This window comes from Aquibium carbonis (genome assembly GCF_003970795.1).
Classification (GTDB): Bacteria; Pseudomonadota; Alphaproteobacteria; order Rhizobiales; family Rhizobiaceae; genus Aquibium; species Aquibium carbonis.
Genome location: NZ_RWKW01000026.1, coordinates 1 through 57,113, shown reverse-complemented (window position 1 = coordinate 57,113; position 57,113 = coordinate 1). Strand labels below are relative to the sequence as shown.

Here is a 57,113-nt window from a genome sequence, read left to right as displayed (position 1 = left end):
ACTGCGAGAATGGGAGTTCCCTTATGCGCGCAGTCGGGCTCGATGCCAATGACGGCCGCGCATGGCTGGCACCCAGTCATGGCCCGACTCTGCCGCCGGCGGGCTCTCATCCAGATTCAGGTATGGCGCTCAACTGCTTGAAGAGACTTGTCATTTGCCGTTCTGGCCCCGAGATCGAAGCTGCGCCAGCACCTCCGCGCAGACCAACAATCCATCGGATGCAGCCTGCCGCCTGGCCTTCGCTTTTGATCGTCCGGGGAGGTGGACGCCTTCGGACTCAAGGCGCCTCGCATGCATGGCCAGCCGGTCCTCGAAACCGGCGCCGAATGCCTGCGGCTGGATGGCGATGACGAGAAGGCCGGTCCCCGGCGAGCGGTTGCCTTGCGTGATCGACGGTGCCTCGAGAGACCAGTTTGCTCCGGTCAGACCCGCCGCCAGCACTTCGACCATCAGCGCGATGTTGGCGCCTCGCGCGCCGCCGAAGGTCAGGAGCGCGCCTTTCAGAGCAGCGGTGGCATCCGTCGTCGGGTGTCCATCGGCATCGATCGCCCAGCCTTCGGGCAGGGGGTCGCCGCGCACCGCGGCGTCGCGCACCTTCACATAGGCGGTCTGGCTCGAGGCCTGGTCGATCAGGAGCGTGTCGCCATCCGCCATGGGAGCGGCGAAGGCCAGCGGGTTGGTGCAATAGACAGGGGCTCGTGCGCCGGGCACCGTCATCAGCGCGGGGCCGTTGGTCGCTGCGAGCCCGATCAGGCCTTCGGCGGCAAGGCGCTGCACGAAGGTGCCGAGCGACCCGCAGGTATAGGCGTTCCTCTGGGCGAACAATCCGATGCCGCAGGTGCGGGCGGCTTCGACGAGAAGGTCATGGGCGCGATCATAGCCGAGATGCGCTGTGCCGCCCCGCGCATCGACGTGGATGATGGCCGGCAGCGGGCGCTCGATCATGGGTTCGGCCCAGCCGTCGATACGGCCTTCCGCCAGCGCATCGAGATAATAGGGCAGGTGATCGAGCCCGACCGCGCGGTTTCCCTCGGCTTCCGCCGCGACCGTGGCGCGGGCCAGCGAAAGGGCGGCCTCGATGCTCGCGCCGGCCGCGATGGCCGCGTCGCGGCAGAGCGATTCGAGGTCGGCCATCGTGATGCGGATCATGCTCATGATCGAAGGCTAGCGGAGAAGCGACGACGAAGGGAAGGGGGCAAGCAATAGGCGGTTGGGGAACCCAAACCTCGCCGCCCGGCCTCGAAATCGCATGACGGCGACCCCAGTCGTCCCTCGCACGGCTTCGTTGTTTGACAATTCCGCCGTCTCATCTGCTATCAGCGCAAGCCATTGCCAACAGCCGGATCGTGTCCATGACCAATGTCGCCCTGACCGGGATTGCCCGGGACCTCGCCCGCCGGGCCGACGAGGGCCGCCCGGTTCGCATCGGCGTCATCGGTTCGGGCGAGATGGGAACCGACCTGGTCACACAATGCATGCTGATGAAGGGCGTGCACCTGGCGGCCATCTCCACCCGGCGTCCGCATACGGCGCGCGCGGCCATCCGCATCGCGTATGGCGACGAGGCGATGGCCTGCGAGGCCGACACGGAGACGAAGGTGACGGCCGCGATCGAGGCGGGCCGCATCGCGATCACGTCCAACGAGCGCCTGGTCACCAACCCGCTGATCGACGTGGTGATCGATGCGACGGGCAAGCCGGGCGTGGCGGCCGATTTCGACCTGATGGCGATGGAGCATGGCAAGCACGTCGTGATGATGAATGTGGAGGCCGACGTCACCATCGGGCCATGGCTGAAGATGCAGGCCGACCGGCTGGGCGTGGTCTATTCGGTCGGAGCCGGCGACGAGCCGTCCTCCTGCATGGAACTGATCGAGTTCGCCACCGCGCTGGGCTACACGATCGTCTCGGCCGGCAAGGGCAAGAACAACCCGCTGAACCATGACGCGGTGCCCGACGACTACGCCGAGGAAGCCATCCGCCGCAACATGAACCCGCGCATGCTGGTGGAGTTCGTCGACGGATCGAAGACCATGGTGGAGATGTGCGCCATTGCCAACGCCACCGGGCTGGTGCCCGACGTACCCGGCATGCATGGGCCGAATGCGGGCCGCGACGAGCTGGCCAGCGTGCTGATCCCGCGCGAGGATGGCGGCGTGCTGTCGCGCAAGGGCGTCGTCGACTACACGATCGGCAAGGGCGTGGCGCCGGGCGTGTTCGTGGTGGTGGAGGCCACCCATCCGCGTATCATCGAACGGATGGACGACCTGCATGTGGGCAAGGGCCCTTACTATGTCTTCCATCGGCCCTATCACCTGACCTCGCTGGAAGTGCCGTTGACGGCGGCGCGGATCATGCTCACCGGGCGGCCGGACATGGTGCCGCTGCCGCGTCCGGTGGCCGAGGTCTGTGCGGTCGCCAAGCGCGATCTTGCGGCCGGCGACGCGCTCGATGCCATCGGCGAGACCTGCTACCGCTCCTGGACGATGCTGTCGGGCGAGGCGCGGGCCGCCGGGGCGATACCGGTCGGCCTGCTGGAGGGCGGCAAGGTGACGGCACCGGTGAAGAAGGGCGAGCTTCTCACCCGAGCCAATGCCGTGCCCGACACCACGACGCGACTCTACGCCCTGCGGCAGGCGCAGGACGCCATGATCCATGGAGATGGTTGAGGCCGGTCGCGCCCGAAAAAGCGACGGCGCGCCGTCTTACTTGCCGAGCTCGATCGAACGGACACGGGCGGCTTCGACCGCGTCGGAAACGAGCCGCGTCAGCCGGTCTTCGCCCATCAGCACGGCCAGAGCCGCGGCCGTGGTGCCGTTGGGGCTCGTCACCTGCTCGCGCAGTCTGCCGGGCTCCTCGCCGCTCTCCTTGGCCAGGCACGCCGCGCCATAGACGGTCTGCATGGCGAGCAGTTTTGCGGTCTCCGGGGGCAGCCCGGCGGCCTTGCCGGCGGCCGTCAGGCTCTCGATGAAGTGGAAGATGTAGGCCGGTCCCGAACCCGACACGGCGGTGACGGCGTCCATCAGTTCCTCGCTGGCGATGTCCGCCACGGCGCCGCTGCTGGCCAGCAGTTCTCCCACGAAGGCCTTCGTCTCGTCATTGACGTGGGGGTTGGCGAAGGTCACCATCATGCCCTTGCCGATGGCTGCCGGCGTGTTGGGCATGCAGCGGATGATCGCGGCATCGTCGCCGAGAATCTCGGCCATGGTCGCGATGGAAACGCCGGCGGCGACGCTGAGGAAGGTCGCGCGCGCCGCAAAACGCCGGTAGTCCGGCACGACGGCGCGCATGACCTGCGGCTTGACGGCGAGAATGACCAGATTGGGTTCGACATCGCGCGGAAGCTCGCCTGCCGCTGCAACGATGCCCGCACCGAGACGGCTTGCGCGTTCGCGCAGCGCCTCGTTGGGCTCGACCACGATCACCTCCGCCGGCATCAGCCGGCCGGAGCGAAGCCACCCGTCGAGCATGGCGTAGCCCATGTTGCCGCAGCCGACGAGGATCAGTTTGACGCTCATGATCGCTTCCCTCCGTTTGCCCGCGGGTAGCACCGCGGCGGTAGGTCGCGCAAGGCTTCGACCTATCCGGAGATCGCGTCTCCCTCGCGCCAGGCCTTGCGGCTCCAGTTCCGGATGCGCATGCGCGGTGCGATCATCCCGGCGATGAAGGGCGCCAGCGCGAAGCTTGCCACCACGACGGCCGGGATCAGAAAGACGGCCCGGTCAGCCAGGGCGGGGATGGAGAGAACGGTGACGGCGCCGAGCCCGAAGAGCACGGCATTGACATGCATGGCGCAGACGATCCTGAGCCAGGTATCGGTCGAGAACATGGCGGCTATCCTTTGAAATTGTCCTGCCGGTCAATGCGGCATCGTGGACAATCGTTCCCTGCCATGGCGGGCGCGGTCGGCGATACCTGTCGTCGAGACGGCCGGAATCGTGACGCGGGCGACATAGCGCAGGCCGAAAACGGCGAGCACGAAGAACAGCCACACCGGATCGACACGGCGGAAGAAGAAGCTTTCGAGGAAAGCGTTGAAGGCCGTGAACATCAGCGTCATCATGAAGAAGTCGGCCAGGAGGATGTTCTCCCGCTTCCGCGGCACCCTCAGGAAATCGAACATCGGCACCACCAGGAAGGCGATCACCGCCACGCCGAGCGTCGGCAGGCCCATCAGCACGGCGATGTCGAGATAGCCATTGTGACCATGGACGATGCCGCGGATGTCCCATTCGGCGTCGAACGGCAGTTCCTGGAGCTGCACCACGGGCGTGCTCCAGAAGCTTTCGTAGCCGTAGCCGAACCATGGCTTGTGCGCGATCATTTCGATCAGGAACGACCACAAGGTCGTGCGGCCGGTGTAGGTCATGCCGGGCGAGACCTGCTGGGACAGGTGCCAGAGCGTGGGCGACATGACGATGCCGATCGTCGCCAGGGCGGACACGACGAGCGCGACGGCGAAGATCAGCGGCACGACCCGGCGCAGACCGATCAAGCTCGGCCCCATCACGAGGAGGATCGCCAGCGGCACGAGGCCGGTGGTCGTCTTCGAGCCGGTATGCGCCAGAAAGTAGAGGGCGGAGACGAGGAGCAGGCCGCCCGACCAGCGCCAGCCGCGCCGCAGCAGGTAGAGCCCGGTGAAACTCAGCGCGGCCATGACCGGCCCGGCCACGTTCTTGTGCGAGAAGGCGCCGCGCCAGAGACCGGCATGCTCCGGCTCCAGTGAATCGCCCGTGTGGCGTGCGATGTCGGGATAGAGGACGAGGCCCGCATAGCACAGGGCGACGATCGCAAGACCCGTCACCGAAAAGACGGTCGAGAGGGAATCGGCGTCACGTGGGGTCGCCAGCACCGCCATCATGGTCAGGACGCCGATCAGCGTGAAGATCGCGGTGCGAAAGGCCGAGGACGGGTCGGCGGCATTGGCGACAGACACCAGGAAGACGCCGATCAGCACCATCCACCAGAAGCCGACGAGACGGACAAGCACGCGCCGATCGACGAAGCCGAGGAGACAGAAGAGCGAGGCGATCCCCACCGCGCCGAAGCCAAGCTGGTTGACGATGTCGCCCCCGGTCGCCTCCGCCGCCTGGGGGGAGAACGGCCGAAACGAGATGATCGAGACGCCGAACAGGACGGCTGCAAAAAGCGTTGCCGCGCCGCGACGGTCGAGGGTTGCCGCGGGCTGCACCGGTTCAGTTCTTCTCGGCCTGGCGATACTGCTCATTCGCGTATCCGAACTCCGCAAGCACGCGTCCCAGAGCGACATAGAAGGGGTAGAGGCCGACCGACAGCGATCCCGTCCGGGCGAAACGGATCACCCCGCGCACCGGGGAGGCGGCAAGAAGCGCCAGGCTCTTCGCCGCGACCCGGCATCGCGCCGCGAGCGACCCGCCGCGCTTGCGCTTTTCCACCCAGGTCGACAGCACGCCCTCGCGCAGGGATCGGGAGCGGATCCAGTCGGGCTCCAGACGGCGCGCTGGAACCGTTTCCATGACGGGCGCATCGGCGCACCAGCCGAGGATGAAGCCCCGCGCCGCCGCGCGGCTGAGAAAATCGGAGTCGCCGCCCCCCGTGAAGTTGAACGACAGGTCGAGAAACGGGCGCGGCATGGCGTCGAGCACGCGCCGCGCGACGAGCAGATTGCCTGACGAGTAGAGCGCGGGCACCAGCCCCGTCTCGCGATAGGGCGGGGCGAAGACCGGGTGTTCGGCCCAGTGCTCATGCCCCGGTTCATGAAAGACGGGAACCTGAGGCCCGCCGAGGATGTCGGCGCCCAGGCTTTCGGCGGTCGCGCACATCGTCTCCAGCCAGTTCGGCCCGGCGATCTCGTCGTCGTCGATGACCAGAACGAAGCCGAGCTTGGGGAATTCCGCGAGCGCGGTCGCCCATCCGGCGTTGTAGGCGCAGCAATTGCCGCGATCATGCGCGATGAGCAGCACGCCTTGCGCTGTCCCGTTTTCGAACAGGGGGGCCACGGCGTCGGCGCCGGCGTGCCATTCCGCATCATTTTCCATGACGACCACGGCAAAGGGCCGCGACGTTCGCTGGCCGATGACCGATTGCAGCGTCGCGAGAACCTGCTCCGGCCGCTTGTAGGTCGGCAGCGTGACGGCGATCTCGACCTCGTCGAAGCGAAGGCCGGGAGAGCGGGCCACCACGGTGACGTTGCTGGCGCTGGTGATGGTCTGCATCCGCGTGTCTTTCGGGCGATGGGTCCATAAAGCCAGCCCCCCGTTAAGACATGGTTAAGCACTGCGCGAACTAGGCGGCCTCGCGACGCCCCAGGGACCCGTCCGCGGCATGCCCATTGCGTGTTCTTAAGCATGGCTTCACCGGCATTCGCTACGCAATCCCTGGAACCGGACGGATTTTATGCATCTGATTTTCGTCACTTCGCTCGTTCCCGATGGTGAGCCGGCGACCGGATACGAGATCGCCAATGCCGCGATCATCGCCGCGCTGCGTCGATCCGGCGCGCGGGTGACGGTGCTCGGCTATACCTGGCCGGGCAAGGCGCCCTCGGACCCGCACAACACGATTTCGCTGGGCGAGATCGACGTCCGGACGGAAGGCGCCGGGGCCTTGCGGAAGATGCGCTGGCTGGCGGGCGCCGTGCTGTCGGGCCTCACCTTTGCATCGGCCAAGCTTCGCGCAGCCGGCGAGGCCGACATCCGCGCCGCGCTGAAGCGGGCGGAGCCGTTCGATGCCTACGTCATCAATGCGGCCCAGTTCGCCGGCGCCTTCGAGCATCTGTTCGCCGATCGGCCTTCGCTCTTCGTCGCCCACAATGTCGAGCATCGTTCAGCCGAGGAGAATGCCGAGGCCGTCCGCGATCTGGTCCAGCGCACGCTGTTTCGGCGGGAGGCCCGCTTGGTCCGGGCTGTGGAGCAGCGCCTGTGTGACCGGGCTGCCTTCGTCTACACGTTGGCCGAGGAGGACCGCGCCGCGCTCGGCGTTGCGGAAGACCACCGCTCGGCGGCCCTGCCGCTGGTCACCCGGTCGGAGGCGCCCGAACCATGCGTCCCGCGCACCATCGTGTGCGACGCGGCCCTGATCGGCACGTGGACCTGGCAGCCGAACCGCATCGGCCTGGAATGGTTCCTGCGCGATGTCACGCCATGGCTGCCGCGCAACTTCCGCACACGGGTCGCCGGGAGCATTCCCGCCGACCTGCCGTGCCCGCCGGGCGTGGAGTTCGTCGGCCGCGTGGCGAACGCCGTCGACTTCGTCCGCGGCGGCGCCGTGGTTCCGCTCATCGCCAGGGCCGGAACCGGTGTCCAGCTGAAGACCATCGAGGCCTTCGAGCAGGGGCTTCCCTGCGTCGCCACGAGCCGTTCGTTGCGCGGGATCGCGCATCTTCCGGCAAACTGCCGCATTGCCGACGACCCCGCCGCGTTCGCCACGGAACTCGCCGCCATGGCAGCCGACCGCATCGAGGACGTCGACGGTCGAACCTTTCACGCCGCCCAGCTCCAGGTGCTCGACGCCAGCATCGCCCTTGGACTTTCGGCCATCGGCAGCCGTCCCACTCGCCAGGCGGTGGCGGCATGACCGTGAATGCCGGCAAGCCGGAAGGCATCGCGCGCCCTGCGCTGCCCGTGAAACGCTCGATCCTCGGCGTCGACGTCATGCCGATGACGCAACGCGAGGCCATCGACTTCCTGGGCGACCGCATTCGCACCGGGACGTTCACGAGGATCGCGTTCCTGAACGCCCATGTCGCCAATCTCGCCACCGGCGACACGGCGTTCAAGGAAACGCTCCGGGATTTCGTCGTCTTTCCCGACGGCATCGGCGTCGACATCGCTTCGAGCGTGCTGCACGGCGATCCGTTTCCGGCCAATCTGAACGGCACCGATTTCGTTCCGGCATTCATCGCCGCGCAGACCGCGCCGCTACGGATCGGGTTGATCGGCACCACCAGGGTCAATGTCGAGCTGGCAGCCAGTCACCTGCGCGCCTTTGCGCCGCGGCATGAAGTCGTGATGGTCCAGGACGGCTATTTTTCCGACGCCGAAGAGCCGGGCATTCTCGCTCGGCTCGAAGCGGTCCGCCCCGACATCCTGCTGGTGGCGCTCGGCGTGCCACGCCAGGAGCGTTGGATCGCCCGAAACCTGACGGACAGGCACTGCACCGTCGTACTCGGTGTCGGCGCATTGCTCGACTTCATGAGCGGCACCATTCCGCGCGCGCCGCTGGGGCTGCGCCGCCTTGGGCTCGAATGGCTGTTTCGCCTCTTCGTGGAGCCGATGCGGCTTTGGCGGCGCTACGTGCTGGGCAATCCGCTGTTCCTGATGCGAGTTCTCGGCCGCAAGCTGTCGCGGAGCAAGGACGAGCGTTGACCAGCCAACCCGCGCCGACGCGACGCCAGCAACATCCCGCGACCGCCATCGTGACCGCGAGCTATGCGCCGGATCTCGAGCGCTGCCGACTGCTCTGCGAGACGATCGATGCCCGCGTCACCGGCTTCACGCGACATTACCTGCTGGTCGAGCAGAGCGACGTGGCGCTGTTTCGCCAGTTCGAGGGTCCGAACCGGGTCGTGATCGACGAGCGGGAGATCCTGCCGGGATGGCTTCGGTCGTTCCGCGATCCGACGAGCGGTTTTCGCCGCCGCATCTGGCTCAGCACGCGCACGATGCCCTTGCGCGGCTGGCACGTGCAGCAATTGCGGCGCATCGCCATCGCATTGCAGGCTCCGGAAGACGCTTTCGTCTACTGCGATTCCGACGTGGCCTTCGTTCGGCCCTTCGATTGCGGGCGGTTCTGGCACGAGGGCGTGCTTCGCCTGTTCCGGCGCGAAAACGGGCTGGCCGACAGGCCGGGCAGCGAACACCATGATTGGTCGGCGCATGCCGGCCGCATTCTCGGGATCGAAAGCCCGCCGGTGTCGCCCCACGATTACATCGCCACGCTGATCGCCTGGCGCCGGGATACGACTCTCGCGATGTGTCGCCGGATCGAAGAGGTCACGGGTCGCCACTGGGTGGCGGGCATCGCTTCGCAACGCATGTTTTCGGAGTGCATGATCTACGGTCGCCATGCTGCGGAGGTCGCCGGCATGGCGGGCCACGTCCTGTCATCGGAAGAGCTCTGCCGCGTCTACTGGACGGGCCCTAGCATGTCGGAAGCCGACATGAAGGCCTTCCTGCACAGCCTGGCGCCGCATCAGGTGGCGGTGGGAATGCAGTCCTTCATCGGCAATGACGTCGGCACGATCCGCCGGCTGGTTGCCTGACGGCAGGCTTTCAGAACTGCCGCGCGGGCATCCTGATCGCCGAATGGGTGAGGGCGCAGGAGGCGAGGTAGAGCGCGGCAAAAACGCCGTTCAGCAGCAGAACCATGTCGGCGCTGTCGGTCGTGTGCAGCAAAACGGCCGTCAAAAGCAAAGCCTTCAGGCCAGCCAGCAGTGACAAATTGACTGCGCGCAGCAGCGTCTGGCCCCGCGCGAACAGAAGCTCGGCCTGGTATTCCACCAGGTTGCGCAAACCCGGAATGAACACCGCGAGCAACACGAGCGGCGCCGCCTCGGCGACGTTGCGGCCCAGCAGAGCTGGCTCGTATCGCAAGACGAGCGCCAGCGTCAGAAGCCCGGCCGTCGACACCAGGAAGACTCCGGCTTCGATGCCGAGCCTGAGCTTGAGGCGGGAGAGCATCTCGGGCGCGCGCATCATGCGCTGCACCAGCATCATGGTGAAGGTGCGTACCGGAATGGCGGTCAGGTCGACCAGCCGCATGACGATGGCATAGATGCCGGCCAGGTGCGGGCCGCCGATCGCCAGCACCAGCAGCTTGTCCAGTTCCATCTGGAGATAGAAGATCATCTCGGCCCCGGCGACGTAGATGCAATCGGCCAGCCGCCGCAGATAGAGCCGCGGCTGGAAGCGGAGGCGCTGGCGCGGGTAGAAGAATCCCGCTGCGATGACGAGCGACAACGCGTTGGCGGCGACGTAGAATCCGGACCAGTTGGCAAGGTCGCGCGTCGTCCAGAAGGCGAAGAGCAGGGCCGCCAGCGCGCGTAGCGCCGTGCCGAGAATGGCCAGAAACGCGGCCCTCCCGAACCGGCCCATGCCGTTGTTGACGATGATGACCGCCTCCACCGGACGCCACAGCAGCGTTTCGGCCATGATCAGAAGCAGGAAGACGCGGGGAGCCATCTCGCTTTCGAAGAAGATCAACCAGATGCCGAAGCTGGCGCCCGCGAGAACCGGAAGCGACAGGATCGCCAGCGCCAGGAAGCCGCCCGTGAAGACGCCGAGCAGCCGCGGCTTGACGGTGGCCGCCCGATAGAGCGCGGAAATGAAGCCGAAGGCCAGGATGCGTGACAGCATCACCCCGGCCGCCGAGGCCGTCGCGAACAGGCCGAATTCGGCGATCGTCAAGGTGTTGGCGAGGGCGACGAAATAGACGAGCGAAAAGACCAGACGGCCGACGGAACCGCTGACCGCCGTCGCGTAGTCGCGCAGGAGGTCCAACTTGGTGGACAGGAAGCGGCGGATCCGTTGCATGGGGCCCGTTTCGAGAACCCCGCCTGCCCATGTCACGATGCGGGTTCCCGGTGGCGTCGACGGTTGAGAAGACAGGCTAGCGGGGAAACCTTAATGTCGCGTGATGCGCCCCGCGCGGCGCTTTCGCGGTGGTGCCGATGCGGCTTCGGGCAGGGGCGCACGCTCTGCGTTAACCATTTGTTTCCCACACCTGTTTAGCTTGCCTTAACGAACAGGCGCCGCAAGGCGCGTCCTTTTGTTTCAAAAGTGCAGCGCGACATGCCCGACCACGACAACCGCGAATGGCGCGACCGGAACGGTTCGCTCCTGAGCCTCGTCCCGGCTTCGCTGGACGAGACGGTCGAGGACGAGCGGGATCCTGTCGCCGGGTTGAAGTCCTCTGCGATCGAGCGTCATCGACGCGCGCGCTCCCGCCGGGAGGCCGCGGCGAGCCCGCTCGTGGCAGCGCTGGCGACGGCACGGAGCCAGGCCTATCCCGACAAGACCCGGAACGACAGGCCGGAGCCATTCCTCGAGCAGGAGCGGGAACTGCGTGCCATCTTCGCGTCGGACGACGGGAAAGACGAGACCGCGCGGATCGTCGAACCAGCGCCCGAAGCCGAGCCGGAGACTGTGACGGTGGCGCGGGAACAGCCGCCGAAGCCGCCCAGGCCGCTGGCGTCAGTGGCTTCGCAGCCGGTCGTGACAGCGGATGCGTCCCCGCGCGCGGCGGCGATCGAACCAGTCGACGCGCGACCGAACCGGGAAGACGGCGATCCGTACTGGCGGCCGCTGATCGATCCCGTGCAGGTGGTTCGCGGCGTTCTTCGCTCAGGCTGGATCATTGCAGCGGCGACGGTTTGCGGGGCAGCGCTCGCCGCCGCCATCGCGCTCGCCACGCCCAAGCAGTATGTCGCGCTGACCGAGCTGATCATCGACCCGCGCCAGCTGAGGATCGTCCAGAACGAGCTCACCGATGGCGGCTTGTCGGCCGAGGCGATGCTTGCGGTGGTGGAGAATCAGGTGCGGGTGCTGCGATCCGGCACCGTGCTCGGCAAGGTGGTCGACACGCTCGGCCTCGATCGTGACCCGGAGTTCAACGGCACGCGTGACGGAGGGCCGCTGAGCTTCGTCAGCGACCTGCGCTCGCTGCTCTCCTCGCCCGCGGCACAGGGCGATCCGGCCGTGCGGCGGCGGGCACTGGCAATCGAGCATCTCGGCGAGGCGACGGGTGTGGTGCGCGGCGGCAAGACCTTCGTCGTCGCAGTCACCGCCAAAACCGAAAGTGCCGACAAGTCGGCGCTGATCGTCAACACGCTGACCGACGTCTTCCTGGAGACCTACGGCTCCATCCAGGCCGGCGCCGCCGGCCGCGCATCCGACGAGATCGCCGCACGCCTGACGGAGTTGCGCGACGGCGTCGAGGAGGCCGAGCGCCGGGTCGAGACGTTCAAGTCGCAAAACGACATCGTCGATGCCCAGGGCCGCCTGATCAGCGACGACGAGATCGTCAAGCTCAACGACCAGCTGTCGACGGCGCGGGCGCGCACGCTCGAGCTTCAGGCGCGGGCCGATTCGGCTCGCACCATCACGGTGGACGCGGCGCTCGCCGGCAACCTGCCCGAACAGATGAGCTCGCCGGTGCTGACGGAGATGCGCACGCAGTACTCGTTGCTGCGGCAGGAGGCCGACCGCATCGGCACACGGCTCGGCCCCCGGCACCCGGAGCGGGTCGCCATCGACGCGCAGGTGGACGCTGCGCGCCGGCGCGTCGAACAGGAGCTTCGGCTGGTCGCCTCGTCGATCCAGGTGGAACTGCGCCGCGCGGTGCAGCTCGAGCAGGAACTCGCCGCCCGGCTGGCGCAGCTCAAGGCGCGGCAGGCGGGCCTGAGCGGCGAACTCGTGACGCTGCGTGAGCTCGAGCGCGAAGCGGCGGCCAAGCGCGCGGTCTACGAAGGCTTTCTGCTGCGCGCCGGAGAGACCGGCCAGCAGCGCGATCTCAACACGGCCAACATCAGCGTGATTTCCAAGGCCACGCCGCCGCTCGAGCCAACCGGACCGTCGCGGACCATGATGACGCTCCTTGGCGCGTTTCTCGGCTTTGGCGCAGGCGTCGGCATTGGCGCAACGCGTGGCGCGGTTGCCAGCCTGCGCGCGGAAGGAGCGGGCGACCGGTTCCGGCAGGTGCCGAACGACCGGCCCCTGCCGAGGCGCGTCTCGCGCCTGCTCGGCCGCACCGGGGACGAGCCCGGCGAGATGGCTTCCGACCAGACCACGGCGATCCCGCGCGGCCAGGCGCAGGACACGAACCGCACCGATGACACGGCCGCCATGGCCGAGGAGACAGACATGCAACATGCACGTGCCCCGATGGGCTGGACTCCGAACGAATATCCCGCGCCCGCGGATCGCCATCCGTCGGCGCCCTATGCTCGTCCCTATCCCGATGGCTTGCCGGCGCAGCGCGCGCCCGAGCCGCAGGGTTCGTGGATGTACCCAGGCCACGCCCCGGGCGGATATGCGTTCCACCCACAGGCGTCGGCTTACCCCAATGCGCCCGGCTATCCGCAGGCGCAGTCGCCCGTACAGCCCTATCCGCCGATGCAGCCGCAGGCCTATGGCCAGCCGACGGCGCCGATGCCCCAGCCTGCGCCGGCCTACGGCCCCTATCCCGGCCAGCATCAGGGATGGGCCGCACAAGCGCCCGGCCATCCCTATGCGCCGCATCCGATGGACCATCGCGGCCCGCCTCCGCATGGCCACGATGACCGCTCGAATCCCTATTGGGCCCATGCGCCGCATCCTGGCATGCCGGAGCGCGGCTATCAGCCCTATCCGCAGCCGCAGCCGGTGGCTCCCGGCTGGCCGCAGCAGGCGTGGCAGCAGCCGTCGCCGCCTCCGCCGCAGCCGTCTCGCCCTGCGCCGCAGCCGGCTCCGGCGGGCGACGGCGAAAAGAGCGCGATGGAGGAGATACGCGACAGCCTGCGCGAGTTTCGCGAAGCGCTGCGCGACCTGGCGGAAAGCCGCGGCCGCCGGCGCTTCCTCTGATCGGATCGATTTTCGGCAGAACGGCATGGGACGGCGCATTGTCGCGCTTACGATCGCGGCAAATGTCGGATAAGCCTCGCATCCACTAGGCATGGCAGGAGGAAGAGGCATGACGGACGTGATCGATGGCAAGAAGGTCGCCGAGGAGGTCGTCGCGACCGTCAGGCAGGGCGCGGCGAAGCTGATCGCCGAGGTTGGCGTGACGCCGGGTATCGCGGTCGTGATCGTCGGCAAGGATCCCGCGAGCCAGGTCTACGTCAATTCCAAGTCGCGCAAGGCCAAGGAATGCGGCTTTCATTCGGTGCAGCACGAACTGCCAGCCGAGACGCCGGAGGACGAGCTGCTTTCGTTGATCGGCGACCTCAACGCCGATCCCGCCATCCATGGCATCCTGGTGCAGCTGCCGCTGCCGAAGCAGATCGACTCGGCGCGGGTGATCCAGGCGATCTCGCCAGACAAGGACGTCGACGGCTTTCACTTCGTCAATGTCGGCAAGCTCGGAACCGGCGAGATCGCATCGGCCTTCGTCCCGTGCACGCCGGCTGGCTCCATGCTCCTCGTCGAACGGGTACGCGGTCGTGACCTGTCTGGCCTCAACGCGGTCGTCGTCGGTCGTTCCAACATCGTCGGCAAGCCGATGGCGAACCTGCTGCTGGCCGCCAACTGCACGGTGACGATCGCCCACAGCCGCACCCACGACCTGCCCGCGCTCTGCCGCACGGCCGACATTCTGGTGGCGGCGGTCGGTCGTCCGGAAATGATCAGGGGCGACTGGGTGAAGCCCGGCGCCACCGTCATCGACGTCGGCATCAATCGCATCGACGCGCCCGAGCGCGGCGAGGGCAAGACCCGCCTCGTGGGCGACGTGGCCTTCGACGAGGCCGCGCCACTGGCCGGAGCCATCACCCCCGTGCCCGGAGGCGTCGGCCCGATGACGATCGCCATGCTGATGGCCAACACGCTGGTCGCCGCCTGCCGTACGGCCGGGGTGGAACCTCCACGCTTCTGATGCGGCAGCGGGCGGCAACGCCGTCCGCTATCCGGATCGTCCTCTCCAGCAGCACCGGAACCCATGGCCGATAACGTCGATCCCGTCCGACAATTCGCCTTCCTGCTCGTGGACAAGTTTTCCATGTTCTCGCTGGCGGCGGCGATCGATACGTTCCGGTCGACCAACCGGCTCATCGGACGCGACCACTACGCCTGGAAGACCGTCTCCGTGGACGGCGAATCGGTGATCGCGTCCAACGGCCTGCCGCTCAAGGTCGACTATGCGGTCGCCGACATGCCCGCCGCCGACATCCTGTTCGTCTGCGTCGGGCTGGCGACCGAATTTCCCGGCAAGAGCAAGGCGCTCGGCGCGCTGCGCTCCTGGGGACGCAAGGGCGGCGCGCTCGGCGCCTTGTCGGTCGGCGCGCATCTCCTGGCCGAAGCCGGCCAGCTCGAAGGCTATCGCTGCACCATCCACTGGGAAAACCGCGCCGGCTTCCAGGAGCGGTTCCCCGACATCCAGTGCACCGGCAACGTCTTCGAGATCGACCGCAAGCGCTACACCTGCGCCGGCGGCACCACGTCGATCGATCTGATGCTGGAGATCGTGCGGGCGGATTTCGGCGCCAGCGTCGCCAACGAGGTGGCGAACCAGTTTCACCACGAGCGTATCCGCGGCGCCACCGACCGCCAGCGTGTCGGGCCGGAACGCGATCTCACCGGCAAATCGGAAAAGCTGAAGAAGATCGTCGCTCTGATGGCCGAGCGGCTGGACGAACCGCTTTCGGCGGTCGAACTGGCGAAATCGGCCGGATTGTCGGTGCGGCAGGTCGAGCGGCTGTTCCTGCGCCATCTCAACATGACGCCAGGCCGCTACTACATGCGGCTGCGGCTCGAGCGGGCGCGCGAACTCTTGCGGCAGACCAACCTGCCGATCCTCGACGTCGCGATCGCGACCGGCTTCACCTCGCACTCCTACTTCGCGCAGAGCTACCGGCTGCAGTTCGGTCGGCCGCCGAGCGAAGAACGTCGCACGACCTACTGATATCGCAGGCTATTCCGGTCGAACGAGCGTCAGCGGCCGCTTTTCGACATATCGATCTGGCGTTCGCGGACGATGGCGTCCAGCCGATCCTGCGTCATTACCTCCGGCGGCGGCTCGACGGCGTCGCGGGTCTCGATGCGATAAGGCGAGCCGCCGCAGGCCGAAAGCATCAGCGGGGCGGCGAGGGCGATGAGCAGAACCTTCTTCATGGCCGCGGACACTAGCCGCGAGCGCCGCGCCGGGCAATCGGTTTCGTCAAAGGCGCCATCTCGCGACCGTGCGGCGAGTTCCCGGCACCCTCAAGCCGCCGCGCCGAACGCCCCGGCGCCCAGATCGGCGCGGGCGGCCAGAGCGCGGAATCCGGCGAAGAGCTCGCGTCCCATGCCATAGCCGTTGTGCGACAGATCCGGCCTCGGCGCGGGGCGGGCTGCGAGTTCGGCGGCATCGACCAGGACTTCAAGCCTTCCGGTCTCGCTGTCGACGCGCACCACGTCGCCGTTTCGGATGCGGCCGATCATGCCGCCCTCGATCGCCTCGGGCGTGACGTGGATGGCGGCTGGTATCTTGCCGCTCGCGCCGGACATGCGCCCGTCGGTGACGAGCGCAACCTTGTACCCTCGATCCTGGACCACGCCGAGCACGGTGGTGAGGCGGTGGAGCTCGGGCATGCCGTTGGCCTTCGGTCCCTGGAAGCGCACCACGGCGACGAAGTCGCGGTCGAGTTCGCCCGCCTTGAACGCGGCATTGAGTTCGTCCTGCCCGTCAAAGACCATGGCCGGCGCCTCGATGATGCGCCGCTCCGGCTTGACCGCCGAGGTCTTGATGATGGCGCGGCCGAGATTGCCTTCCAGCACCTTCAGGCCGCCGCTCGGCTGGAAGGCTTTCGGGAAGGGCGCCAGCACCTTCTCGTCGCCGCTCACGGCCGGCGCTGCTTCGCGCAGGACCGAACCGTCGGCGGCGAGCTTTGCCTCCACCGTGTAGGGCCGCAGACCGGGCCCCCAGACGGTCTCGACGTCCTCGTGCAGCAGGCCGGCGTCGAGCAGTTCGCGGATCAGGAAGCCCATGCCGCCGGCGGCATGGAAGTGGTTCACGTCGGCCAGTCCGTTCGGGTAGACGCGCGCCAGAAGCGGCACGTTGTCCGACAGGTCCGAAATGTCCTGCCAGGTGAGCGCGATGCCGGCCGCCGCCGCCATGGCGATCAGGTGGATGGTGTGGTTGGTCGAGCCGCCGGTCGCGTGCAGTCCGACGACGCCGTTGACGAAGGAGCGCTCGTCGATCATGCGGCCGGCCGGCCGGAAGTCGTTGCCGAGCGCGGTGATGGCCAGCGCACGCTTGGCCGCTTCCCGGGTCAGCGCCTCGCGCAACGGCGTGCCGGGATTGACGAAGGAGGCGCCCGGCAAATGCAGCCCCATGATCTCCATCAGCATCTGGTTGGAGTTCGCCGTGCCGTAGAAGGTGCAGGTGCCGGGTCCGTGGTAGGATTTGGACTCCGCCTCCAGAAGCTCGGCGCGGCCGACCTTGCCTTCGGCATAAAGCTGGCGGATGCGCGCCTTCTCGTCGTTGGGCAGGCCGGTCGTCATCGGTCCGGCCGGGATGAAGACCGCCGGCAGGTGGCCGAAGGTCAGCGCGCCGATGACCAGTCCGGGCACGATCTTGTCGCAGACGCCGAGATAGACGGCGGCATCGAACATGTCGTGCGACAGGCCGATGGCCGCCGCCATCGCGATGACGTCGCGCGAAAACAGCGACAGCTCCATGCCGGGCCGGCCCTGGGTGACCCCGTCGCACATGGCCGGCACCCCACCGGCTACCTGCGCCACGCCGCCAGCCTCGCTTGCGGCCTGCTTGATCAGCGCCGGAAAGGTCTCGAAGGGCTGATGCGCCGAGAGCATGTCGTTGTAGGAGGTGATGATGCCGAGATTGGCGATCTGGTCGCCGGCCAGCGCCGCCTTGTCGCGCGGTGCGCAGGCGGCGAAGCCGTGGGCGAGATTGCCGCAGGACAGCACCGAACGGTTGACGCCCTTGCCGATGGCCTCGTCGAGACGGCCGAGATAGGTTTCGCGGGTGGGGCGGGAGCGCTCCCGGATGCGGTCGGTGATGGCTTCGATGGCGCTGATGGCTGTCATGGCTACGCTTCCTGGCTGGGAGCCCAGTAGATGATCGGCGTGGTTTCGGCGGCGTCCAGCACGCGCCGGATCGGCAGGCGCGCCTCGGGCGCGGCGAGCGCGGCGTTCAGGACGTCGCGCTTCTCGCTGCCCTCGATGTGCAGGACCAGCATCCGCGCGCTGGCGATCCGCGCCAGCGCCAGCGTCAGCCGCGGCTCCCCGGCGCTGACGGCATGCACGGCAAAGACGGCCTGCCGGGTCAAGGGATCGAGCAGTTCCTCGAGGTTCTCGGCGTCCGGGAAGAAGGAGGCCGTGTGGCCGTCATGGCCCATGCCGAGCACGACGACGTCGATGGGAAACAGGATTTCCAGCATCCGCAGGTCGGCGCGCTGGGCCGCTACCTCGACACTGTCGGCCTCGCTGTAGAGCGGGATGAGATGGGCTGTCTCCGCCGGCCCCCGCAGCAGGTGCATGCGCGCCAGCCTCTCGTTGGACCGGTCGGAACTCGGCGGCACGTACCGCTCGTCGACGAGTGTGACGGAGACCTTCGACCAGTCGAGGTCCTGGGCCGAAAGGGCCTCGAAGAAACGAACCGGCGTCGTGCCGCCCGAAACGGCCAGCGTGGCGCCGCCGCGCTCGCGCATCGCCTCGCGCAGGGCGTTGGCGACGGCGTCGGCCAGCGAGTGGGCGAGGTCCTGCGGGGTCGAGAAATCTGTCCTGTCCACGCCTCTTTCTCCCATTCTCGTCACTGCGGATCGTGCCAGGTGCGCCCGTCGCGCTCGATCAGGGCGATGGAGCCGGAGGGACCCCACGTGCCTGCGGTGTAGCCGTGCGGCTCCTGGCCCGAATCTTCCCACGACGCATGGATCGGATCAATCCAGCGCCAGGCGGCCTCCACCTCGTCGCGGCGCATGAACAGCGTCTGGTTGCCGCGCACCACGTCCATCACCAACCGCTCATAGGCGTCCGGGTTCCTGACGCCGAAGGACTGGGCGAAGCTCATGTCGAGCGGCACGTGGCGCAGGCGCATGCCGCCGGGGCCGGGATCCTTGATCATGATCCACTGCCGCACGCCCTCGTCGGGCTGGAGGCGGATGACGAGCTGGTTGGCGTAGACCATGCCGGCCTGCTCCCCGAAAATCGAGTGGGGGATATGTTTGAACTCGATCACGATCTCGGAGGCGCGGGTGGCGAGCCGCTTGCCGGTGCGCAGGTAGAAGGGCACGCCGGCCCAGCGCCAGTTGGCGATCTCGGCCTTGATGGCGACGAAGGTTTCGGTGCCGCTCGGGCCGCCCAGCTCGTCGGCGTAGCCGCGTACGGCCCCGCCGGAAGACGCGCCGGCGCGATACTGGCCGCGGACGGTGATCTTGGAGGCTTCGCCGCCATTGATATGGCGCAGCGATCGCAGCACCTTCAGCTTCTCGTCGCGCACCGCATCCGCGTCCATCGAGGCGGGCGCTTCCATGGCGACGAGACAGAGGAGCTGCAGGATGTGGTTCTGCACCATGTCGCGCAGCGCGCCGGCCTTGTCGTAGTAGCTGACGCGGTCCTCCAGCCCGACGGTCTCGGCGACCGAGATCTGGACGTGGTCGATGTGGGCGGAATTCCACAAGGGCTCGTAAAGCGCATTGGCGAAGCGCAGCGCCATCAGGTTCTGCACCGTTTCCTTGCCGAGATAGTGGTCGATACGGAAGATCTGGTGCTCGTCGAAGACCTGGCCGATCTGGTCGTTCAGCGCCTGGGCCGAGGCGAGGTCGCGACCGATCGGCTTTTCGACGACGATGCGCGCCTGCGGGGAGGCGAGGCCGTGCTCCTTCAGTTTGAGGCAGATGTCGCCGAACAGCGACGGCGCCACGGCCATGTAGAAGACCCGGATGCGGTCGCTGTCGCCGACGATCTTCTTCAGCGCCTCGAAGCCCTGGCCCGACAGCGCGTCGACCGCCACGTAGGAAAGGCGGGCGAGAAAGCGATCGAGTTCCTCGGCGACGATATATTTCTCCGGCACGTGGTCGACGATCGCCTTCCGGGCGAACTCGCGATACTCCTTGTTGGTCAGCTTCGAACGCGACGCGCCCACCACCCGGGTCGGCTCGGAGAACTGCCCGGCGATCTGCCGCTGGTACAATGCCGGCAGGAGCTTGCGCTCGGCCAGGTCGCCCGTGGCGCCGAAGGCAATGAAGTCGAAAGGCTCGACTGGGATGATCTGGCTCGTCATGATTTCGCGCTTTCCGAAGCAGTTTCATCGGGGGCTATAATCTAATCGATTTAGAAAGGCCAGAGCGGTCCATTCCGGAAGGCCAGCGGGATGCCTTTCCGGGAACATGCTTGACAGGCGCGGGAGGCGAGGCTTTCACCATGTCTCGACGTCCGGCCCCTGTTGCAATGCAACATAAGACGGGGCCTTTGGGAAGCGCAAACGGAGTCGGCAGGATGGGCACGCATATCTCGCGCACGGTGGCGGAAGGCCTCGCCTTCATGAACTTCATCGGTGGCCGCCAGGTCGAGTCCGTTTCCGGCAAGCGAATCGACGTTGCCTCCCCGTCGGATGGCAAGGTCTTCGCGTCGATCCCGGAAAGCGGGGCGCAGGATGTCGATCGCGCCGTGCGCGCGGCCGCCCGCGCCTTCGAGGACGGACCGTGGAGCCGCATGCCGGCGGTCGAGCGCGGCCGCTGCCTCACCCGGCTCGGCCTGCTTGTGGAAAAGCACGGGGACGAACTCGCCGCGCTCGAATCGCGCGACACCGGCAAGCCGATCCGCCAGGGCAAGGCCGACGTCACGGCCACCATGCGCTACTACGAGTTCTACGGCGGGGCCGGCGACAAGATTCATGGCGACACGATCCCCTTCCTGCCGGGCTACACAGCGCTGACGCTGCGCGAACCGCACGGCGTCGTCGCCGGCATCATCCCATGGAACTATCCGCTGCAGATCCTGGCGCGCGTGGCCGGGGCAGCGCTCGCCATGGGCAACACGCTGGTGGTGAAGCCGGCCGAAGACGCTTCCCTCAGCGCCATCCGCATCGCCGAGCTCGCGCATGAGGCGGGCGTTCCCGAAGGCGTGTTCAACGTGATCACCGGCTACGGCCGCGACGCGGGTGCGGCGTTGTCGGCGCATCCCATGGTCGACTACGTGACCTTCACCGGGTCGACGCTCACGGGCACCGCGATCCAGCAGGCGGCCGCCGTCAACAACCGCGGCGTCACCATGGAGCTCGGCGGCAAGTCGCCGCAGATCGTCTTCGCCGACGCCGACCTCGACGCGGCGATGCCTGTTCTCGTCAACGCCATCATCCAGAACGGCGGCCAGACCTGTTCGGCCGGCAGCCGCATTCTCGTCCAGCGCGAGGTCTACGAGGCCGTGGCGACGGGTCTCGCCGAGCGTTTTTCGAAGCTGGTGGCCGGCCCGCACGATGCGGATCTCGATCTTGGTCCGCTGATCAATCGCAAGCAGCAGGAGCGGGTGGCCGGCATGGTCGCCGCCGCCGAGGAAGCCGGCATCGCGCTCTTGGCGCGCGGTTCCGTGGCCGGCGATGCGCCTGCGGGCGGCTATTATTTCGCGCCGGCGCTGTTCGGCTCGGTCGATCCCGAAAAGGCGATCGCGCAGGAGGAAGTTTTCGGCCCCGTGCTCGCCGTCACGCCGTTCGAGGACGAGGCGGATGCGATCCGCATCGCCAACGGCACCGAATTCGGTCTGGTGGCAGGCGTATGGACCCGCGACGGCGGCCGGCAGCATCGGGTCGCCAAGCGCGTCCGCGCCGGCCAGGTCTTCGTCAACGGCTATGGCGCGGGCGGCGGCATCGAACTGCCTTTCGGCGGCTTCAAGAAGTCCGGTCATGGCCGGGAGAAGGGCTTCGAGGCCCTCTACGACATGAGCGCCACTAAGACGATCGTCTTCAACCACGGGTAAGGCCGTTTGGCTCGCCGTTCTGGAAGCCGCGCGGGCTGACCGGTGACGATGATTCAGATCAAGGAGAATGCAAGGAATGGCTCGTCTTGAAAACAAGGTTGCCGTGATCACCGGCGCGGCGTCGGGCTTCGGCGAAGGCATGGCCAAGCGTTTTGCCGAGGAAGGCGCCAGGGTCGTGGTCGCCGACCTCAACGCCAAGGGCGCCGAGCGTGTGGCGGGCGAGATCGGCGAGGCGGCGATCCCGGTCACGGCTGACGTCACCAACGCGTCGGACATCGAAAACATGGTCGCGGCCTGCATGGACAGGTTCGGTCGGCTCGACGTCATGGTCAACAATGCCGGCTACTCGCATCGCAACGGGCCGCTGACGGAAGTGGACGAAACGATCTTCGACCTGATCACCGCCGTCAACATGAAGGCGATCTACCATACGGCGCGCCTGGTGGTCCCGATCATGGAGAAGCAGGGCGGTGGCTCGATCATCACCACGGCCTCCACCGCCGGGCTTCGCCCGCGTCCCGGGCTGACCTGGTACAACGCCTCGAAGGGCTGGACGATCACCGCCACCAAATCGATGGCGGTCGAACTCGCGCCGAAGAACATCCGGGTCAATTGCCTGTGCCCGGTGGCGGGCGATACCCCGATGCTGGCAACCTTCATGGGCGAGGACACGCCGGAAAAGCGCGCGCAGTTTCGCGCCTCGATTCCACTCGGACGGCTCTCCACCCCACTCGACATCGCCAATGCCGCGCTATGGCTCGCTTCCGAGGAAGCCGCCTTCATCACGGGCGTCGCCCTTGAAGTGGATGGTGGTCGCTGCATCTGAGCTTCGAGAGCGTCCGGCAGGAACGAGTCGTCGATCCCGACGTTGAGGCGCGGCGAATTCGGGGGCAGGGGACATCATGACCGGCGAGCAGATCTTCATCTTCGGGCTGCTCGGCACTTTGCTGGTGCTCCTTGTCTGGGGAAAGGTCCGCTATGATCTCGTCGCTTTCGGCGGCTTGATCGCGGCGGTGCTGGGCGGTGCCGTCGATCCTTCCCAGGCCTTCATGGGCTTCGGCAACGACGCGGTCGTCATCGTCGCGCTCGTGCTCGTCGTCTCGCGGGCGCTGGTCAACGCCGGCGCCATCGAACTGGTCGCCAGCGTCGCGCTGTCGGCCGGGCGTTCGGTCAGCGCCCACATCACCGTCATGTCTGTGATCGGCGCTGCCCTGTCCGCCGTCATCAACAACGTCGCCGCCCTGGTGATGCTGATGAACCTGGACATCGAGGCGGCGCGCAAGGAAAAGCGCGCCATCGGCCTGACGCTGATGCCGCTCTCCTTCGCCACGATCCTCGGCGGCATGATCACCATGATCGGTACGCCGCCCAACATCGTCGTCGCCCAGATCCGCGAGCGCGCGACCGGCGAGCCGTTCCGCATGTTCGACTTCACGCCGGTCGGCCTCGTCTGCGCGATCGCGGGCATCCTCTTCGTCGCCACCATCGGATGGCGCCTGCTCGCCCGCCCGACGACGATGGAGGTCAAGGAAGTCAATTCCGGCCGTTTCGTCGCCGAAGCCAAGGTCCCGGAGGGCTCGAAGTCGATCGCCAGGACGGTGGCGGAACTCTACACGATCGGCGACGAACACGACGTCACGGTGCTCGGTCTCGTGCGAGACGGGCGCCGCCTGCCCGGCTTCGCGATGTCGGAGAAGGTCGGCGAGGGCGACCTCCTTGTGCTGGAAGGCTCGACGAAGGCGATCGAGGGTTTCGTCGGCGCCGCCGGACTCGACCCCTATGCGGAGGAGACGCATGGCGGCGTGACCGGGCAGTCGCTGACGCTCGTCGAGGCGATCGTTCCGGAAGGCTCGCGCCTCGACGGTCGCACCGCCGACAGTCTCAGGCTGCAGTACAGGCGCGGCGTCACGCTGTTTGGTCTGTCGCGCCAGGGCAAGCGCTTTCGCGCCCGCGTGCGCCAGCTCAAGGTGCTTCCCGGCGACGTGGTGCTGCTGCTCGGTCCGCATGCGCGTGTCGCGCAGGTGATCGAATGGCTGGGCGTCCTGCCGCTGGAAAACCGCCGCCACGACGTGATCAAGCGGGAAAAGGCGCTGGCGGCCATCGGCTTCTTCGCCGCGGCGATCGCGGCCACGGTCGCCGGCTTCACCACCTTGCCGATCGCGCTCGCCGTCGCGGTCTGCGCTTTCGCGCTCCTGGGAATCCTGTCGCCGCGCGAAGTCTATGAATCGGTCGAATGGCCGGTGATCGTGCTGCTGGCTTCGCTGATCCCCATCGGCATCGCCCTCGAGGAGAGCGGCGGCACGAAGCTCATCGCCGACCTGATCGTCGCCCAGTCCTCGGCCTTGCCCGCCTGGGCGATCCTCACGATCATCATCGCCGTCACCATGACGATGTCGGACTTCCTCAACAACGTCGCCACGGCGCTGGTGGCGGCACCCATCTCCATCGAGGTCGCCAATGCCTTGAACGTCTCGGCCGACCCGTTCCTGATGGGTGTCGCTGTGGCGGCGTCCTGCGCCTTCCTCACCCCGATCGGGCACCAGAACAACACCATCATCATGGGGCCGGGCGGCTATCGGTTCTCCGACTACTGGCGCATGGGCCTGCCGCTCGAAATTCTCATCGTCGCCGTCTCGGTGCCGACGATCCTGTTCTTCTGGCCATTGTAGGCGCGAGGGCTCGCGCCTCCGGAAGGGCTATGCCGCCACCGGCACCGCGCGCCGATAGATGTGCCACGTGGCGTGGCCGAGGACCGGCAGCACGATCAGCAGGCCGAGGAAGAACGGTGCGCAGGCGACCAGCATCGCGATGGTGACGAACACGCCCCAGCCCAGCATCGGCCCGGGGCTGGCGATCACCGCCTTGACGCTGGTGATCATCGCGGTGACGAAGTCGATCTGCCGTTCCATCAGCAGCGGGATCGACACCACCGTGATCGAGAACAGGATCAGTGACAGTGCGGCGCCGACCACATGCCCGACCGCGAGGAAGATCCAGCCCTGCTGCGTGGTGAAAACGATGGTGGCGAACTTTTCCAGCGTCGAGAAGGACATGCGTCCCAGAAAAAGCGCGATCAGGAGCCTTATCTGGTACATCCACATCCAGAAGACGAAGAGCATCACGAAGGCCATCCATGAGATCTCGCGCCGCCGCTGCGCCCAGATCACCGAGAGGACCTGCGCCCGGTCGAGCGGGCGGCCGATCTCGAGCCGTCGGCTGACCTCGTAGAGCCCGGCCGCCGCAAAGGGGCCGATCAGGGGAAACCCGATGGCGAAGGGGTAGATCATCCAGGGCATGTCCCACGCCGTCAGCCCGAGAACGATGGCGATGCCCGCCGCCGCGAAGACGCCGCCGAAGAACAGTCCGTAGAGCGGCGCGCGGGCGAAATCGGACAGGCCGAGCATCAGGCATTCGCGCAGGTCGGCCACGGTCAGCGCGTTGACCCGTGGCATCGACGGCGCCATCGTCTGGCCCACTGGCGGCGCCTCACGCGGTGTGTTCGTCATGGCAATCTCCCCCTCACAGCGCCGGGCGGACCGGGCGCAAGAGGCAGCATGTGACGAAAGCTGGGCGGCCTGCCTTGACGCGGATCAAGGGAGAAAGGGCAGATTGGGTCACTCGTTCGAGAAGTAGCGCATTTTTCCCTTTTCGTCCTTCTCGCCCCGCACTCGGCCGGCCCTCATGAGGCGACCGAGAATCGACCAGGATAGATAGTTCCGGTGATTGCCGAGATGATCGGAGTGTAGACCGAGCGTCGTCGTTACGTCGATGTTGGTCAATCCGTTGGGGGCCGCAGCCAACAACGCGACCACGGTGTCCTCCAAGTCGCGCAACGAATTGGCAGCTCTCGCTCTCAAATGTTCCATCGGATTTTTCCTCGCGCGGCAAATAGCCAAGTTCCGAAGAAGCAGCGCTTAACGTAGAGGCATGCCTCAGCTCCTTCCTCGCCTAGAACCGGTCCCGCAGCGCGTACCAGTTCAGCGCCAGGAACAGCAGCGGCGCACGGAAGCGGCGGCCGCCGGGAAAGGGCGGGATCTTCAGGTCTTCGAACAGCTTCAGCCGATCGCGGTTGCCGGCCACGGTCTCGGCGTAGAGCTTGCCGACGAAGTTGGACAGCATGACGCCGTGGCCGGAATAGCCGCCGGCCGAGATGACGTTCGGCATCACCTCGCGCACGAAGGGTTTTCTGGGCAGGGTGATGCCGACGTAGCCGCCCCAGGCGTGGGTGATTTCGACGTCCTTCAAGGCCGGATAGATTTCGGCGATCTGGCGGCGGATGCCCTTGTGGATGTCCTTCGGATCGTCGACGGCGTAGATCTCGCGGCCGCCAAACAGCAGTTCGCCGGAGGGCGCGCGCCGGAAATAGCGCACGACGAAGCGCGAGTCGGACACGGACTCGCCGCCGGGCAGGATCGCACTGTCGTCGCCCAGCGGCACGGTCGCGCCGATGAAGGAGCCGATGGGCATGATGTGGGCCGCGCTCAGCGGCTCGAGATCGGCGCCGTGGGCATTGGTCGCGAGCAGGCATTTGTCGGCGGTGATCGTCCCGCGCGCGGTCGAGACGACGACCTTGCCGCCCTGCGCCGCGATGCCGGTGGAGGGTGTGTCCTCGAAAAGCCGTGCGCCTGCGGCTGCCGCAACGCGGGCGGTGCCGACCGCGAGCTTGAGCGGGTGGATGTGGCCGGTTCCGGCGTCGTAGACGCCGCCGACATAGTGATCCGAACCCAGGCGGGCGCGGGCCTCCGCCGCATCCATCATGGTCAGGTACGGGTAGCCGAACCGTTCGGCCATCGCGTCCGCGTGGGCGCGATATTCGGGGATTTCGCGCGGCTTGTGGGTGACGTTCAGGTGCCCGGGCCGGAAGTCGATGTCGATGGCGTTGACTTCGGCGAATTCCAGCAGGTGTGCCTTCGCCTCCTCGGCGAGATCGAAGAGCGCTTTGGCGCGGGTGAAGCCGAGCTCGACCTCCATCTCCTCCGCGCCGGCGCGCTGGCCGGTGCCCAACTGGCCGCCATTGCGGCCGGACGCGCCGTCGCCGAAGCGGTGCGCCTCGATGAGCACGACGTCGACGCCCGACTTGGCCAGATGGGCCGCAGCCGACAGGCCGGTGAAGCCGCCGCCGATGACGATCACGTCGGCGCGCCGGTCTCCATCGAGCGCCGGGTAGCGCGGGCGTTCGCCGACGGTGTCCTCGTACCAGGAATAGCCGGGGGAGATCGGGGAGGCGTAGGGCATTGGCATACTCGGCAGCAGGGCAAACGGGAGTAGGGGAATAGGGGAATAGGGGAATAGGGGAATAGGGGACTAAGGGAGTGGAAGCTTATGCCTCGCCTAGCTTTCGAAGCAGCAGACGAAGGAGCTTTCCGACACTTTCGGCGCTGGCGAGCAGTGATGATACCGAGTTTGTGGGCGCGATTCCTGTCCGATCCGCGATCAGCAGGAGGGTTTCGAGCTCCTTCAGGGAGCCCTGGGCGATCCGAAGGAACTGCAGGTAAGAACCGCGGAGCTCCCGCCCATATCCTTCTGCGATGTTGGCAGGCACGGATGTTGCCGCCCTCCGGGCCTGGTTCGTCAATCCGTAGAGCTCGTCCTTTGGCCATGTCTTCGTGGTGGCGTAAACCGAAGTCGCGAGATCCATTGCCTGCTGCCACACGACAAGGTCTTGATATGAACTTCCGCCAGCCGGCATCTTCCCCTACTCCCCTACTCCCCTACTCCCCTACTCCCCTAAATCACACGTTCAACAACAGGAACTCGCGTTCCCACGGGCTGATCACTTCCATGAAGGTCTCGAACTCCGCCTTCTTGATGGCGGCATAGGTCGAGACGAAGCCGCCGCCCAGCGTGTCGCGCAGCGTCGTGTCGCCCTCGAAGCGCTCGACGGCCTCGAGCAGGCCGCGCGGCAGATCGATCCGGTCCTCGTTGGCCGTGGTGCCGACGGGCGCGTCGGGCTTCTCCTCGTTGATCAGCCCGATCAGCCCGCAGGCCAGCGAGCCTGCCAGAGCGAGATACGGATTGGCGTCCGAAGAGGGGATGCGATTCTCGACCCGGCGCGCGGCGGGGTCCGAACGCGGAATGCGGAACGCCGTCGTCCGGTTGTCGTAGCCCCACTTGGTGTTGACGGGGGCCGACGCCGCCTGTGTCAGCCGGCGATAGGAGTTCACGTAGGGCGCCATCATCACCAGCGCGTTCGGCATGTGCTTCTGCATGCCGCCGATGAAATGCAGGAAGGCTTCCGACTCCGATCCATCCTCGGTCGAGAAAATGTTGCGTCCGGTCTTCTTGTCGATGATGGACTGATGGATGTGCATGGCCGATCCCGGCTGCCCCTGGATCGGCTTGGCCATGAAGGTGGCATAGGTGTCGTGCTTGAGGGCCGCCTCGCGGATCGTGCGCTTGAACAGGAACACCTGGTCGGCGAGTTCGACCGGATCGCCGTGGCGCAGGTTGATCTCGAGCTGGCCGGCGCCTTCCTCATGGATGAGCGTGTCGATCTCCAGGCCCTGGGCTTCAGAGAAATGATAGATGTCGTCGATCAGTTCGTCGAACTCGTTGACGCCGGCGATCGAATAGCCCTGGCCGCCGCCGATCGGCCGGCCCGAGCGGCCGACGGGTGGCGTGAGCGGATAGTCGGGGTCGGGGTTCTTGCGGACGAGATAGAACTCGATCTCGGGGGCGACCACCGGCTTCAGGCCGCGCCGCGCGTAGGCGGCAACGACCCGGCGCAGCAGGTTGCGCGGCGTGAACTCGACGGATCGGCCATCCTGATGCACCAGGTCGCAGATCACCTGGGCCGTCGGATCGCTTTCCCAGGGAACCACCGAGAGCGTCGACAGGTCGGGAACGAGCTTCAGGTCGCCGTCATCTTCCGGATAGGAGAAGCCATTGCCGTCCTCGGGATAACTGCCCGTGATCGTGGTCATGAATACGGCGGAGGGCAGGGCGAGCGACGTGTTCGACGTGAACTTCTTCGACGGCATCATCTTGCCGCGCGCAACGCCGGCCTGATCGGGCGTGATGCACTCGATGTCCTCGATCTGGCGCCATTCGAGCCAGGTGGAGGCTTCCTTCCAGTTCTTCACTCCGCGGAAGTTCTTGACGAATTGTGGAGTGCGAGCGCGGGCCCCACGGCCTGCGTTTCGTAAATCCTTCTTTTCAGGAGGCATCAATCACCGGTTCTTGAAGAGCAATACGGGACTATAGCCATTGCCCCCCGGTCATGGGAAGAGGTCAGGCCACCGGCCGGGCGAAATCGCCGTTGCGGGCCCTCAGGCTTTCGATCGCGGGCTGGAGCCGGTCGACGGTCAGCGGCTTAGCGACCACCATGTCGACCACGTCGGCGATGGCCGCGTGCTCGGCCCCGTGGTTGGCCATCGACAGCAGAATGACCGCTGGAAAATGCCCCGCAGACCCGTTTCGCTTCTGGCGCAGTTCGTCGAGCAGGCTGTCGCAATCCCGGTTCTCCGCGCCCCCGTCGAGGATGACGATCGAGGGATCCAGGGAGAGCAGGGTGGCGGCGGCGACGTCGGGACGCTCGGATTTCACCTTCAGGCCCATGCGCTCGACCACACGCGAGACGACGACGCAATTGATGGTCGAAGCGCCCACAACCAGGACAAGTGAGCGATTGATCCCATTGGTCACCGACATTTCCTTGCGAACTCCATGGCGAGCGGGTTGGCACATTCTGTTTGTATTCGAGATTGCTTCATCGATCGGCTCTGACAGTTTGTCGCTAGCTCTCGGTGCGACAGGTCGAATGCCGCCTCGAATTCTTCACTATATTCAAATATTTAGATAGTGCTCTCCAGTTCCTGTCAATCGAGCGGGCCGAATTCCGTCCGAATGCTCGGGGTGGCAACCTGTCGCGATTCGTATTTGCAACGGCAAGTTGATTTCTATACTTGGCGATTAAATGTCAATGACAAGAAAAAGCAAGGCCAATTCCGCAATAGAGCCATGCGCGAATAGGACCAAGGGCTGATCCGGCTGTCGACGGCGTGGGGTGTGGCTGCGTCCCGCCCAGCAGACCTGCCGTCGCTCGTCCTGAGCCGCGGGAAAGGCATGCAGCGAGCCGCGCGGGCTGGACCCGCGCGGGCCCAGGTGCCGCCGCCTTAGATGCCATCCTCGGCCACTGGCGCGATGATGGAGGCATGGGGCACCCATGGCGGATCCGCAGGCACCTTGCCGGGTCTCGCCGACCCCGGGAAGACCACAGTCATGCATCGCGCAGAAAAAGGGGCCGGACGCTGCGGCGCCCGGCCCCTTGGTCGGATTGGCTGGAGGCTGCGGCGTCAGCCGTGGCCCTGGGTGACGATGACCGGGATCAGCAGATCGCCCCAATTGCCGTTGCCGCCATGATGCCGGGCGGAGCGGACGAGTTCCACCGAGACGCCCGATTCGACCGCCTTCATCACTGACTGGTTGAGGCGGTGCAGGTCGTTGGCGACCATGCGGATCGTCGCCTGCTGGTCCGAGTTCATCGCCGAAGCCTGTTCTTCGGCCCGTTCCTTGACGCGCGTGTTGGGAGCCATTGGGTCCTCCTGTCCTTCTGTTGCCCTGCGGGCGTTTCCTCGATTGCCGATCCGCGCGGACTATTCGGCCGCGGGGCGGAACTGGTCGTGCTCGGTCGATTCCTTCATGGCGGTGGTCGACGACTGGCCCCCGGAAATGGCCATCGACACGGCGTCGAAATAACCGGTGCCGACCTCGCGCTGGTGCTTGGTGGCGGTGTAGCCGTTCACCTCGGCGGCGAACTCCGCTTCCTGAAGCTCGGAATAGGCCGCCATCTGGCGATCCTTGTAGCCGCGGGCGAGTTCGAACATGCCGTAGTTCAACTGGTGGAAGCCGGCCAGCGTGATGAACTGGAACTTGTAGCCCATCGCACCGAGTTCGCGCTGGAACTTGGCGATCGTCGCGTCATCGAGGTGCTTCTTCCAGTTGAATGAGGGAGAGCAGTTGTAGGCGAGCAGCTTGCCGGGATGATGCTTGTGAACGCCTTCGGCGAAGCGCCTGGCCTGGTCGAGATCCGGCTTCGAGGTTTCGCACCAGATCAGGTCGCAGAAGGGCGCATAGGCCACGGCGCGGGCGATGCAGGGCTCGAGGCCGTTCTTGACGTTGTAGAAGCCTTCCACCGTGCGGCCGGCATCGTAGTCGACGAAGGGCTGGTCGCGCTCGTCGATGTCGGAGGTCAGCAGCTTGGCCGCTTCGGCGTCGGTGCGGGCGATGACCAGGGTCGGCGTGCCCATCACGTCGGCGGCGAGACGCGCTGCGGTCAGGTTGCGGATGTGGGCTGCGGTCGGGATCAGCACCTTGCCGCCCAGATGGCCGCACTTCTTCTCGGAGGCAAGCTGGTCCTCGTAGTGGACGCCGGCCGCGCCAGCCTCGATGAAGGCCTTCATGATCTCGAAGGCGTTGAGCGGACCGCCGAAACCGGCTTCCGCGTCGGCCACGATGGGCGCAAACCAGGTGTCGACCGAAAGGCCCTTGCCCTCGGAGGTCTCGATCTGGTCGGCGCGCTGCAAGGTCTTGTTGATGCGCTTGGCCAGTTCCGGCGCCGCATTCGCCGGATACAGCGACTGGTCGGGATACATCGCCGAGGCGGTGTTGGCGTCGGCGGCAACCTGCCAGCCGGACAGGTAGATGGCCTTCAGCCCGGCGCGGACCATCTGCATGGCCTGGTTGCCGGACAGGGCGCCGAGCGCGTTGATGAAGTCCTCCTCGTGGATCAGCTTCCAGAGCCGGTTGGCGCCCATCTCGGCCAGCGAGTGCCTGATCTGCACGGAGCCGCGCAGCCGCTTCACGTCCTCGGGCGAGTAGGGGCGCTCGATGCCATCGAACCGGCCTTCCGGCGCAGACGGGACGAGGTTGTAAAAATCGGTCATTTCACTCTCCGAGGTCGGGTTTGTAAAAGCGCGGTGTTTGACGAGCCGCCGTTGATGCGACCAGATTTACATTGCGCTGCGATAGAGAACGAGGAAATACCGCATTTCGTTCAGAAAATTCGGGTGAAGCTGTCTTGCGATTGACAGGTTGCGGATGTAAAAATGTCAATCTTGTAAATGCGGGGCATGCGATTGATGGCCGAACAGAAGATCTTCGCAGGCCCGCGGATCCGCCGTATCCGCAACGCCAAGGGCCTGACCCAGACGGCGATGGCCGAAGGCCTCGGCATCTCGCCGTCCTACCTCAATCTGATCGAGCGCAACCAGCGGCCGCTGACGGTCCAGCTGATCCTGAAGCTGTCCGCGGTCTACAAGGTCGAGCCGGAGGAGTTGCAGGGCGAAGCGGGGGGGTCGATCGCGGCGTTGAAGGAAGCGTTCGCCGATCCGCTGCTGGCCGGCGAACTGCCCGGCGACCAGGAGCTCATCGAACTGGCCGAGTCCGCTCCCAATGCGGCCGCCGCGATGGTCAAGCTGTTTCGAGCCTACCGCGAGCAGGCGGCACGTCTCTCCGACCTGACCGACATGCTGGCGCGGGAGGGTCGCGCAACCGCGCTGTCGTCGGCGCGGCTGCCGATCGACGAGGTGCACGAAGTGTTCGAGCGGCGGGCGAACCATTTCGCCGGCATCGAGGAGGAGGTGGAGGCCTTCCACGCCCTGCTCGATCCCGGCGAGGACCTTGCCGGCGCACTGAAGGCTTGGCTGAAGCGGGAATTCGGCATCGTCGTGCGCGTGCTGCCGGTCGCCACCATGCCCAACTGGCGCCGCCGCTACGACCGGCATTCGCAACGCCTCTTCCTGTCCGAGCGCCTGTCGCCGTTCGATCAGTTGCGCGAGATCGCCATGGAGGCCTGCCTGATCCGCATGACCGTGGCGGTTGCGGGCGAAATCCAGGCCCTGAAACTATCCTCCGACGAGGCGCGCCGGCTCGCGCGTTTCGAGCTCGGCCGCTACGCCGCGCACGCCTTGATGATGCCCTATGCCGCGTTCCAGACGGCGGCGGTGCGCGCGCGCTACGACATCGACGTCCTCAAGGCCCGTTTCGGCGTGTCGTTCGAGCACGCGGCGAACCGGCTGACGACCTTGCAGCGGCAAGGTGCGATGGGCGTACCCTTCTTCATGCTGGAGGTCGACAATGCCGGCAATCGCTTCCGGCGAGCCGGCGCGCAAGGCTTTCCGCAGAGCCGGTTCGGCGGCGGCTGCCCGAAACTGCCGGTGCATGCCGCCTTCATGCAGCCGGGGCAGATTCTGGTGGAGGCGGTCGAGATGCCCGACGGCGCGGAATTCCTCACCGTCGCGCGCACGCTGGAGGGCCCGCAAGGGTCGTTTTCGGAGCGTCCGCGACGCACGGCGCTGCTGATCGGCTGCGACATCGGCTTTCGCGACGAGATCGTCTATTCGGCGGCGCTGCCCGGCGCCGCACCGGGCGCGGCCAAGGGCAGCGTGCCGGCCACGCCGGTGGGCCCCGCCTGCCGGCTGTGCGAGCGTTCCGGCTGCCTTGCTCGCGCCGAACCGCCGGTCACACGGCCGCTCGGCCTCGACGAGATGGTGACGGGCCTGAGCGCCTTCGATTTCAGGTGAAGCAGGGTCGGCCTGGGTTTCGTTACCTCGCCGTCGGGTCCGACATGGCGCCGCCCGGCGCTTCGACCTCGTAGGTCCAGACGCGAAAACCCTTCAGGACATGGGGGCCGAAGGAGTTGATCAGCGGTATGTCGGCGGCGTCGCGCCCGCGCGCCACCAGGATCCTGCCGATGCGTGGAATGTTGTTGCGCGGGTCGAAGGTGTGCCATTCGCCCTCGAGGTACACCTCGATCCAGGCGCTGAAATCCATCGGATCGACGACCGGAACGCCGATGTCGCCCAGGTGGCCGTTGACGTAGCGGGCCGGTATGTTGAGGCAGCGGCACAGCGCGACCGCCAGATGGGCGAAATCCCGGCAGACGCCGACCCGCTCGTGAAACGCCTCGTAGGCGGTCCTCGTCGAGCGGGCCTGCTGGTAGTCGAACCGAATGTGGCCGTGAACGAAGTCGCAGATGGCCTGTACCCGGTTCCAGCCCGGCGGCACGTTTCCGAACAGGTCCCAGGCGGTCTGACTCAGCCGATCGGTCTCGCAGTAGCGGCTGCCCATCAGGAAGACGAGGCAGTCGTCGGGAAGATCGGGCACGGCGTGTTCGCGGGCCAATGGATGGACCCGATCCGGCTTCCCGTCATCTTCGAGCGTCGCGTCGCCCCAGATCGTCAGGTCGCCGACGGGTGCGACCAGCCGGAGGCAGCGGTTGCCGAAAAGATCGCGATAGGTCGACGTCGGCACCTCCGGCATCGTGAACGACGCCTCGGGCACGCGGATGTCGACGGCGCGATCCTCATGAACAGACAGCAGGCAGACCAGCGCCGTCGGTTGCTGACACGTCACGGTGATCTCGTAGCCATAGCGGATGAACAAGCGAAACGGTCCTATCGAAGATCGGCGGACGTCAGCGTGTAGCTGGCGCGACGGTTGCTGGCGTAGATGGAACGAGCGACATCCTGGATGGAAGGGCGTTGCGCGTCAAAGGCTGCGAGGCACATGTCCTCGATGTCAACGTCTGCGGCCGGCAAAACGTTCCGGGGCGAAAGCGCATCCGCCTCGACGAAGAAATGCACCTCGAACATGCCGTCATAGCCGCTGAAGCGCACGACGCGGCGGCTGTCGTCGAAGCTTCGGCTTCGGTTGGGAAACTGGAGCGTCACGAGAACATCCCTCCCGACAACCGCCTCGGGCAACCTGGCGCGATGCAGACGGACTGCAATCCCGTCCGGCTCCGGACACCATGCTGTTCGAACGAAGCGCCGGCGTCAGCCATGCCCGAAAGTTCGTTCCATCAGGGAAGCCTCGCCATGGACCGAGGGAATGCCTTCGAGATCGTCCTGCGAGGTTACCCGCTCATGACGCTCTTCGTCGTTGCGGATACGGTACTGCAGGGAGTTGCCGCGCGGCGGAAGGGTCCGTGTGACGTGGTAGACTTCCGTCGGCCCGGCCTTCAGGCCGAAGCCGCTCTTGAAGCGGACAGCCTGCCCGACGACGAAAAGATGCGTGGGCGCCTCGCGCCGGGACGTCGGTTCGGCGCGAAGGCCGACCTTGAGGGGGAGAACGGTCATGTCATGTCCTTTTGGAGCGCGGCGTCGAGGTCCGCTTGTGTGATCGGCAGCATTTGCCGCGTCATGGACGGCGATCCGATCGCCGGAATGTGCAGGAAGGTACCCGTGCGACGCCAGGCGGTCCTGGACAGGTCGTCGATCGATTCCTCGTCCTGGTCGACGCGGTACTCACCGGCCGGCAGCGGTTCGTCCAGCCCGGGCAGGAGCGCGGCGGACGAGAATCGAACGGTGGATTGGGTGGTGCGCGTGGTCATGGGCCTGGTCCCGCGGCGATGCGCATGCATCGGTCGCGCCGCCTCGATCTCTCGAGCCAAAGCCCTCGACGAAGTCGAGAAGGACAAGGGCCGCGAACTGGATCGATGGACGGATGGTTGCCGGGCCCGCTCAGCGGAATACGGTCACGGTTGTGAAAATGGTCGCGATCGGCAGGCCCCGCTGTCGATGGGCACCAGATCGCGATCAGACCAATATGCGCCTCAAACGCGTTTCAAACAAGGCGCGATGCAAGTTTAATTGCCGGAGGTGGACCACATAACGGGATCTCCGTACACACGTATGGTGCCGTCGGTTCAACAATTTGCAGGCACTATATCTTAGTATAATTCATCGAACAGATGATAAAATGCAATGAACTAATTTGAATTTCTATTAAAGAAATCAATGCCGTGATTGTTTTAACAGTAAAATAAGATAACTCATGATTATATCGTGTCGGCTCATCTCTATTGATAGTTCGGCTTTTCTGTCTAGAATATCAAATGGGTCTGAATTTCTGTCTATCGTACTAACGAGAGATTTCCCCCTCACGCTTATTCGCGTAGAACTGGCTTCAATGAAATTGGAATATGCTCTTATCGTACCAATGCGTCTCAGTATCTCGTTTTCGGACAATCTACTTTCCGATTCTAATGCTGCGGTACGGAGGCTGTCTTTGATATCGTTATTGTATCTTTGATAAGTATTAAATATATTATAATTGCTATAAACTGTGACATATAATGTTTTCAATTCCGCTTTCGATGTATTTGATAATGTGTCTATTGGAAGTATTGCGTCAGGAATGGCGTCAAGGCTTTCTTTGGCGAAATGCAAGTGTGCATTTACTATCTGCCCTGCAAAATTTCTAACTCTATCACTTGCTCCATTAACGCTATCAATATTCCAGCCTTCGACTTCGGCACGTATTGCGTTTAAATTAGATTGTGCGATCTCAATCTCCTTGAATATGCCGCCGTACTTATGTTTCAGCATACTATTGACACTTGCCCACGTCAGGCCAAGAGACAATAAAGAAATAAAGCCAAAAGCCGCTACTGATTTATACAATCGAGGTCGGCGTCGAGGGATGAGAAAGTTGGGAAAATGCTGTTCAAGTGCTCTGCAAAGCTGTTGCGCCGATACCACTTTTCGAACCCCTCTTGATTGGTAAGCATCTGGCAAAAATCTTTCTCAAGCGAGCGCCAGATTTCTGTAGGCAACTGATTCTTTCCCCGCAAGTAGCCTGCATGAGCTATGTAATCACCGTATAAATCAAAAGCATTGTCGAGCGCAATGGGGTCTGACTGGTTCCGCGCAATCTGCTCTGAGATTGATCGTGCATCTCGTGACAGCGATATAGTGTTTGCTGCTTCTAAGGCTGAGTTTGTTCGATGGAGCTGATGTAAGGCAGCAAAAATCCCAACTAATCCTAAAACTATAGAGGCAATTTCCGATTTTTTTCCCATTGGATTTTCTCGCCATCTGAGCAGTGCGAAGATAAATCAGTAGGCTGAGCGGCGCAGACTGCCTGGAAGTGCCTCTCCACGCAAGATTGTAGTGAGGCATTTTGGAGGGCAAGGGATTAGTTTAGCGCTGCCACATTGCATTGTAACGTAGAAGTTTTTTCGCGGGCACGCGCCCGCCGGCGGCCGACTGACCTCACTTCATCTCCAGCACCACGTTGCCGACCACGTCGCCGCGCTCCACCGCTTCATGCGCGGCGACGATGTCGTCGAGCGGGTACCGGGCGCCGATCGTGTGCCTGAGCTTGCCGGCTTCCAGCATGGCGGTCAGTTCGGCGATGGCGGTCTTGCGTTCGTCGGCTCGCAACTCATAGACGAGGTAGAACTGGAGCGTCAGGCTGCCCCACAACATCGCCGTGAAGGAGACGGGGATATCGGCGGGCACGTTCGAGCCGTAGCAGACCAGTTTGCCGTATTGGGCCAGAACGCCCTGCGGCAGGAGCGGGGCGGTGGTCGAGAGGTCCATGTCGAGGATGGCGTCGACACCGCGTCCGCCGGTCAGCGCCTTCACGCGCTCGGCGACGTTTTCCGACTTGTAGTCGATGATCTCGGCGGCGCCGGCCGCCCGGGCATGGTCGGCCCGCCGGGCCGACGCGGTGCCGATGACGCGGGCGCCGCGCGAAACGGCGATCTGGGTGGCGTAGTGGCCGACGGCCGCCGCCGCGCCGGTGATCAGGATGGTCTTGCCCGGCCCGGCTTCGGCGAGCGTCACGCCATGGACCGCGGTCAGGGCAGGAATGCCGAAGCAGGCGCCCGCGGCGAAGTCCGTGCCGTCGGGCAGGCGCACGGCCTGGTCCGACGCGATCGCGACCGCTTCCGCGGCCGTGCCCATGGCGCGTTTCCACTGGCCGTTCCAGATCCACACGCGCTCGCCGACCCGGTTCGCCGGAACGCCCGCGCCGACCGCCTCGATCACGCCGGCGCCATCGGAATGCGGCATGATGCGCGGAAACACCGGGGGCCGGCCGCGCCGCGACTTCACGTCCGAAGGGTTCACGCCGGAGGTGGCAAGCCTGACGCGCACCTCGCCCGGACCGGGCTCGGGCAGCGGCATGTCTCCCAGCGTCAGCACGTCGCGCGCCTCGCCGTTGCGTTCGTACCAGGCTGCCCTCATCGTCATCCTCCTCATTCTGCCGTGTCCGGGGGCGGCCGCAATCATGCCTGCCCCGTCGGCGCGGTGTATCCCACAATCGCCCGGATGACGACAGCCCTGGCGGCGTGATCGCGTCGGCGAGGCGATGCCTGGCTGCGTGACACAACGACAAGATCGGGCTGGATCAGGCCGGCCCGGCGAATTGCCGCTAGCGGATGCAAAGGCGTATCGGGGCCGGTGGCCGCGCCGGGAGCGAATGCATGTCCAGCAACCAGCCGCCGTCCTCGCTGTTGCCCGCCGCACCGGCGGCCGAGGAGCGTATCGGCTTCCTGCTCGTCTTCCTCGCCGCGCTCGCCTGGAGCCTGGGCGGCGCGATCGGCCGCTTCCTCGGCGAGAACGACGCCTGGACGATCGTCTTCTGGCGGTCCTTCTGGGCGGCCGCCTTCCTCGTCGGCTTCATGCTCTGGCGCGATGGGCCACGCGGCATGCTGGGGCTGTTCCGGGTGATGGGGCTGCCGGGACTGGTCGTCGCCCTGTGTTTCGCCACGGCGTCGACGGCCTTCGTCGTCGCGCTCTCCTACACGACGGTGGCCAACATTCTCCTGATGCAGGCCGGCGCGCCCTTGATCGCGGCGCTGCTCGCCTTCCTGTTCTTCCGCGAGCGCATCTCGCGCGCCACCTGGGCGGCAATCGTCGCAGTGATCGCGGGCGTGGCGGTGATGGTGTCGGAATCCTTCGACGGCAACGTCTCGCCGATCGGGGGCGGCCTGGCACTGCTCATCGCCATCGTGTTCGCGCTCGCCACCGTGCTGACGCGCCGCTATGCCGATGTGCGCATGACCCCCGCAGTCTGCCTCGGCACGTTCATGGCGGCGGGTTTCGCCTTCACGCAGGCGAGCACGCTTTTCGTCTCCGTCGGCGACATGGGGTTCCTGTTCGTCTTCGGCGCGGTCAATCTCGGACTGGGTCTGGCGCTCTTCACCACCGGTGCGCGGCTCATTCCGGCGGCCTATGCCGCGTTGCTCTCCACCTTCGAGACGCTGCTCGGACCGGTCTGGGTCTGGCTGATCCATGGCGAGGTTCCCTCGCTGCGGACGCTCATCGGCGGATCGATCGTCTTCTCGGCGCTCCTCATTCACATCGGGCTGGAATTCCGCCGCCAGATGCGGCCGCAAAAGCCCGGCACAACGGGAATGCCCCTTCCGAACTGAGCCCGGCAGCCCGACTAGAAGCCGAGTGTCCAGCCTGTGGCGGAGCGCGGTTCCCGCGGTTCAACCCGTCATCCGCGGCGCCCGATCTTCCTTCGCCGCATGCGGGAAATTGTCGCTTGTCGCAGTGCAAAAACGCCAATAGGCTTCATCGATTGGAACCTGGCCGCGTTGCGCTACTCGCGCGAGCCGGGAAACGGGGCAAGACAAGAGGAGAACATGCGATGAGATTCAGGGGACATCTGCTGGCGGCCACCGCGCTCGCCGCGCTCGTTTCGGTCGACGCGAACGCACAGAGCCGCACGGTCAACGTGTATAACTGGTCTGATTACATCGACAATTCCATCCTGGAAGAGTTCACCCGGGAAACCGGCATCCGCGTCGTCTACGACGTGTTCGATTCCAACGAAATCCTGGAGACCAAGCTGCTCGCCGGCGGCACCGGCTACGACGTGGTCGTGCCGACCGGCACCTTCCTCGCCCGCCAGATCCAGGCCGGCGTATTCCAGAAGCTGGACAAGGCCAAGCTGCCGAACCTTTCCAACATGTGGGACGTGGTTTCAGACCGTACGGCGAAGTACGATCCGGGCAACGAGTACTCCATCAACTACATGTGGGGCACCACCGGCATCGGCTACAACGTCAACAAGGTGCAGGATGCGCTCGGCGTCGAGGAGATCGACAGCTGGGACATCGTCTTCAACCCCGAAAATCTCGCCAAGCTCGCCGATTGCGGCGTCTACATGCTGGACGCTCCGGCCGAGATGATCCCTGCGGCGCTCAACTATCTCGGGCTCGACCCGAACTCCACCGATCCCGACGAACTCGGCAAGGCCGAGCAGTTGCTGCTGTCGATCCGTCCGTCGATCCGCAAGTTCCATTCGTCGGAATACATCAACGCGCTCGCCAATGGCGACATCTGTCTGGCGGTCGGCTGGTCCGGCGACATCTTCCAGGCGCGCGACCGCGCTGCGGAGGCCGATCAGGGCGTGGCGATCGAATATTCGATCCCGCAGGAAGGCGCGCAGATGTGGTTCGACCAGATGGCGATCCCGGCCGACGCGCCGCATCTCGACGAGGCGCATGAGTTCCTGAACTACATGATGCGACCGGACGTGATCGCCAAGGCGTCGAACTACGTCTTCTACGCCAATGGCAACGCGGCCTCGAAGGAACTGCTCGACGAGGACGTGATCGGCGATCCGGCCGTCTATCCGGACGACGAGACCATGGACAAGCTGTTCACCACCGTTCCACTCGACGCAAGGACGCAGCGCCTCGTGACGCGTATCTGGACCCGGGTCGTGACCGGTCAATAGGCGTTGGATAGCAGCCCCCGGCGCCGGCGCCGGGGGCTTTGCGTTCGGGGGAGCGGGCACTCGGGGGACCACATGAAATCGCTCGGCAGCATTCGCAGAAGCTTCGCACCCTGGACCGATCCAGCCGCCAGGCCGTACATCGCCTTCGAGAACATCACCAAGCGGTTCGGCGATTTCGTCGCCGTCGACGATCTTTCGCTCAGGATCTACGAGCGCGAGTTCTTTGCCCTGCTCGGCGCATCCGGATGCGGCAAGTCCACGCTGCTGCGCATGCTGGCGGGCTTCGAGGAACCGACCTCCGGCCGCATCCTTCTCGACGGGCAGGATCTGCGCGGCATCCCGCCCTATCGGCGGCCGGTCAACATGATGTTCCAGTCCTACGCGCTCTTCCCGCACATGAGCGTCGAGCAGAACATCGCCTTCGGGCTCAAGCAGGACGGAATGCCGAAGGCGCAGATCGCCGAGCGCGTCGCCGAGATGCTCAAGCTGGTCAAGCTCGAGCAGTTCGCGCGCCGCAAGCCGCATCAGCTGTCCGGCGGCCAGCGCCAGCGTGTGGCGCTCGCCCGCTCGGTGGCCAAGCGGCCGAAGGTGCTGTTGCTCGACGAGCCGCTCGGCGCGCTCGACAAGAAGCTGCGCGAGGAAACGCAGTTCGAGCTGATGGACCTGCAGCAGAATCTGGGCCTGACCTTCGTCGTCGTCACCCACGACCAGGAGGAGGCCATGACCATGGCCGACCGCATCGCCATCCTGGACAAGGGGAGGGTGATGCAGGTCGCCACGCCGGCCGAAATCTACGAGGCGCCGTCCTCCCGCTTCGTCGCCGGCTTCGTGGGCACCGTGAACCTCCTGGAAGGCAGCGTGATGTCGCGCGATGGCGCGAGCCTGCGGATCAAGGGCGCGAGTGGCGCGGAAATCCGGGTCGAGAACGTGCCCGACGACGTCAGTTCGGGCGAGGTCGCATTCGCCATCCGCCCCGAGAAGATCAAGGTCTCGCCGCGCAGGCCCGCCGAGGGCACGGCCAACGTCATGGAGGGCGAGATCTTCGATCTAGCCTATCTCGGCGACATGACCGTCTATCATGTGCGTCTGGCGGACGGCCAGGTTGTCAAGGCCAGCGCGCTCAACAGCGCGCGGGTGAGCGAGGACCAGCTGACCTGGAGCGACAAGGCCTGGATTTCATTCGCGCCGGATGCCGGCGTCGTCCTGACGAGGTAGGGCCATGGTACAGCTGGCCACATCCGACCATCCAGATCCGGCGCCAGCCGCAGCCGCCGGCGGGTTCGGCAAGGCCATCGGCAACCGGCTCGTCATCATCGTTCCCTATCTCTGGCTGTTCTTCTTCTTCCTCGTTCCGTTCCTGATCGTCTTCAAGATTTCGCTGTCGACGACCGCGATCGCGATGCCACCCTATGTCCCGGTGTTCCGCCTGGAGGAGGGGCTGGCGGGCTTCCTCGACAGTCTCGGCGAACTGACGCTCGACAACTACCTCTGGCTGACCGAGGACGCGCTCTATTTCAACGCCTATGTGTCCAGCATCACCATCGCGGCCGTCTCGACGCTGATCACGCTCGCCGTGGGTTTCCCGATCGCCTACGGGATGGCGCGCGCGCCCGCCGCGCTGCGGCCGACGCTGCTGATGCTGGTCATCCTGCCGTTCTGGACGAGCTTCCTGATCCGGGTCTACGCCTGGATCGGCATCCTCAAGCCGGAGGGACTGCTCAACCAGTTCCTGATCTGGCTGGGCGTGATCGACACGCCCCTGCTCATCCTCAACACCAACACCGCCATCTACATCGGCATCGTCTACTCCTATCTGCCTTTCATGGTGCTCCCGCTCTATGCGGCGCTGGAGAAGATGGATTATTCGCTGGTGGAGGCGGCCCAGGACCTCGGCTGCCCGCCGATCTCCGCCTTCTGGAAGATCACCTTCCCGCTGGCGCTGCCTGGCGTCGTGGCGGGATCGATGCTGGTCTTCATTCCGGCCATGGGCGAGTTCGTGATCCCCGACCTGCTGGGCGGCTCGCAGACGCTGATGATCGGCAAGACGTTGTGGAACGAGTTCTTCAACAATCGCGACTGGCCGGTGTCCTCGGCGGTCGCCGTCATCCTGCTCCTGCTGCTCGTCGTGCCGATCATGCTGTTCCAGCAGGCGCAGGCGCGTTCGCTGGAAAAGGACAGGTGAGGGCGGCGCGATGAACACCACCTGGTCCCGCTTCAACATCGTGTCGATCGTCCTGGGCTTCGCGTTCCTCTACATCCCGATCGTCCTGCTCATCGTCTTCTCCTTCAACGAATCCAGGCTCGTGACGGTCTGGGCCGGCTTCTCGACCAAATGGTATGGCGAGCTCTTCCGCAACCAGGGCCTCATCGACGCGGCCTGGGTGACGGCGCGCGTCGCGTTCATATCGGCCACCGTCGCCACCGTGCTCGGCACGATGGCTGCGCTGGCCTTGACCCGCTACACGCGGTTCCGCGGACGGGTGCTGTTCTCGGGCATGGTGTTTGCGCCGCTGGTCATGCCCGAGGTCATCACCGGCTTGTCGCTGCTCCTGCTTTTCGTCGCCATCGGCCTCGATCGCGGGTTCCTGACCGTGACGCTCGCCCACATCACCTTCTCCATGTGCTTCGTCGCGGTGGTGGTGCAGTCGCGGCTGATCTCCTTCGATCGCTCGCTGGAGGAGGCGGCGATGGACCTCGGCGCGACGCCGGTGAAGACCTTTTTCGCGATCACGCTGCCGGTCATCCTGCCGGCGATCGTGTCCGGCTGGATGCTGGCCTTCACGCTGTCGCTGGACGATCTGGTGATCGCCAGCTTCGCCTCCGGGCCCGGAGCGACCACCTTGCCGATGAAGATCTACAGCCAGGTCCGGCTGGGCGTGACGCCCGAGATCAACGCCGCCTGCACCATTCTCATCGCCATCGTCGCGGTGGGGGTCCTCATCGCCTCGGTGGTCAACAAGAGCCGGGAAGTGCAGCGCCAGCGCGACGAGCAGGCCGCGCAGCGCCACTGAAGACGACCGCGCTTCCGGGTTTTACTCCAGCGGGAAGTCGCTGAGAATCGGCGAGACGAAGGGCGACCGCCAGGAGCCGCCGACGAAGAAGGCGGCGAGTGGCGCGATCTGCGCCGTCGGTTTCGGTTCCACGGCTTCGGCCGGATCGCGCGGCAGGATCGTGCCCGACAGCGCGATGCCTTGCCCGACGAGCGGCAGAATGCCAGTGAAGGCGATCACCTGGCGGGCCTGCTTGACCTTGGCGGTGTCGAGCCTTGCCACGCCGCTCATGACCGTCGAACGGAACTCGGCCGATTCGAAGGCGATCGTGCCCGCAGGCATGTCGCGCAGGGGAAAGAACCCGCCGGTCGATGCCCGCTCGCGGAAGGCGTCGAGATCGAACCAGGCCACCGAGCCCTGGCCGAGCTTGACCGAGATCGAGCCGCCGCCGCCGGCCAGCATCGATTCCCAATTGTCGGCTGGACCGCTGATGATCGCCGAGATCGTCGCCTTCGCCTGTGGCAGGGCGGCACCGAGCCCGGTGGCCGCACCGAAGGCCCGGAAGTCGACGTCGCTGGCCAGGAAGCGTATCTCGGCCTGGTCGGCGTCGCGCCGGTCTATTCTCAGGCTGGCCTGGACGGCGCCGCCGAAAGCGGTGGAATCGGAGATGTCGAACGCGGCGAGGCCTTCGTTGATCTGGGCGGTGGCCGCGAGCTGGCCGAGTTCGATCTGGCCCGCCGTGGCGCGTGCCGCCGACAGCCTCAGGTCGAGCTGCAACTGACGGGAAAAATCCAGTTCGATGGGACCATTCCAGCGACCCTGCTCGTCTGGCAGCTGGACGAAGGCACCGAGGAAGGCCCGCATGTCGAGCGACTGGAACGCCAGCGTGCCCGACAGCGCCGGCATTGCCCCCGCAAACGAGAAATCGAGCAATCCGTTTCCGGGGTGGCCGCCGAACGACAGTTGCGCGCCTTCGAGCTTCATGCGCTGTGCATCGCCGATCAGGCGTCCCGATATGGAGGCGTTTCCGGTGACCGCGCCCGGCGAGATGTCCGCCCGGGACCATTCCAGCGCGCGTCTCAGCGATGGCGACGAGAGCTTGGCGACGCCGTCGACGAAGCCGCGCCTGGAGAAGGTCGCGAGGCCCTCGAAACTGCCGGTGAGGGGAGACGACGACAGCGAGACGGAAACGCGCGAGTTTCCGCCCGCGAGCAGCGCGAGCGGCTGCTGGACACCAGCCTCCACGGCAATGCCCTCGCCACGCCAGATGGCCTTCAGCGACACCGAGGCAGGGCGTTGAAGCGTGTTCCAGGCGCCGCGCCCGGTGATGCTGGACAGCACTTCGTGCTCGCCATCCGCATCGACCCGCAGCACGCGTCCGTCAACAAACTCCAGGGCGCCGAGCGGATCGGAGGGCATGCGCGCCGTATCCGGCTGCGCCGGGTTCTCGTCGACGACGGCCCGGGCCGTCTCGATGGCGCGCAGCATGCGTCCGCCGCGCGGCGGAACCGGGAAGGGAATGGCGCTGTCCTGGTCCGAAACGCGCAGCACCGGCCGCAGCAGCGCCACCTTGGTGAAGGCGATCTCGCCCCTGAGCGCGGCGATCGGCGAAAGCTCGATGTCGATGCGCTCCGCGCGAAGCACCGGCGGTTCGTCCGGCCTGCCCCATTCCTGCAGCGACACGTCGGCCAGTTCCGCGTGAAAGGACGGCCACACGTGGAGGCTGGGAATGCCGCTCAACACGACCCGGTAGCCGCTCCACGCGCTCAACTCGGATGCGATCCGATTGCGCACGATCTGCGTCGACGCGACGTAGGGGATCAACGCGATAAACCCCAGGGCAAAGACCGCCAGCCCAGCAAAGATCCAGATCGTTCGTTTCGCAGCCTTGGATGGCATTGCGCCTCGTCATTCCCTTGCGCCGATCGGGCGTTTGCACTGGCCGCGCGGGCGCCGCTATGCGAGCCTTTTCAAGCCATTGTGGCCCGGCGATGGCATTGCCCGGCATCTTGAGCCGTCTTGCTCTCCCTCGGCGCAGTATGCATAACCGCATCGCCCATCTGGAGGAACACGATGTCTCGGACTGCCCCGCTCTGGACCCCATCCCCCGACGCCGTCGGCCAGTCGCCGTTTATGGCATTCATGGCGGAAGCGACCAAGCGCTCGGGCACGTCCCTTTCGACCTATGAACAACTTCATGACTGGTCCGTAACAGATCGTGAGGGATTTTGGAAACTGGTCTGGGAGTTCTGCGGGGTCATCGGCGACCGCGGCGGGCGCGATCTGGTCGATGGCGACAGAATGCCTGGCGCGTCGTTTTTTCCCGACGCGACGCTGAACTTCGCCGAAAACCTTCTCTGGAAGAGTGGCGCTGGCGATGCCCTGGTGTTTCGCGGCGAGGACAAGGTCGAGTATCGCCTGTCCTGGGACGATCTGCGCGCAATGGTGTCGAAGCTGCAGCAAGCCTTCGCCGCCGAGGGCGTGAAGGCTGGCGATCGCGTGGCCGCCATGATGCCCAACATGCCCGAGACGATCGCGGCCATGCTCGCCGCGACCTCGCTCGGCGCGATCTGGTCGTCCTGCTCGCCCGATTTCGGCGAACAGGGCGTGCTCGACCGGTTCGGCCAGATCGAGCCGGTGATCTTCGTCACGGTCGATGGCTACTGGTATGCCGGCAAGCGCATCGAGGTCGCCGACAAGGTCGCCAAGGTGGTCGCGAAGCTGCCGACCGTGCGGCGGACGCTGGTGGTGGACTATCTCGGCGGCGCCGAGGCGGCCGCGGCCTCGCTGCCGAACGGACGCACCTTCAAGGCCGCGCTCGATGCTCATGACGCAAAGCCGCTCACCTTCGAACGGCTGTCCTTCGCCCACCCGCTCTACATCCTGTTCTCGTCGGGCACGACCGGCATTCCCAAATGCATCGTGCATTCGGCGGGCGGCACCCTGATCCAGCATCTGAAGGAGCAGCGGCTCCATGCCGGCATCGGCGAGGGCGACCGCTTCTTCTACTTCACCACCTGCGGCTGGATGATGTGGAACTGGCTCGTGTCCGGTCTCGCGTCGGGCGCGACGCTGCTGCTCTACGACGGTTCGCCGTTCCATCCGGATGGCAACGTCATCTTCGACTTCGCGCAGGCCGAGAAGATGACCTATTTCGGCACCTCGGCGAAATTCATCGATGCGGTGCGCAAGTCGGGTCTGCGGCCGATCGAGACGCACGACCTGTCGACGGTGCGCATCATCTCCTCGACCGGTTCCCCGCTGTCGCCGGAGGGCTTCGAGTTCGTCTATTCCGGCATCAAGGCCGACGTGCACCTGGCCTCGATCTCCGGCGGCACCGACATCGTGTCGTGCTTCGTGCTCGGCGTTCCGACACGCTCGGTGTGGAGCGGCGAGATCCAGGGCGCGGGTCTCGGCATGGCGGTCGAGGTCTGGAACGACGACGGCCGGCCGGTGCGCGGCGAAAAGGGCGAACTGGTCTGCACCAGGGCCTTCCCCGCGATGCCGGTGATGTTCTGGAACGATCCCGACGGCGCCAAGTACCATGCCGCCTATTTCGAGCGCTTCGACAACGTGTGGTGCCACGGCGATTTCGCCGAGGTGACCGAACATGACGGTTTCATCATCCATGGCCGGTCGGACGCGACGCTGAACCCCGGGGGCGTGCGGATCGGCACGGCCGAGATCTACAATCAGGTCGAACAGATGGAGGAAATCCTCGAGGCGATCTGCATCGGCCAGGATTTCGACGACGATGTGCGGGTGGTTCTGTTCGTGCGTCTGGCGCCCGGCATTTCGCTCGACGCGGATCTCGAGAAGCGCATCAAGGCCAGGATCCGTTCCGGCGCCAGCCCGCGCCATGTCCCGGCCCGGATTGTGGCGGTGGCCGACATTCCGCGCACCAAGTCCGGCAAGATCACCGAACTCGCCGTGCGCGACGTCGTTCATGGCCGGGCGGTCAAGAACAAGGAAGCGCTCGCGAACCCGGAGGCGCTCGATCTCTACCGCGACCTGCCGGAACTGCGCAGCTGACGCCAGCCGGCGGCTGGTTAACGAAACGTGACGGCGAAATTTACCTCGTTACAAGAGGCAGGACCGATTTTTAAACCTCTCTTTAACCTGGTAAGGTTTCGTTAAGGGATCGCCGCGATACTCACGATCAACTTGAGGGAGAAATCCCGCGCCTGATCCAGGCAATGTTTCGCTCAAGTCCTCGTTTTGACAGCAATCCCAATTCACGGGGCGTTCGCAAGAACGCCCCGATTTTTTTGGGGGGCTCGCGTGCGGTGGTGGGGGACGGACGGATGGCCGCGCGCGCCCTACATTGCCGCATCGCCGTCGCGCATCAGCGCGCCCGACAACAGCACTACCGGGATCAGGGCGGTGACGATGATCAGCAATGCAGCGATCGCTCCGTCCTCGACGACACCGCGCGAGGCGTTCTCATAGACATGGGTCGCCAGCGTCGAGAAGCCGAAGGGGCGCAGGAGGATGGTGGCCGACAGTTCCTTTACGGTGTCGACGAAGACGAGAACGGCGGCGGTGAACAGGGCAGGGCGCAGCAGCGGCAGGAGGATCTCGCGCGCGCTCCCCAGTGGCGATCGCCCGAGGCTGCGGGCGGCCTCGTCGATGTTGGGCGGCAGCTTTTCCAGGCCCGAGCGGATGGCGCCCTCGGCCAGCGCCAGGAAGCGGATCGAGCAGGCCAGCACCACGGCGCCCGCCGAGCCGGTGAGGAGCAGCCCTGTCGAGATGCCGAAACTGTCGCGCATGAAGGTGTCGAGCGTGTTGTCGAACTGCGTCAGCGCAAACAGCAGTCCCAGGCCGAGGATGGTGCCAGGCACGGCATAGCCCCCCGCGGCGAGCCGGGCCACGGCCGTCATCGCCGCCGATCGCGACAGGCGCGCCGCGTTCATGACCGCAAGGGCCGCCGCCACGGTCAGGAGCGCGGTCGCGCCCGCCGTCAGGATGCTGTTGACGAAGGCGGCGTGCAGGGCGGGGTTGGCGATCTGGTCCAGCCGGCGGCTGGCATAGTCTCCGAACACATATAGCGGGATGCCGAAACCCGCCACGACCGGCAGCGCGGCCGACACGGTCGCCAGTGCGGCGCGCCAGCCGCTCAGCTTCACGCGCGGCGGCTTCGACTTCATCTGCGTGGCGCGCGCGCCGTGAAAGCGCTGCTTGCGGCGGGCCCATTGCTCGGCCCAGACCAGGCCGAGCACCAGCACCAGCATGAGCATGGCGATCTGGGCCGCCCCTTCCAGGCTGCCGCGGTTGAGCCAGGTCGAATAGACCGAGAAGGTTAGGGTCCGCACGCCGAGATATTCGACGGCGCCGATGTCGTTGATCGTCTCCATCAGCACCAGGGCGACGCCCGCCAGGATCGCTGGGCGCGCGACCGGCAACAGGATGCGGAAGAACACCTTGGCCGGGCTGGCGCCGAGGGTTCGCGCCACGTCGGCGATGTTGCGGCCCTGCATGATGAAGACCACGCGCGCGGTGAGATAGACATAGGGATAGAGCACGGACGACAGCACGATGGCCGCGCCTCCAGTGGTGCGGATGTCGGGAAACCAGTAGTCCCGCATCGTCTGGTAGCCGAACAGCGCACGCACGGCGCCCTGCACCGGGCCGGTGAAATGGAAGAACTCGCCGAAGGCATAGGCGGCCAGGTAGGTCGGCACGGCGAGCGGCAGCACCAGCGCCCAGGCGAGTGTCCGGCGCAGCGGAAAGTCGTAGGCCACCACCAGCCATGCGGCGGTCACGCCGATCGAAGCCGTGCCGCCCGCCACCATCAGGAGCAGCCACGCGGTCGTCACGGCGGAACCGGGCAGGACGTTGCGCGCCAGATGCGGCCAGTCGGCGCCGGTGCCCGTCGTCGCGATGGTGGCCAGAACCGCGACCGGCACCAGCACGACGGTCGCGATGGCGAGCGCCAGCAGAAACGCCGCGGGATGCCGTTCGCGGCGCGCGCGCGGTGCGATGCCCTCGGTAGGGACGAAATCGTTGCGGCTGGTTTCCTGCATCAGGCGCTCAAGAAAAAGGGTCCGCGTCGGTTAACCGCGCGGACCCCTTCATGCAAGCAACCTTTGGCGCGGCGGATCAGCTCGCCGGGCCGTCGTCGAGGCCAACGCGGTCGACCATCTCCGAGGCAGCCTTGCGGTGCTTGGCGATGTCGGCCAGCGGCAGGGTGTCGGCGTTGAGCGTGCCGAGCGACTTCACGATGTCGGACGGCTCGACGCCGGAAGATGCCGGATACTCGAACACTTCGGCTGCGTAGATCTTCTGGGCGTCCTCGCTGGCGAGGAATTCCATCAGCTTCAGCGCGTTGTCGCGGTTCGGCGCGTTCTTGGCCATCGCCATGCCGGAGATGTTGACGTGCGTGCCCGAACCGTCGATCGAGGGGAACACGACGTTGATGGCGTTCGCCCAATCCTTCTGCTCCGGCTCCTTCTCGTTGGTCATCATCAGACCGACGTAATAGGTGTTGCCGAGCGAAAGGTCGCACTCGCCGGCCATGATCGACTTTGCCTGGCTGCGGTCGTTGCCGTCCGGCTTGCGGGCCAGGTTGGCCTTGAAGCCCTTCATCCACTCCTCGGTCTTCTCTTCGCCCCAGTGGGCGATCAGGGCCGAAAACAGGGCGAGGTTGTAGTCGTGCTGGCCCGAGCGGATGCAGATCTTGCCGCGCCACTGCGGATCGGCGAGATCGGCATAGGAAATGTCGGTGTCGGTGACACGGTCCTTGGACGCGTAGATGACGCGTCCGCGCTTGGTCACGCCGAACCAGTGGCCTTCCGGATCGCGGTACTCGGCCGGCAGGGCCGCGTTGATGGCGTCGTCGTCGACGGCCTGCGTCACGCCCCGGTCCTTGGCGGCGGCGAGGCGGGCGATGTCGACCGTCAGGATCACGTCGGCGGGCGAATTCGCGCCTTCGGCGGCGATGCGTTCTTCCAGGCCCTTGTCCAGGAACAGCACCTGGGTCTCGATGCCGGTCTGCGCGCTGAAGGCGTCGAGCACGGGCTTGATCAGGTCGGGCTGACGATACGAGTAGACGTTCACCACGCCGTCGGCCTGGGCGGCCGGAAGGAAGGCGAAGGTCGACGCGAGCGCGGCGGCGGCGAGACCCGCGCGGGATAATCTGGCGGTCAGGCGGGACATGGAAGCTCCTCTTTGTCTGCGACATCGACGCCGGGCAAAAGGCGGCGCATGCCGCTCCATGTGCGATGCATGGGTGGTGGTCAAGCGATTGCGAAGCGAAATCAGTCGTTTGGAAGTATTCTAAACTATTCTGATCAGGATTTGCGAAGCTAAATCAGAGGCAAACGCTCAACAATTGACTCGCAGCCCATGATCACGTTTTCGTGATCGTCCTGCTGTCCGCGTCAGCGCCGCCGCCGCCGGCCTCTCAGTCCGCGAGCACACGCGTCGACGGAAAGCAGATTTCTACCAGGGTGCCTTCGCCGGGCGCCGAGGTGATGAGAAAGCGGGCGCGGTTGGCCTCCACCATCGCCTTCGTCAGCGGCAGGCCGAGGCCGGTGCCGTCGGTGCGGGTGCGTTTCAGCGAGTTGATCTGCTTGAACGGCTTCAGCGCCTGCTCGATCTCGGCACTCGACATGCCGACGCCGGTGTCGCGCACCCGCATGACGACGTCGCCGGATGCTTCGTAGGACGTCGAGACGATCACCTGTCCGCCCGGCTGGGTGAAGCGGACGGCATTGGACAGAAGGTTGAGGCCGATCTGGCGCACCGACCGGAGGTCGGCCACCACTTCCGGCAGGCGCGAGGCGAAGCTCGAGCGGATGATGACGCGCTCGCGGTTGGCCTGGGGCTGCATCATCGCCACGGCCTCGGCCAGGACGTCGTTCAGCGAAACCGCCTCATAGGCCATTTCCTGCTCGCCCGCCTCGATCTTGGAAATGTCCAGCAGGTCGTTGACGATGTCGAGCACGTGGTTGCCGGACCGGTTGATGTCGCGCAGGTAGTCGCGATAGCGGTCATTGCCGATCGGGCCGAACTTCTCGTCCATCATCAGTTCGGAAAAACCGATGATGGCGTTCAGCGGCGTGCGGATTTCGTGCGACACGCGTGCCAGGAACTCCGATTTCTGCGACGACGACCGCTCAGCGAGCGTCCGCGCCTTGGTCAGTTCCTCCTCCGCGCGCTTCCACGACGTGATGTCGCGCAGCACCGCGCAGAAGCCGTTGCCGCCGGGCAGGCGGCCGATGGTCATGAACAGCGGGATGAACCGGCCTTGCGATTCGCGTCCGATCACCTCGCGGCCGTCGTTGAGGACGCTGGCGACGCCGTGGTCCGACAGCCCTTGCAGATAGTCGCGCGCGGCGCGCTGGCTCTCGACGGCCAGCAGCGATGCGAAGGGCTTGCCGGCCACCTCGCCGTCGTCATAGCCGAACAGCGCCTCGGCCGGCCGGTTGATGGACCGGATGGTTCCGTCCGTCGCGATCAGCACCACGCCGTCGGTCGCGGTGTCGAGGATCGTGCGCATCTCCTCGACGCGGGCGGCGAGATCGCCGGCGGGTTGGGCGTCGATCTCCTCCAGCGGCTCGTCGGCCGGCCGGAGCGCCAGCAGCAGCGCCTTGCCGCGTCCCCAGGGGATCGACTGGAGATGGGCGCGCACGGGCATCGTCTGGCCGTCCTGTCGACGCAGCACGGCCGAATGGGCGGGCACATCTTCGCCGTCGCTTTCGGTGCTGGGTTCGGCGAACAGGACGCCCAGTCCACCGGCATTGTCGAGCTCGGCGAGCGAGCCGTAGCCGGTGAAGTCGAGAAAGCTCTGGTTGGCGAAGTGCAGCACGTCGCCGGCATGCACCAGGATGGGCAGTGGCAGGCGGGACAGAACCGTGCGCCCGACACCGGCAACGTCGGCCGCGCCGATGTCTTCGGCCGGGGTCTGGTCGGAAGCGGCGCCGGCAGCGGTGGTGTCCGCCGCCTCGGACGGCTCGGGTTCGGCGGCAGGCGCCTGCGGGGCGGTGCTTGCTGAGGCCACGCCGTTTTCATTGTCGGCGGACAGGCGGACCTCCGCTCGCGCCGATCCGAGTGCGTGGTGAGGCTGTTCGGCCATTGGCTGGGCTTCGAAGCGCATCCGGCCGTCGGGCGCATGGCCGGTCGCGTCTTTCGGCGCCGCCACTGTCGGCTCCGATGCGGGCTCTTGGCTGTCGATGCCACCGTCGCCGTCGGAAGCCTCGTGGGCTGAGGCCGGGGGCTGCGCGGGCAGGGGCTCCGGGTCCACCGGTCCCTCGGCGAGTTCTTCCTCGACCTCGATGAAGAAGGGATTGGTCGCGCGCCGACCTCTCGTCTCCTCGGCGAGGGGCGGTTCTTCGGACGTGGCGGCTTCCGGCTCCTGCGGCAGCGAAGCAGCATCCTCCGGCGCGGCCGGCACCGGTGCGACCGCATCGGCGTCGGCCAGGGTGGGTGAAGCCGACGATGTCGCCGGTAGGTCGCTCTTGCCGGGCCCTGCATCCGCAGGTGCGTCCGGCGCATCCGCGCGTGGCTCGGTCACCTTCTTCAGCCGGTCGCCGATCTCGCGGAAGGCATTGCGCTCGACGGGCGACAGGATGCGATCGGAGGCCGGCGCGCGATGCTCGGCCAGCCGGATGATCTTGTCCGAGAAGCGGCGCGACCGTGCCTCGTCCATAGCAATGACGGTCGTCGCGGCCGTTTCGGCATCGTCGGCTGTATCGAGAACCGCATCCTCGTCATCTGCGCTGGGCGTCGCGTTCGCGGCCGGATCCGTGGCCGCCCTTGTGTCGTCGCCGGCCGGAGCCTCCGTCGGCGCTGGCGTTTCCATGTCCTGCTCGAGCGCGTCCGGTTCCTCGGTTGGAGGTTCGGTCTCGTCCGTATCCATCGCATCGACGGGGTCAGGCACGGCGACGGGTACGAAGATGGAATCCGCCGGTCGTGCGATGCCGAAGCCGCGAAAGCCTTCGAACTCGCGATCCCGCGCATAGACGGGCAGGGCGGCGAGATCGACCGGCGCGCGCCAGCCGGTGTCGCCCAAGGGCCACAGCACCGTCTTTCCCGACCAGGTGTCGCGCCGCGCCAGCAGCCCCGCGATCGCGCCGTCCGGGTCGATGTCCAGTTCGGCCGCCACATCGGTGAAGGACCGGCCGATCACGGCGTTGTCGTCCGCGTCCACGGCCAGCAGGAACTCCCGCGACATCGCGCTGAAACGGCCTTCGGCGTCCGTGCGCCAGGCGAACCGGACCGGCGCGTCCGATCGTGTGAAGGGCAGGGCGGCGGCTTGGTCGGCGATCGCCGTCCCATCATCGGACAGGACGTCCGGTTCAAGCGCACCGCCGGGTTCGACGTCGTTCCTCGCCAGCGGATCAGGATCGGCCGAAAAGGGTGCGACAGGCGCGTCCTCGATCGCATCCGTCGCCATGCCGGGCGCGTCGGCCTCGAAGTACCAGCCATCGATGTGCGCGCGCGATTCGCCATCGACGGGCGCCGCGTCCGGTTCGTCATGCTCGGCATCGAATCCCGGCTCGTCGCGATCCGGTTCGGGCGAGGCGGCTCCCCCGAACGGCGGCCGGTCGGCTTCCGTGTTTTCGGGAAAGTCCGCCGCGCGGTAGAATTCCGGATCGTCGACCACGATGAGCAGATGCACCGCCGGGTCGTCCGACAGACGCGCGATGCCGGCCGGCAGGCGCCTGCCGGCGGCCGGAATGCGGCGCTTGACCAGCCGGTCGGAGGCGTCCGCGACGTCGTCCACCAGGGCCTCCACCGTCTCCGGCGCAATGCCCAGGGCGTCGTAGCCCGGCGCCGCCGCCGCGATCACGCCCGACCGGAGCAGGGCGGCGTAGTACCCGGCCTCGGTGAAGCCGGAGATCACTCTGGCGGCGATTTCGGCCGGATCGCGCGCGCCGGCGAGCGCCGCGGGGGCGGCAAGCAGGATGGCGCGCTCCCCGTCGGGCAGACGGATCGCGCTGGCGAGGAAGCTGACGACCCGGCTCGTGTGGCCGGAAAGCAGGCGAAGCGCGAGGGAGCGGTCGGTTCCGATGTCTGGATAGCCGGGCGTGGCCGCGATCTGCCGCTTCTGCGCAAATCCCAGGCCCGCGGCAGCGCCCATGATCGCCTCGATGTCCGGATAGCCGAACATCCGCGCGCCGGGCCCGTTCGCCCAGATCACGTCCTCCAGATCGGTGGAAAGGATCGCCAGGGCGTCGCCTGCGGCAAAACGTCCCCGCACGCCGTCGAGCACGGCAATGTCGATGAACGAATACTCGCTAGCTGACATGTCCCGAACGATCCCGATCCTCAGGCGCTGCCCCGCCTGGCCTTAACGCTTTGTTAATAAAAGAGCCCGTCGCCAAGGTCCACAATTCCCGGTGGTTTTGCGATCCTTTTCTGCCTCCGTGGTTAATCTCTCGGCGACGATGGTGCGTTGCAAGAAAAATGTTGCAACGCACAAATGTTATGCCTATATTGTGGGCATATGACGCGTGGACAGCTCGCGTCGGCCCAGTCCCCACGAGAAAAGGATAAGAGCAGATGTCGAAAGTGACCAAGTCCGCAGAAACCATCGAGTTCCCGACCTTCGACACGTCGAAGGCGACCGATCAGCTTCGCGCCTTCGCCGAGAAGGGCGTCGAGCAGTCGAAGGAAGTCTACTCGAAGATGAAGGCTTCGGCCGAGGACGCGCAGAAGACCGTCGAGACCGCGATGGAGACCATGAAGAAGGCCGGCAGCGAGATGTCGCTGAAGGGCATCAGCGCCATGCGCGCCGGCGCCGAGGCGGACTTCTCCTACATGGAGTCGCTCGTCAACGCCAAGTCGCTCTCCGAGATCATCGAACTGCAGACCACCTACATGCGCAAGCGCATGGAAATGGTCGTCGACCAGGCCAAGGACATGCAGTCCGCGTCCACCAAGATGGTCGAAGAGATCTCCAAGCCGGCCAAGGATGCTTTCGAGAAGACCATGAAGGAACTCAAGGTCGCCTGACGCATTTCCATTCCAAGTGCAGGGTGCGCACCTCCTCCCGCGTGCCCTGACCGAAAGGGCAGGTCCGCAAGGGCCTGCCCTTTCGCTGCCTGCAGCCGAGCGGGAGCCGTTTCCCGCGCCCCTTCGGCGGGCCGCCGCATCGCGCGGCGCCAGCAGACCGGAGGAGGCGGTTTCCACACTTGCAATCGTGGTCGTTTGATCTTATTGCACACTCGCTTCGCAACGCAGGGCGTGCGGTTGTAGCTCAGATGGTTAGAGCGCCGGATTGTGGATCCGGAGGTCCTCGGTTCGATCCCGAGCAACCGTACCATTTCCCTCGGCTCCGCCCTTTTTCAGACAGCCGCGATCCTCATCGAGCCTGTACGTATCCCGCCTCCGCGTGACGGCGGTTTCGCTCGGTTCGGGCCGCGCGGCTTACCAGGGAATCGTTTCGCCCCTGTAGTCGACGAAACTGCAGGTCTGCGCCATGTCGAAGTCCAGGGCGCGTGCGAAGACACCCGCGGCCGACTCTTCCACCGAGATGTCGGCGCCGCTTCCGCCCATGTCGGTGCGCACCCATCCGGGGTGAATCAGGCGCACCGCTATGTTCTCTGGCGCGAGGTCGGTGGCGAGGCCCTGCATCACCTTGTTCACCGCTGCCTTGGAGGCCCGGTAGGCGATCTGGTCGGACTTGGCGTAGCTCATCCGGCCCATCGCACTCGTCACCGTCAGGATGCGGGCGATGCCGCTTTCGTCGCGCGCTACACGCAGGTTGGGCAGAAATGCCTGCGCGACCCGCAGCGGCGCCAGCGCGTTGACCTCCAGCGTCTGCCTGAAGCCGTCGAAATCCATGTCGAACGTGGACTGGCGGTCGGGGCCGATGATGCCGGCATTGTTGACGAGGAAATCGATCGGGCGGCCCGCCAGCGTCGCGGCCACGCGGGCGAGGGCGTCCGCGTCGGTCACGTCCACGCCGTCGAAGACTTCGCCGGGCAGGGCGCCGGGCGGACGGTTCCGCACCAGGCTGATGACGGCCATGCCCTCCCGGGCGGCGATGTCGGCGAGCGCGTAGCCGATGCCGCGGGCGGCACCGGTGATCAGAATGGTCTTGGTCATGCGGGCTTGATAGGCGCTGATGCCTGGCGGTTCAATCCGGTTCGTCGTCGTCCGCGCTTTGCCGCAACGAGAAAGGCCCGCCGGACGAGCCGGCGGGCCTTTGGGAAACGGCCATTGTCACGGGAGGAAGCCGATGGCCGTTCGAGGCAGGGCGGAGGATGTGCCCTGCCGTACTTCTCTCGAAATCAGCGGCCGCGACGCGCGACGTGCGGGATGTCGGCGCGGGTGATGCCGATGTCGTCCAGCTCGCGGTTGGACAGGCGCGACAGCTCGTCGATCGCGCTGCGGAAACGGCGCCAGTTGCGGTAGTTCTTGATGATGTTCATGGCCTGTGTCTTTCTTTCGGGCAAATGCAATCTGATGCGGCTCAGATAGGCGTCATGTTGCACTGCGACAAGATCGCCGGGCGCATGGTTCGCCTGCATTTTTTGCATAACGCCCATCGAATGAGCAGGTCTCTTCTCGCGCTTGCGAAAGAGGCTTGGCGGGAGGTTAACGGGGGCCAATGGTGAGTAGGCGAGTAGGGAAGTAGGGGAACAGGGGAATAGGGCAACCGGAGAGTGGGGAAGAGGGTGAGGTGATCGAATGCGCGGTTGCCAAGGCTCGCTTCGCCTGCGCTCGTCTGGTGTCTTGCCGGACTGGCTGTCGGCCAGACCCCCTCCTGCTCCCTACTTCCCCCTCAAAACAACGAGCCCTGCCCACCGCCGCCGGGCTTGGCGGTCCGCGCCGGGCGCAGCCTGGAGGCGCCGTCGCCGGTGATCATCGCGCCGGCCGAGGCATCGGCGAACTGCAGCGCCACGCGATCACCGCCAGACAGGTCCGCCGCGCGCTTCACAGGGGCGCCGGACGCGTCGTGGACGACCACGAATCCCCGTTCCAGCACCGCCTTGTAGGACAGCGAGGCATTGAGCCTTCCCGCCTGCGCCAGCCGGTCGGCCAGCCGGGCCAGCCGGACGTCGGCGGCCCGGTCGGCGCGGCGGCCGAGGTTGGCCACCCGGTCGTCGCA

Annotated in this window: 50 protein-coding genes and 1 tRNA gene; 19 read left to right on the top strand and 32 right to left on the bottom strand. The window is 66.0% G+C overall.

Annotated elements, in window-relative coordinates:
- Positions 1-150: 150 nt before the first annotated feature.
- Positions 151-1,149: an Ldh family oxidoreductase gene (locus EJC49_RS07370; RefSeq protein WP_126698820.1), complete on the bottom strand. Its 999-nt coding sequence runs from the start codon at positions 1,147-1,149 to the stop codon at positions 151-153.
- Positions 1,150-1,352: 203 nt separating this feature from the next.
- Here EJC49_RS07370 and EJC49_RS07365 point away from each other — a divergent pair, with 203 nt between their 5' ends.
- The gene (locus EJC49_RS07365) at positions 1,353-2,669 is read left to right on the top strand and encodes an NAD(P)H-dependent oxidoreductase (protein WP_126698819.1); all 1,317 of its coding nucleotides are present in this window, start codon (positions 1,353-1,355) and stop codon (positions 2,667-2,669) included.
- Positions 2,670-2,705: 36 nt separating this feature from the next.
- On the opposite strand, the gene proC is transcribed toward EJC49_RS07365, so the two are convergent.
- The 4 genes from proC to EJC49_RS07345 all read right to left on the bottom strand — a co-directional run bounded on the left by proC (position 2,706) and on the right by EJC49_RS07345 (position 6,194).
- Positions 2,706-3,518, bottom strand: coding sequence for a pyrroline-5-carboxylate reductase (gene proC, locus EJC49_RS07360; protein ID WP_126698818.1), 813 nt, complete (start codon positions 3,516-3,518; stop codon positions 2,706-2,708).
- 62 nt (positions 3,519-3,580) lie between these two features.
- Entirely contained in the window at positions 3,581-3,829 is a 249-nt protein-coding gene (locus EJC49_RS07355) for a hypothetical protein (protein WP_170314644.1), read from the bottom strand.
- A gap of 30 nt (positions 3,830-3,859) precedes the next feature.
- Positions 3,860-5,227, bottom strand: coding sequence for an O-antigen ligase family protein (locus EJC49_RS07350; RefSeq protein ID WP_126698817.1), 1,368 nt, complete (start codon positions 5,225-5,227; stop codon positions 3,860-3,862).
- Complete coding sequence (locus EJC49_RS07345) at positions 5,196-6,194, bottom strand: glycosyltransferase family 2 protein (protein ID WP_126698816.1); 999 nt, start codon at positions 6,192-6,194, stop codon at positions 5,196-5,198. The genes EJC49_RS07350 and EJC49_RS07345 overlap by 32 nt, the downstream gene beginning before the upstream one ends.
- A gap of 181 nt (positions 6,195-6,375) precedes the next feature.
- On the opposite strand from EJC49_RS07345, the gene EJC49_RS07340 reads away from it, so the two are divergent.
- Genes EJC49_RS07340 through EJC49_RS07330 form a run of 3 tightly spaced genes read left to right on the top strand, consistent with a single transcriptional unit; the run spans position 6,376 to position 9,241 of the window.
- Entirely contained in the window at positions 6,376-7,554 is a 1,179-nt protein-coding gene (locus EJC49_RS07340; protein ID WP_126698815.1) for a glycosyltransferase family 4 protein, read from the top strand.
- The gene (locus tag EJC49_RS07335; RefSeq protein ID WP_126698814.1) at positions 7,551-8,345 is read left to right on the top strand and encodes a WecB/TagA/CpsF family glycosyltransferase; all 795 of its coding nucleotides are present in this window, start codon (positions 7,551-7,553) and stop codon (positions 8,343-8,345) included. The genes EJC49_RS07340 and EJC49_RS07335 overlap by 4 nt, the downstream gene beginning before the upstream one ends.
- The gene (locus tag EJC49_RS07330) at positions 8,342-9,241 is read left to right on the top strand and encodes a DUF6492 family protein (RefSeq protein WP_126698813.1); all 900 of its coding nucleotides are present in this window, start codon (positions 8,342-8,344) and stop codon (positions 9,239-9,241) included. The genes EJC49_RS07335 and EJC49_RS07330 overlap by 4 nt, the downstream gene beginning before the upstream one ends.
- Before the next feature lie 10 nt (positions 9,242-9,251).
- Here EJC49_RS07330 and EJC49_RS07325 read toward each other — a convergent pair whose 3' ends face one another.
- The gene (locus EJC49_RS07325) at positions 9,252-10,547 is read right to left on the bottom strand and encodes a lipopolysaccharide biosynthesis protein (RefSeq protein ID WP_425358801.1); all 1,296 of its coding nucleotides are present in this window, start codon (positions 10,545-10,547) and stop codon (positions 9,252-9,254) included.
- A 222-nt stretch (positions 10,548-10,769) separates the two neighbouring features.
- Here EJC49_RS07325 and EJC49_RS07320 point away from each other — a divergent pair, with 222 nt between their 5' ends.
- From EJC49_RS07320 to EJC49_RS07310, 3 genes are all read left to right on the top strand, one after another.
- A complete protein-coding gene (locus tag EJC49_RS07320; RefSeq protein ID WP_126698811.1) occupies positions 10,770-13,538 on the top strand; it encodes a GumC family protein in 2,769 nt (922 codons plus the stop codon).
- A 109-nt stretch (positions 13,539-13,647) separates the two neighbouring features.
- The gene (gene folD / locus EJC49_RS07315) at positions 13,648-14,547 is read left to right on the top strand and encodes a bifunctional methylenetetrahydrofolate dehydrogenase/methenyltetrahydrofolate cyclohydrolase FolD (protein WP_126698810.1); all 900 of its coding nucleotides are present in this window, start codon (positions 13,648-13,650) and stop codon (positions 14,545-14,547) included.
- Positions 14,548-14,610: 63 nt separating this feature from the next.
- Entirely contained in the window at positions 14,611-15,573 is a 963-nt protein-coding gene (locus tag EJC49_RS07310; RefSeq protein ID WP_126698809.1) for a GlxA family transcriptional regulator, read from the top strand.
- 29 nt (positions 15,574-15,602) lie between these two features.
- Here the strand turns inward: EJC49_RS07310 and EJC49_RS07305 are convergent, their stop codons facing one another.
- The 4 genes from EJC49_RS07305 to zwf form a co-directional block, all read right to left on the bottom strand.
- Positions 15,603-15,782, bottom strand: a complete 180-nt coding sequence (locus tag EJC49_RS07305; RefSeq protein WP_126698808.1) for a hypothetical protein — start codon at positions 15,780-15,782, stop codon at positions 15,603-15,605.
- 90 nt (positions 15,783-15,872) lie between these two features.
- A complete protein-coding gene (edd, locus tag EJC49_RS07300) occupies positions 15,873-17,699 on the bottom strand; it encodes a phosphogluconate dehydratase (protein WP_126698807.1) in 1,827 nt (608 codons plus the stop codon).
- Between the two features lie 2 nt (positions 17,700-17,701).
- Positions 17,702-18,418, bottom strand: a complete 717-nt coding sequence (gene pgl / locus EJC49_RS07295; protein WP_126698806.1) for a 6-phosphogluconolactonase — start codon at positions 18,416-18,418, stop codon at positions 17,702-17,704.
- A 5-nt stretch (positions 18,419-18,423) separates the two neighbouring features.
- A complete protein-coding gene (gene zwf, locus EJC49_RS07290) occupies positions 18,424-19,893 on the bottom strand; it encodes a glucose-6-phosphate dehydrogenase (RefSeq protein ID WP_126698805.1) in 1,470 nt (489 codons plus the stop codon).
- Between the two features lie 215 nt (positions 19,894-20,108).
- Here zwf and EJC49_RS07285 point away from each other — a divergent pair, with 215 nt between their 5' ends.
- The 3 genes from EJC49_RS07285 to EJC49_RS07275 all read left to right on the top strand — a co-directional run bounded on the left by EJC49_RS07285 (position 20,109) and on the right by EJC49_RS07275 (position 24,253).
- Complete coding sequence (locus EJC49_RS07285) at positions 20,109-21,584, top strand: aldehyde dehydrogenase family protein (protein WP_126698804.1); 1,476 nt, start codon at positions 20,109-20,111, stop codon at positions 21,582-21,584.
- A 76-nt stretch (positions 21,585-21,660) separates the two neighbouring features.
- Positions 21,661-22,410, top strand: a complete 750-nt coding sequence (locus EJC49_RS07280; protein ID WP_126698803.1) for an SDR family oxidoreductase — start codon at positions 21,661-21,663, stop codon at positions 22,408-22,410.
- Between the two features lie 76 nt (positions 22,411-22,486).
- Positions 22,487-24,253, top strand: a complete 1,767-nt coding sequence (locus EJC49_RS07275) for an SLC13 family permease (RefSeq protein WP_126698802.1) — start codon at positions 22,487-22,489, stop codon at positions 24,251-24,253.
- Between the two features lie 27 nt (positions 24,254-24,280).
- Here EJC49_RS07275 and EJC49_RS07270 read toward each other — a convergent pair whose 3' ends face one another.
- The 8 genes from EJC49_RS07270 to aceA all read right to left on the bottom strand — a co-directional run bounded on the left by EJC49_RS07270 (position 24,281) and on the right by aceA (position 31,468).
- Entirely contained in the window at positions 24,281-25,090 is an 810-nt protein-coding gene (locus EJC49_RS07270) for a DUF2189 domain-containing protein (protein ID WP_425358800.1), read from the bottom strand.
- A gap of 108 nt (positions 25,091-25,198) precedes the next feature.
- Entirely contained in the window at positions 25,199-25,450 is a 252-nt protein-coding gene (locus EJC49_RS07265) for a hypothetical protein (protein ID WP_126698801.1), read from the bottom strand.
- 82 nt (positions 25,451-25,532) lie between these two features.
- The gene (locus EJC49_RS07260) at positions 25,533-26,819 is read right to left on the bottom strand and encodes an NAD(P)/FAD-dependent oxidoreductase (RefSeq protein ID WP_126698800.1); all 1,287 of its coding nucleotides are present in this window, start codon (positions 26,817-26,819) and stop codon (positions 25,533-25,535) included.
- 85 nt (positions 26,820-26,904) lie between these two features.
- Positions 26,905-27,273, bottom strand: coding sequence for a four helix bundle protein (locus tag EJC49_RS07255; protein ID WP_126698799.1), 369 nt, complete (start codon positions 27,271-27,273; stop codon positions 26,905-26,907).
- Between the two features lie 43 nt (positions 27,274-27,316).
- Positions 27,317-28,750, bottom strand: a complete 1,434-nt coding sequence (locus EJC49_RS07250) for a glutamine synthetase family protein (protein ID WP_126698873.1) — start codon at positions 28,748-28,750, stop codon at positions 27,317-27,319.
- 64 nt (positions 28,751-28,814) lie between these two features.
- Positions 28,815-29,228 carry a response regulator gene (locus EJC49_RS07245; protein WP_245453306.1) on the bottom strand — a complete coding sequence of 138 codons (414 nt, stop codon included), beginning with the start codon at positions 29,226-29,228 and terminating at the stop codon, positions 28,815-28,817.
- Between the two features lie 650 nt (positions 29,229-29,878).
- A complete protein-coding gene (locus tag EJC49_RS07240; protein WP_126698797.1) occupies positions 29,879-30,118 on the bottom strand; it encodes an SMc00767 family acetate metabolism repressor in 240 nt (79 codons plus the stop codon).
- A gap of 60 nt (positions 30,119-30,178) precedes the next feature.
- Entirely contained in the window at positions 30,179-31,468 is a 1,290-nt protein-coding gene (aceA, locus tag EJC49_RS07235; protein WP_126698796.1) for an isocitrate lyase, read from the bottom strand.
- A 195-nt stretch (positions 31,469-31,663) separates the two neighbouring features.
- On the opposite strand from aceA, the gene EJC49_RS07230 reads away from it, so the two are divergent.
- On the top strand, positions 31,664-33,106 hold the full coding sequence (locus tag EJC49_RS07230; RefSeq protein WP_126698795.1) for a helix-turn-helix domain-containing protein: 1,443 nt from the start codon (positions 31,664-31,666) through the stop codon (positions 33,104-33,106).
- Positions 33,107-33,128: 22 nt separating this feature from the next.
- Here EJC49_RS07230 and EJC49_RS07225 read toward each other — a convergent pair whose 3' ends face one another.
- From EJC49_RS07225 to EJC49_RS07195, 7 genes are all read right to left on the bottom strand, one after another.
- The gene (locus tag EJC49_RS07225; protein ID WP_126698794.1) at positions 33,129-33,968 is read right to left on the bottom strand and encodes a transglutaminase-like domain-containing protein; all 840 of its coding nucleotides are present in this window, start codon (positions 33,966-33,968) and stop codon (positions 33,129-33,131) included.
- A gap of 11 nt (positions 33,969-33,979) precedes the next feature.
- Positions 33,980-34,255 carry a DUF1488 family protein gene (locus EJC49_RS07220; RefSeq protein ID WP_126698793.1) on the bottom strand — a complete coding sequence of 92 codons (276 nt, stop codon included), beginning with the start codon at positions 34,253-34,255 and terminating at the stop codon, positions 33,980-33,982.
- A gap of 105 nt (positions 34,256-34,360) precedes the next feature.
- Positions 34,361-34,663: a hypothetical protein gene (locus tag EJC49_RS07215; RefSeq protein ID WP_126698792.1), complete on the bottom strand. Its 303-nt coding sequence runs from the start codon at positions 34,661-34,663 to the stop codon at positions 34,361-34,363.
- A complete protein-coding gene (locus tag EJC49_RS07210; protein ID WP_126698791.1) occupies positions 34,660-34,917 on the bottom strand; it encodes a hypothetical protein in 258 nt (85 codons plus the stop codon). Before EJC49_RS07210 ends, EJC49_RS07215 begins: the two co-directional genes overlap by 4 nt.
- A gap of 403 nt (positions 34,918-35,320) precedes the next feature.
- Positions 35,321-35,989, bottom strand: coding sequence for a hypothetical protein (locus EJC49_RS07205; protein WP_126698790.1), 669 nt, complete (start codon positions 35,987-35,989; stop codon positions 35,321-35,323).
- Complete coding sequence (locus EJC49_RS07200) at positions 35,974-36,387, bottom strand: hypothetical protein (RefSeq protein ID WP_126698789.1); 414 nt, start codon at positions 36,385-36,387, stop codon at positions 35,974-35,976. The genes EJC49_RS07205 and EJC49_RS07200 overlap by 16 nt, the downstream gene beginning before the upstream one ends.
- A 193-nt stretch (positions 36,388-36,580) precedes the next feature.
- Positions 36,581-37,558, bottom strand: coding sequence for an NADPH:quinone reductase (locus EJC49_RS07195; protein WP_126698788.1), 978 nt, complete (start codon positions 37,556-37,558; stop codon positions 36,581-36,583).
- 239 nt (positions 37,559-37,797) lie between these two features.
- Here EJC49_RS07195 and EJC49_RS07190 point away from each other — a divergent pair, with 239 nt between their 5' ends.
- The 5 genes from EJC49_RS07190 (at position 37,798) to EJC49_RS07170 (ending at position 43,075) form a co-directional block, all read left to right on the top strand.
- The gene (locus EJC49_RS07190) at positions 37,798-38,748 is read left to right on the top strand and encodes a DMT family transporter (protein ID WP_126698787.1); all 951 of its coding nucleotides are present in this window, start codon (positions 37,798-37,800) and stop codon (positions 38,746-38,748) included.
- A gap of 221 nt (positions 38,749-38,969) precedes the next feature.
- Entirely contained in the window at positions 38,970-40,064 is a 1,095-nt protein-coding gene (locus tag EJC49_RS07185; protein WP_126698786.1) for a polyamine ABC transporter substrate-binding protein, read from the top strand.
- Between the two features lie 72 nt (positions 40,065-40,136).
- Complete coding sequence (locus tag EJC49_RS07180; RefSeq protein WP_126698785.1) at positions 40,137-41,279, top strand: ABC transporter ATP-binding protein; 1,143 nt, start codon at positions 40,137-40,139, stop codon at positions 41,277-41,279.
- A 4-nt stretch (positions 41,280-41,283) separates the two neighbouring features.
- On the top strand, positions 41,284-42,246 hold the full coding sequence (locus EJC49_RS07175) for an ABC transporter permease subunit (RefSeq protein ID WP_126698784.1): 963 nt from the start codon (positions 41,284-41,286) through the stop codon (positions 42,244-42,246).
- Between the two features lie 10 nt (positions 42,247-42,256).
- Positions 42,257-43,075, top strand: a complete 819-nt coding sequence (locus EJC49_RS07170; RefSeq protein ID WP_126698783.1) for an ABC transporter permease subunit — start codon at positions 42,257-42,259, stop codon at positions 43,073-43,075.
- A gap of 21 nt (positions 43,076-43,096) precedes the next feature.
- Here EJC49_RS07170 and EJC49_RS07165 read toward each other — a convergent pair whose 3' ends face one another.
- Entirely contained in the window at positions 43,097-44,953 is a 1,857-nt protein-coding gene (locus EJC49_RS07165; protein WP_126698782.1) for an AsmA family protein, read from the bottom strand.
- A 174-nt stretch (positions 44,954-45,127) separates the two neighbouring features.
- Between EJC49_RS07165 and EJC49_RS07160 the strand changes: the two genes are divergently transcribed.
- Positions 45,128-47,086, top strand: a complete 1,959-nt coding sequence (locus EJC49_RS07160) for an acetoacetate--CoA ligase (RefSeq protein WP_126698781.1) — start codon at positions 45,128-45,130, stop codon at positions 47,084-47,086.
- A gap of 287 nt (positions 47,087-47,373) precedes the next feature.
- Here EJC49_RS07160 and EJC49_RS07155 read toward each other — a convergent pair whose 3' ends face one another.
- The 3 genes from EJC49_RS07155 to EJC49_RS07145 all read right to left on the bottom strand — a co-directional run bounded on the left by EJC49_RS07155 (position 47,374) and on the right by EJC49_RS07145 (position 54,305).
- Positions 47,374-49,077: an ABC transporter permease gene (locus tag EJC49_RS07155; protein ID WP_126698780.1), complete on the bottom strand. Its 1,704-nt coding sequence runs from the start codon at positions 49,075-49,077 to the stop codon at positions 47,374-47,376.
- A gap of 76 nt (positions 49,078-49,153) precedes the next feature.
- Positions 49,154-50,209, bottom strand: coding sequence for a Fe(3+) ABC transporter substrate-binding protein (locus EJC49_RS07150; protein ID WP_126698779.1), 1,056 nt, complete (start codon positions 50,207-50,209; stop codon positions 49,154-49,156).
- A 247-nt stretch (positions 50,210-50,456) separates the two neighbouring features.
- On the bottom strand, positions 50,457-54,305 hold the full coding sequence (locus tag EJC49_RS07145) for a histidine kinase dimerization/phospho-acceptor domain-containing protein (protein WP_126698778.1): 3,849 nt from the start codon (positions 54,303-54,305) through the stop codon (positions 50,457-50,459).
- A 254-nt stretch (positions 54,306-54,559) separates the two neighbouring features.
- Here EJC49_RS07145 and EJC49_RS07140 point away from each other — a divergent pair, with 254 nt between their 5' ends.
- On the top strand, positions 54,560-55,012 hold the full coding sequence (locus EJC49_RS07140; RefSeq protein ID WP_126698777.1) for a phasin: 453 nt from the start codon (positions 54,560-54,562) through the stop codon (positions 55,010-55,012).
- Positions 55,013-55,245: 233 nt separating this feature from the next.
- Positions 55,246-55,322 (top strand) — tRNA-His (locus tag EJC49_RS07135).
- Between the two features lie 104 nt (positions 55,323-55,426).
- Here EJC49_RS07135 and EJC49_RS07130 read toward each other — a convergent pair.
- The 3 genes from EJC49_RS07130 to EJC49_RS07120 all read right to left on the bottom strand — a co-directional run.
- Entirely contained in the window at positions 55,427-56,107 is a 681-nt protein-coding gene (locus tag EJC49_RS07130; RefSeq protein WP_126698776.1) for an SDR family NAD(P)-dependent oxidoreductase, read from the bottom strand.
- A gap of 185 nt (positions 56,108-56,292) precedes the next feature.
- Complete coding sequence (locus EJC49_RS07125) at positions 56,293-56,433, bottom strand: DUF1127 domain-containing protein (protein ID WP_126698870.1); 141 nt, start codon at positions 56,431-56,433, stop codon at positions 56,293-56,295.
- A gap of 353 nt (positions 56,434-56,786) precedes the next feature.
- Positions 56,787-57,113: exodeoxyribonuclease VII large subunit (locus tag EJC49_RS07120; RefSeq protein WP_342635347.1), on the bottom strand; the 327-nt coding region annotated here is incomplete at its 5' end.

Bases quoted from the DNA above. Each gene is read 5' to 3' on its own strand.
- EJC49_RS07370 (WP_126698820.1), bottom strand. From the start codon at position 1,149: ATGATCCGCATCACGATGGCCGACCTCGAATCGCTCTGCCGCGACGCG.
- EJC49_RS07365 (WP_126698819.1), top strand. From the start codon at position 1,353: ATGACCAATGTCGCCCTGACCGGGATTGCCCGGGACCTCGCCCGCCGG.
- proC (WP_126698818.1), bottom strand. From the start codon at position 3,518: ATGAGCGTCAAACTGATCCTCGTCGGCTGCGGCAACATGGGCTACGCC.
- EJC49_RS07355 (WP_170314644.1), bottom strand. From the start codon at position 3,829: ATGTTCTCGACCGATACCTGGCTCAGGATCGTCTGCGCCATGCATGTC.
- EJC49_RS07350 (WP_126698817.1), bottom strand. From the start codon at position 5,227: ATGAGCAGTATCGCCAGGCCGAGAAGAACTGAACCGGTGCAGCCCGCG.
- EJC49_RS07345 (WP_126698816.1), bottom strand. From the start codon at position 6,194: ATGCAGACCATCACCAGCGCCAGCAACGTCACCGTGGTGGCCCGCTCT.
- EJC49_RS07340 (WP_126698815.1), top strand. From the start codon at position 6,376: ATGCATCTGATTTTCGTCACTTCGCTCGTTCCCGATGGTGAGCCGGCG.
- EJC49_RS07335 (WP_126698814.1), top strand. From the start codon at position 7,551: ATGACCGTGAATGCCGGCAAGCCGGAAGGCATCGCGCGCCCTGCGCTG.
- EJC49_RS07320 (WP_126698811.1), top strand. From the start codon at position 10,770: ATGCCCGACCACGACAACCGCGAATGGCGCGACCGGAACGGTTCGCTC.
- folD (WP_126698810.1), top strand. From the start codon at position 13,648: ATGACGGACGTGATCGATGGCAAGAAGGTCGCCGAGGAGGTCGTCGCG.
- EJC49_RS07310 (WP_126698809.1), top strand. From the start codon at position 14,611: ATGGCCGATAACGTCGATCCCGTCCGACAATTCGCCTTCCTGCTCGTG.
- EJC49_RS07305 (WP_126698808.1), bottom strand. From the start codon at position 15,782: ATGAAGAAGGTTCTGCTCATCGCCCTCGCCGCCCCGCTGATGCTTTCG.
- edd (WP_126698807.1), bottom strand. From the start codon at position 17,699: ATGACAGCCATCAGCGCCATCGAAGCCATCACCGACCGCATCCGGGAG.
- pgl (WP_126698806.1), bottom strand. From the start codon at position 18,418: ATGGGAGAAAGAGGCGTGGACAGGACAGATTTCTCGACCCCGCAGGAC.
- zwf (WP_126698805.1), bottom strand. From the start codon at position 19,893: ATGACGAGCCAGATCATCCCAGTCGAGCCTTTCGACTTCATTGCCTTC.
- EJC49_RS07285 (WP_126698804.1), top strand. From the start codon at position 20,109: ATGGGCACGCATATCTCGCGCACGGTGGCGGAAGGCCTCGCCTTCATG.
- EJC49_RS07280 (WP_126698803.1), top strand. From the start codon at position 21,661: ATGGCTCGTCTTGAAAACAAGGTTGCCGTGATCACCGGCGCGGCGTCG.
- EJC49_RS07275 (WP_126698802.1), top strand. From the start codon at position 22,487: ATGACCGGCGAGCAGATCTTCATCTTCGGGCTGCTCGGCACTTTGCTG.
- EJC49_RS07270 (WP_425358800.1), bottom strand. From the start codon at position 25,090: ATGACGAACACACCGCGTGAGGCGCCGCCAGTGGGCCAGACGATGGCG.
- EJC49_RS07265 (WP_126698801.1), bottom strand. From the start codon at position 25,450: ATGGAACATTTGAGAGCGAGAGCTGCCAATTCGTTGCGCGACTTGGAG.
- EJC49_RS07260 (WP_126698800.1), bottom strand. From the start codon at position 26,819: ATGCCCTACGCCTCCCCGATCTCCCCCGGCTATTCCTGGTACGAGGAC.
- EJC49_RS07255 (WP_126698799.1), bottom strand. From the start codon at position 27,273: ATGCCGGCTGGCGGAAGTTCATATCAAGACCTTGTCGTGTGGCAGCAG.
- EJC49_RS07250 (WP_126698873.1), bottom strand. From the start codon at position 28,750: ATGCCTCCTGAAAAGAAGGATTTACGAAACGCAGGCCGTGGGGCCCGC.
- EJC49_RS07240 (WP_126698797.1), bottom strand. From the start codon at position 30,118: ATGGCTCCCAACACGCGCGTCAAGGAACGGGCCGAAGAACAGGCTTCG.
- aceA (WP_126698796.1), bottom strand. From the start codon at position 31,468: ATGACCGATTTTTACAACCTCGTCCCGTCTGCGCCGGAAGGCCGGTTC.
- EJC49_RS07230 (WP_126698795.1), top strand. From the start codon at position 31,664: ATGGCCGAACAGAAGATCTTCGCAGGCCCGCGGATCCGCCGTATCCGC.
- EJC49_RS07215 (WP_126698792.1), bottom strand. From the start codon at position 34,663: ATGACCGTTCTCCCCCTCAAGGTCGGCCTTCGCGCCGAACCGACGTCC.
- EJC49_RS07210 (WP_126698791.1), bottom strand. From the start codon at position 34,917: ATGACCACGCGCACCACCCAATCCACCGTTCGATTCTCGTCCGCCGCG.
- EJC49_RS07200 (WP_126698789.1), bottom strand. From the start codon at position 36,387: ATGGGAAAAAAATCGGAAATTGCCTCTATAGTTTTAGGATTAGTTGGG.
- EJC49_RS07195 (WP_126698788.1), bottom strand. From the start codon at position 37,558: ATGAGGGCAGCCTGGTACGAACGCAACGGCGAGGCGCGCGACGTGCTG.
- EJC49_RS07190 (WP_126698787.1), top strand. From the start codon at position 37,798: ATGTCCAGCAACCAGCCGCCGTCCTCGCTGTTGCCCGCCGCACCGGCG.
- EJC49_RS07185 (WP_126698786.1), top strand. From the start codon at position 38,970: ATGAGATTCAGGGGACATCTGCTGGCGGCCACCGCGCTCGCCGCGCTC.
- EJC49_RS07180 (WP_126698785.1), top strand. From the start codon at position 40,137: ATGAAATCGCTCGGCAGCATTCGCAGAAGCTTCGCACCCTGGACCGAT.
- EJC49_RS07175 (WP_126698784.1), top strand. From the start codon at position 41,284: ATGGTACAGCTGGCCACATCCGACCATCCAGATCCGGCGCCAGCCGCA.
- EJC49_RS07170 (WP_126698783.1), top strand. From the start codon at position 42,257: ATGAACACCACCTGGTCCCGCTTCAACATCGTGTCGATCGTCCTGGGC.
- EJC49_RS07165 (WP_126698782.1), bottom strand. From the start codon at position 44,953: ATGCCATCCAAGGCTGCGAAACGAACGATCTGGATCTTTGCTGGGCTG.
- EJC49_RS07160 (WP_126698781.1), top strand. From the start codon at position 45,128: ATGTCTCGGACTGCCCCGCTCTGGACCCCATCCCCCGACGCCGTCGGC.
- EJC49_RS07155 (WP_126698780.1), bottom strand. From the start codon at position 49,077: ATGCAGGAAACCAGCCGCAACGATTTCGTCCCTACCGAGGGCATCGCA.
- EJC49_RS07150 (WP_126698779.1), bottom strand. From the start codon at position 50,209: ATGTCCCGCCTGACCGCCAGATTATCCCGCGCGGGTCTCGCCGCCGCC.
- EJC49_RS07145 (WP_126698778.1), bottom strand. From the start codon at position 54,305: ATGTCAGCTAGCGAGTATTCGTTCATCGACATTGCCGTGCTCGACGGC.
- EJC49_RS07140 (WP_126698777.1), top strand. From the start codon at position 54,560: ATGTCGAAAGTGACCAAGTCCGCAGAAACCATCGAGTTCCCGACCTTC.
- EJC49_RS07130 (WP_126698776.1), bottom strand. From the start codon at position 56,107: ATGACCAAGACCATTCTGATCACCGGTGCCGCCCGCGGCATCGGCTAC.
- EJC49_RS07125 (WP_126698870.1), bottom strand. From the start codon at position 56,433: ATGAACATCATCAAGAACTACCGCAACTGGCGCCGTTTCCGCAGCGCG.